This is a genomic window from Kaistia geumhonensis (assembly GCF_030815145.1).
Taxonomy (GTDB): Bacteria; Pseudomonadota; Alphaproteobacteria; order Rhizobiales; family Kaistiaceae; genus Kaistia; species Kaistia geumhonensis.
The window spans coordinates 2,474,028-2,530,850 of the sequence record NZ_JAUSWJ010000001.1 but is presented as its reverse complement, the minus strand read 5'-3'; the positions used below and the strand labels follow the sequence as shown (position 1 = coordinate 2,530,850).

The window sequence follows — 56,823 nt, the reverse complement described above, 5'->3', positions numbered from 1 at the left end:
CCCAGACTTGCCCTCGGAATTTCACTGTTAACTCGCGCGTAGCTAGCGTCGGCTGCGGCTCCAACGGTTCCTTTCGGGTTTCGACCGGTATGGCATCTGAGACCCGTTGGAGCACATCCGGAATGGACTCTTCGATAACCTTTGTGGTCCGATCCAGCGCTTTGCTAGCGGCGGCTGCGCGGTCAGCTTTTGCCGCCCGTGCCTGATAGCTGTCGGCCTGCTTAAGAAGAGGCAGATCAGCGCTGTCTAGGTGCTCTCGGAGCAGATCGAGAAAAGGCTGCTCGTCGTCGTCATTCCAACGAAACCCGTCCTTTGTATGGCTCACCTCGAACCCATCGAGTTCCAATTCCCCGAATAGGCGCAGATGGCGGAAGCTTCCTGGGAGCTGGAAGATGTGGTGGGGGCGGTAGCCATCCTCGCCACTTCCTTGGATAAGCCTACCACGACGGAAAAGGGCGAAACCCGAACGAGCGTGACTTCCAGGGTCGCGAAGGGCCGCAAATCCCTTCACTGTCTGCCCCTGTCCGAGGTCGAACGAAATTTCCTTCGTCCACATTCTGGGCTTGCCGCCTTCTTCTCGAGCGTAGGGAGCAACAAGGATGTTAGGCGGTTCATAGACGCACGGGTCGCCGTTGAAGCGCAGCTCGAGAGTGCCGTTTCTGACGAATACGCGGTAGATATCGGTAAGGTGTTCTCTGATCTTTCCGATGGTCCTTTTCACCGGAATATGGTGAAGGCCCTCCAGCACGATCTCGGTGTAGTGGGCGTCCGGCGCTGCAGGCGCTTCATGGATGTCGAGTTCCTCGATGTCGTCATTGACGATCCGGGCAATATCGAACTTGACAGTGCGCTCTACGGTTTCACCGACGGCCTTCGTCCGTACGCGCCAATGGCTAGAGAACCAGCATGCCGCACTCTTCATGCCCATGCCGAACTCGCTCAGGCCCGATGCATCCAGCGGCACGACGGCGGGACGAAATGCCCGCGGAAACTCCGATCCGGCGATGCCCGCCGCGTTGTCTCGTATCGTGATCCGGCCAGGTGGCGCGGAATCGATCTCGATGGAAACCCGCAATCGCTTGGAGCCGCCGTCAGCCAGTTCCAGTCGCTCACGGTTAGAGAGGTAGCTTTGGATTGCATTGTCTACGAATTCGGCCAACGCAAACCATGGCTTGTAGTTCAAGTAGCGGAGAACCGCGAGAACACTCACGCCGGGCCGAATATCGACTGTAGTCACCGACAAATGGCGGCCTCCTCTTAACCTAACGCAGGCGCCTAGGCCGCCGACACTAGTTCCCTAGCAGTCTTCTCGTCTTGGACTTTTCCGCCAAGAGGCGGCTCCTGTGAACTTTGGAGGCTTGGCCCAGGAAGCAAAGCCTTTGCAACCGCAGCAATGACATCGACATTCACGGCGTTGCCAAGTGCCTTGTGCGCGGCAGCCTGGTTTTCAGGGAGATGCTTTAGCTGCCCCATGCTCTGAAGCCGAGCGCATTCGCGCATCGTCATGTACCGGCGCTCCCAAGGAATCACGGGAACCTGACTTGTCGTTAGGGCAACAAGGGAAGGTGCAGCTGTGGGTCGCTTTGCTCGAATACCCGACGCCCTAAACTGGATGACCGACTGCCAAAGGTCGCGCGGTCCGCCTTTCCAGTTCCACTCTAGCTTTTGAAAGCTAGGTGCGAAGTCCATGATCCTCGGAAGCCAGGGGTCAATAATGGCTTTGTGGCGGACGTAGAAGTCCCTGTTCTGCCGGATGAAGTTCTTCTTCCAGTCCGGAAAATTGAGAACCTGATCTCGTGCATAGGAGGGGAGTGCCGCCTTCACAGTCTCGTTTTTCAAGCCTTTAAGCGAGTGACCGAGCGCCCCCGTTAATTCGCCAAGTCGGGCGAGCCCGACAGCATGAGGCGTTCTATCGAGATAAGGGTATGTTGCGCCGAACTCCATTGCCCATATCGGGAATGATGGCAGTTGTTCATCGCTCGGTAGAGCATCAATGAGCGATTGCCACGTTTCAAGATATTGAATGAAGCGAGGGCCAAGCGGTCGAGCATCTTTTGGATTCTCGTCGAGAACGCTCTTAATCGAGACTTGGTCAAGTTGGTGGGTCGGCTCAGGCCATGAAAAATGCCTGAGTCCTGTCCTGGATCCAACGATGATTGCTCGCTCTCTTACTTGAGGCACGCCAAACATGAACGGTGAGAGCTTTTTTTTGTCGACTTCATATCCTAGCTCTTCGAGCCTCACCTTGATTTTTTGCCATGTCTTCCCGCTGTCATGCCGCAAAAGATTAGGCACATTTTCAATGAGCAGATAGGAAGGCTTGTGCTTGTCTAATATTTCAAGAACGTAATTGAACAAATCACCCCACTGCGGGCAATCAAAACCAAGTTGCTCACCAGCTTTGGAAAACGGCTGACACGGGAACCCAGCACATAGGATGTCGTGGGGCGGCACATCACCAATCGCTTCACGGATATCGCCGTGCGGACGAATGCCAAAGTTCTTTTCGTAGAGGTCGGCTAGCCCGCTATTGAGTTCTGAGGCAAATACACAGGTGTGTCCAAGACGCTCAAGCGCTTGATGGAAACCACCCAAGCCCGCGAAGAGATCGACAAATTTCAAGTTTCCCATGGCTCATTTATCCAAGGGAAGAGCGAGTTGGCGCGCAGCGTGCTTCTCCAGCAAGTCCTTAACCGCGACACTCAATATGTACTGCAAAGATAGAGGCGGACGGTGGCCCTCAGCCAAGGCGCGCAGGGCATCGTAGTCTTCCAACTCGAGCGAGATGGTCAAACGCTTCTTTGTACTGGACATGACCACACCGCACCTGTTTGCACCAGATTGCACCAACATGTCCATCTTGTCGATCCTTGATTGCCCTCCCATGATCAAACCCTGAGTGCAACATGCCTTCGAACGAAGGCATCGTTCATCAGCCATACGAAGCCAACTCCTCATCCTAGTTGATCCTGCTGTTCCCGCCATTCCAAGGGGAAAGGCTTCAGCGCCCGTTCCAGCGACACATCCCGCCCCTGCGTGCCGCAAACTATCGCTTCCACGATGTCGGGCGAGAGCAGTGTCAGGCGCAGGATGCGGGTCATATAGGACGTCGCGATCCCCTCTCGCTCGGCCAGCTCAGCGATGGTGGCGAACTCGCCCGATTCCAGCATCTTCTTCCAGCGGAACGCGCGGGCCAGAGCTTTGACGAGCGTGCCGTCTGCCCGCCGCGGTTGCGTGGCGCCTTCCGGCATCTGCATCTCCTTCCGCCCGCCACGCTTAACGATCCGGAACGGCACGTGGAGCGTCACGATGTCGGGGATGGGCGCGCCGCGTGTCATGCTGCGGCCTCGATATCGCCGGCCAGCATCTCGCGTGCGAGCCCTCCAAGGCCGTCCATCCGGAGCCGGAAGCTGAGCCCTTCCGGGCCAATGTCCACACGCTCGACCAGCAGCGCCACAATGCGCGCCTGCTCAGCGGGGAACAGTTCGTCCCACAGCGGATCGAGCTTCTGGAGGGCCGCACTGGCGTCGGCCTCGGTGATGCCGTCGGCGTGGACGCGCGCCGCCTTCCATGTCCCCGCGACGATTTCCGGCTGGCGGAACACGGCGCGCAGCTGGTCGATGACGGCGACCTCAATCTCGCCTGCGGGCACGCGACCAACCGGACACGCCCCAGCTCCATGCTTCAGCACCGTCTGGCTGACATAGTAGCGGTACAAACGCCCGCCCTTGCGGGTGTGGGTCGGCGAGAAGGCTGCGCCATCGGGCCCAAACAGCAGCCCCTTCAGCAGCGCGGGTGTTTCGGCGCGGGTGCGCGCGGCGCGCTTGCGCGGGCTTTCCTGCAGGATGGCGTGGACGCGGTCCCATGTCTCGCGGTCGATGATGGCTTCGTGTTCGCCGGGGTAGCTGTCGCCCTTGTGCACCGCCTCGCCGAGGTAGGCGCGGTTCGAAAGCATCCGGTAGAGGTACTTCTTGTCGATCTGGTTGCCGCGCGGCGTTCCGAGGCCTCGCGTGCCGACCTCGCGGGCCAGCAGCGTGCAGGATCCGATCTCGATGAAGCGGTCGAAGATCCAGCGCACATGCGCAGCGGTGGTCTCGTCAACAAGCAGCTTCCGGTTTTCCACTCGGTAGCCGAAGGGCGGCACACCGCCCATCCACATCCCCTTCTTCCGACTGGCGGCGACCTTGTCGCGGATTCGCTCGGCCGTCACCTCCCGTTCGAATTGGGCGAACGAGAGCAAAATGTTCAGCGTCAACCGCCCCATGGACGTGGTGGTGTTGAACGACTGTGTGACCGAGACGAAGGTCACGCCGTTCCGGTCGAACACCTCGACCAGTTTGGCGAAGTCGGCCAGCGAGCGGCTGAGGCGGTCGATCTTGTAGACCACCACCACATCGACCAGCCCGTCCTCGATGTCGGCCATCAACCGCTTCAGGCCGGGGCGTTCCAACGTGCCGCCCGAGATGCCGCCGTCGTCGTACTGATCGCGGACGAGCACCCAGCCCTCGGACCGCTGGCTGGCGATGAATGCTTCGCAGGCCTCGCGTTGGGCGTGGAGGCTGTTGAACTCCTGTTCGAGACCTTCCTCGGAGGATTTCCGGGTGTAGACCGCGCAGCGGAGCTTGCGGACGACGGACTTCGTCATGTCCGCCCCCTGTGGTTCTTGAGGCCGAAGAACACCCAGCCGTTCCAGCGGGTGCCGGTGATGGCGCACGCGATGGCAGACAGCGACTTGTATGGCCGCCCCTGCCACTCAAAGCCTTCGGCGGTGACGGTCACGATATACTCGACGCCCTGCCATTCGCGCAGTAGCCGGGTGCCGGTGATGGGACGGTCGCGGTCGAGGCGGATGCCGCGCTTCTTCTTGTCGCCGCCGTCCAGTTCCTCGCCCAGCCGTTCCAGCCGCCGGACGGTCTCGGGTTTCAGCCCGCCATAGGCGAGTTCCTGGATGCGGTAGGCAAGGCGGGATTCAAGGTAACGGCGGTTGAACAGCGGCGGCTCGCTGTCGAACAGGTCGCGCCACTGCTTCTTCAGATCTGGTGTTGGCGTGGTCTTCAGCGCGGCCAAGCGCGCGGGGATGGGGTCGTGCGTCGTCATGCGGTCTCCGTTGGGTTCGGGGGTGCATGACGGCATCGGTCGGCTCGATAGTGTAGGCGAATTTCTCCGTTTCTGTCAGAAGGTTCGCCCCGGCCGCGCTGCGTAAGCCGGACCAGCCCGATAGCGAGCAAGGCGCACAGTTCGGTGCGGCGTTCGGCAGCGGTCATCTGGTCGGGTGGCAATGGATTGGGGCGTTTCATGCTGGCAAGTCCATGATGGCTTGCACTGCCTCTACTCATCTGGCGGAGTAACCGTCCCACGGCCGTCAAGATCGCGCGAAGTCAGCGGCTCGGACTCGACTCGAGGTTGCCTGATCGGGTTGAACATAATCAGAACTTCAAGCAATCCCTGCCGCCCAGATACGAGCATTCGAAGTGCCAATTAGGGCGCTTGTGCTTGTAGTGCGGCCAATGCGGCCTGCGGGTGGCTGAGTGAGCCCGCGATCGGAACAGTTGGTGTCAAGAGGAGAGCATATGGCGAAAAGGATCCGCAACTTCATCGATCGGGCGTTTTCGCGGACCGTCGATCTTAAAATGCTGCATCGCCTTCTCAGCCCCTATCTCGAACAGATCGGACTGGATTGGGCTACGTTGCCCACTGGCGATCCCAAACGGCGCGAGGCGATTTTCAATCTGTTTGCCAAGGCCGACTTGAGGTTTCCGGCACCGCTTCAGTTCGCCCTCTATAACATTTCCACGCTGTCCACGGATGCGGGCGCCCGGTTCATCCAGGAGATCGCGACTGAAATGGGGGTAGACGTTCTGGCTGCCCACCGCATCGACGGTGCGCCTGACGACCTGCGCTTTACCCCGCGATTCATGGCCCTGGCCACATGGCTGGATCATCGGGTTGTTTTTGACAAGGCGCTGAGCGCGGCTGCATTCCTCACGCATACAACCAAACTCGAGCGCGACGCTGACCGAGAAGATGTCGAACCGAGGCACCATGAACAGGGGGTGCAAGACGCCTTTGCCGAAGCCGTTCGGACGCATTTCTTGGGACGTTACAATGGTCGTTACTGCGATGTTCGGTGGTTCGAGGATGAGGATCTGCTTCGCGTTCTGATCCTGCATGGCTCCAAACCTGAAACGAAGAACGTCGACCAGGGGGGCGCAGAAGACACCCTGAAGTTTCGGGAAATCGTCCAGTCGACGATCGAATTCGATCCGAGGCAGGGTTCTATCGCCGTCGGCTCGAAGTCGGCAACCGATGCCAAGACGCTGGTGAAGCTCTTTGGAGAGCATATCCTCGGGGACAAGGAAATCTTCGAGGCGTCTGCGAAGGAACAGCTTTACACGCTCGAGCCGCTTCAGCGGCAGGGCGCATCGTTCAAGTTTCACCTCGACGAAAGCGGAGACATCACCCACGTCGCCTTGCGCGAGGTTCGCGTCGATGAGGCGCAGGTCACAAAGACCGGGAGGCTGAAGCGTTCACCATGGTTCCTGACGCTCGGCGACACGGATAACGCGCTGAAACGCTTGAAGGTCGTCGCGCCGGAGATCGAGATCGATGACGTCCGGATTGTGCATGCCAAGATCGACGTGACGATCGAGGTTGAAGGCACAGAGACTGTGGTTCCGGTCACGATCCGGCCGCCGCGCACCGTCAGCATGCGCGACCATTCGCACGAACGGCTCATCCTTGAAATGCTCGAAGACAATGACATTCGCAAACGCCGCAGATCTGATCAGGCTGCTGCTGCGGCAGAGTGATCGCCATCCGGTCCGTGCCATCGGCGCGGCGGAGCTGGAACCCTATGATCCTCGCTTCCACCGGTCGCTGCGGAACTTGGGAGTTCTGGTGCCGCGAATAGACCTGCCCGACGATGGCGGCTCGGTGTTTGGGGTCATCGAAGGATCCCTGATTGTCGTCGATCCAGAGACTGGCGAGTGCGAACGGCACGACGATGCGCTGGACATCCAGACTTTCGACATCGACGTCGCCGCCCTTTGTCGAGCGATCCGCGAGCAGTCCGGGCTGACCGGGCCGGGCCCGACGGCAATCTCCTCCAGGATATGGAGGCTGGGTCGCTATCAACAGCACGGTCGTGTTGCTGAAATCTGCCTCGTGCGGCGATTGCGAGAGGAAACAGCGCAAGAAATTCTGGACCATGTGCGAGGCGCGATCGACACCGAGACTTCGGTCGCTCTCGTCAGTCTTGGGAGCAGCGAGGTGCCGACTGTGGTCGCGCGTCAACTGGATCGCCTTCGCATGACAGTGTCCTGCGCAGAAGACTTGCTGCGCGACGATCCAGTTCGTCCGTTTGCACTTGATTTTGGCCGGGTTCGCTTGGCCGCCGGAAAGCATGCACCAGATGCGCGGCTTCAGGTCGACCGTATCGGTCGGCGCGCAATCTGCGATGGAGTCGAGATTACCGTCGAACCGCGGGACTTCTATGCGTTGGTTCTGCTCGCGGAGGAGGCCATGGCTGCTGGCGGTTGGGTATTGCGAGACAGCATCGCAGCAGCACTTCAGTCCAGCACCAGAAAAGATAGCAACCTCGAGCAGGTTGATCGATGCATCAACCGGCTGCGCACTGCATTCAAGAGGCAGGCCGTCTCGACAGACGCGCCGACGAAGGCGTTCATTGAGACGAAGCCGAAGGTCGGCTACCGCCTGACCTTCGTATCCTCCGAAATCGCCTTCATCGCCTAGATCCGTTCGCCGGTACCGGGAGGTTTTTGGGAGGTTTTCCGGAGCAGTCCGAGAGATAAACAATTTCAGCATGTTGCACGGTCGGGTCGTGAACGCAAACGACCAGGATCGAACGACATGCACCCACCCATTTCCCCCGACGACCTTGCCACACTGATCGACGAAGGGGCCATCGCCGCGCGCCGTCTGCATCGCAAGCTCAAGCTGCCCGCCGCCGATCTCGACGATCTCCGCCAAGACTTGCTGGTCGACCTGATCTGCCGGTTGCCGGGTTTCGACGCACGCCGCGGCGGCATCGGCGCTTTCGCCAACATCGTCTTGCGCAACCAGTCCTCGCGCATCGCCATCCGTCATCACCGCCAGCGCCGCGCACAGGGTGGCACCGTGATTTCGCTGGACGCTCCCGTCTCCGCCGGCACCGAGCCGCTGGGTTGCGTGCTGGCGGAGGCCGACGGTCTGGCCGCCTGGCATGGTCAGGACCGCTCCGCCGTGGACGACGCCGAGACCCATCACGATCTCGCCCTGGCCCTGGGCGGTCTGTCTGAGGACACGCATGGCCTCTGCGCGGCACTCGGCACCTGCCCCGTGCCCGAAATCGTCAGCCGCACCGGCATCTCCCGCTCTGCTCTTTACCGCCACATCGCCCGCCTTCGGCTCGACCTCGCGATGCGCGGGTTCGGGGCGGAGTGGGACGGTTCCAAGGCGGCGTGAGTAGAGGACCGACATGGAGATGTTCGTCATGCACCCCACCGCCTTCATCCCGGCCAAGCCCCGGCCGCTCACCGATATCGAGTTCTGTGCCTGGATCGGTCAGGCCATGCCGGGGGACCGCCTCGAGTATCATCGCGGGTTCCTCGGCATCGATGCCACGGCGGTGATCTCGACCCTTCCGGAGCCGGATCGCCGCAGGCTCGGGGCGCTGGCCAGTGCCGCCCGCCGCGCCTTCGAGGCCGCGCTGGTGCATCTGGTACAGGTCCGGGTCGGCCCAGACCGCTTTGCCTATCTGGCCATCGCGCGGACCAAACCGCGCCATGCGCCGATCCCGCTTTCCCAACTCATCGCGACAGAGGAGGCCGCCTGATGCGCGCCGTGCTTGCCTGGATCGGGGATTGGCTCCCGCCGTCCCTCTACTTCGCCATCGCCGGGAAATCGGCCGAGACCGCGAAAACGGAGCCTCAGCCCGCCCGGCTGCCGAACCTGATGACCCGGTTGCGCCGTGCCTTCCACAGCCTGGACGACCTGCCGGATGCGATCCCTGCGCCCTGGCGCGAGGGGAACGAGACCGAGCCGTTGCTGATCGAGATGGCGACCATCGACGACATCGCCTTCGCCGTCGTGGCGGCGAATGCCGACGTGTCGGCCGCAATCCGCCGCTCCTCGGCGCTCGAACGGCTCCACCGCCTGGCCCGCGAGGCCGGGGCTCTCGGCACGGACCGCGCCGTTGACGCGGCCCTGAAGCGGGAGGGGCGCTGATGGCCATGCCGTTCCCAAGCACCGATGCGCCGAGCGAGGGGCGGGCCGGCAACATGCCGACGTTCGATGACCTCGACCGGCTGTCCATCGGCGAGATCGCCGACATGCCGCCTGCGCTGCTTCTCGCGTTGCAGGACGAAGCAGCGGCCGAGACCGCCCGGGTCAAGCGCCTGAGGGACCGTTTCGAGGCGGCACTTGCGCAGCGCTATGGCGCGGCGACCGAGGCCGAGCGTTCCGCTCAAGGCAAGACCTCCGGCACCGTCCGGATCGAGGATGCGGGCGTGGTGGTGATCGCCGATCTGCCGAAGAAGGTCACGTGGGATCAGGACCGGCTGGCCGCGATGGCGACCCGGATCCGCGAGTCGGGCGACGACCCGACCCAGTACCTCGAGATCGCCTATCGCGTGCCGGAACGCCGGTTTGGGGCCTGGCCCGACGCCATGCGCGAGGGCTTCGCCGCCGCCCGGTCCGAGACCACCGGCAAACCCGTGTTCCGGCTCGAGACCCGAGACCGGTGACGCGCGGCGGCGGGACGCCCGAGCGGCAACGCCGGGCAGGTTCCCCTTCGGCACCCGGTCACCCCCGCCGCCGCGCCCTTTCAATCCTTCGGAGAACCCCATGGCCTTCCGCATCATCACCGCCGACGAACGCCTCTCGGCCGCCGAGAACAAGACCTCGCTCGCCATCTTCGGCCCGCCCGGCGTGGGCAAGACCACGCTTCTGAAGTCCCTGCCTGCCGAGGAAACCGTCTGCCTCGACCTCGAGGCCGGGATGAAGTCGGTGCAGGACTGGCGCGGCGCGTCGATCCCGGTGCGCAGCTTCACCGATTTCCGCGATCTTGCCGTGCTGATCGGTGGGCCGGACCCCGCGCAGCATCCGCAGTCCTGGTACGGGACCGAACGGCATGTGTGGCTGCAGGCCCAGCACCGCGACAGCGGCATCGAGGCCTTCCTTGCCGCGCGCCGCATCGTCTTCGTCGACTCGATCACCGATCTGACGCGGCAGGCGATGGCCTATGCCCGCCAGCAGCCCGAAGCCTTCTCGGATCGGACCGGCAAGCCTGATGTCCGAGGCGCTTACGGTCTTCTGGGGCGTGAGGTCATTCAGGCGCTCAAGCACCTCCAGCATGCGCGCGGCAAGACCGTGATCTTCGTCGGCGTGCTGGAAAAGGTGACCGACGACTTCGGCACCGTCACCTGGCAGCCGCAGATGGAAGGCAGCAAGGCCGGGCGTGAGTTGCCGGGCATCGTAGACCAGGTCGTCTCGATGCACCTATTCGCCCGCGACGCCGAAGGCGGCTGGGTGCTGGACGAGACCGCCACCGACCGCCGCCTTGTCTGCAAGTCCGGCAACCCCTGGGGCCTTCCCGCCAAGGACCGGTCTGGCCGCCTAGACCTGACCGAACCGCCCGACCTTGGCGCGCTGCTCGCCCGGACCGACGGTCGCGCGCCCCATCACCCCGCTTTCGCCTCCTGATCCCTGAAAGGACATGATCCCATGAGCTACGATCTGAACGACGCCCAGCCGCAGATGGCCCCCATTGGCGAACTGATCCCCGACGGCACCTTCGCCAAGGTGCGGCTGACCATTCGCCCCGGTGGCGTGAACGGCGCGACCCCGGCGGATGCGGGGCTTCTGAAGGCTTCGCAGTCCAGCGACGCCCGCATGCTCGACTGCGAGTTCACCGTCGTCGACGGCCCCCATGCCCGCCGCAAGTTCTGGCAGAGCTTCACCGTGGCGGGCGGCAAGCTGGACGAGAAAGGCCAGTCCATCGGCTGGAAGATTTCGAAATCCACCTTTCGCGCCATCGTGGACAGCGCCCTTGGCCTTGATCCCAGGGACGAAAGCCCCGCCGCCAAGGCCAAGCGGGTTCTGCCCGGTCTGCGGCATCTGGAGGGCATCGTCTTCGCCGCCCGCATCATGGTGGAGCCCGCCTCCAACCCGCAGTACCGCGACCAGAACCGCATCGCCAACGTCGTTCTGCCCGACGAGCTGCACCATGCCGCCATCATGCGCGGCGAAACCGTCCCGCCCGACCCGGTCAACGCCCCGCCGCGCAAGGCCGCGAGCGTCGCGGCGCCGGGCTGGCAGGCCCCGGCACAGGCCTGGGGCGCGGCGCAACCGTCGCCTGCGGCGCCGAACTGGGGCGCGACACCGCAGCCCGCGTCGGCACCGGCGCCCGCCTGGGGGTCGCAGAACGCCCCGGCCGCTCCGCCCACGCCGCAGGCCCCCGCACCCGCTGCGCCGGGTACCCCCGCCATGCCCGCGTGGCTCAATGGCTGAGGAGCGGAGGAAGCGGCGGTCGGGTGGGTCGGTGCGATCCACCACCGCCGAGCCCGATGGGGCTGGGCCGGGCGACCGGCCCATGACCCCCGACGAATGGCAGGCGCATGTGACGCGCGCCGCCGCGCTGGAGATCGGAACATGGCTCGAGGCCCGAGGAAAACTGCACCAACCCATCGCAAGCCTTACCCTCGGCGACCTCGAGGCCATGGCGGTGAACGCCATCTCGCGCTGGATCGTGATGCAGTCGGAACGGCTTCACCGGCAGGACTGGCCAAAGGACGACCCGATCGCGACGCTCTTGCTCGGGTGACGATCTGCGCCGTCTGCGCCCGGGAGGCCCGCGGCTTCGGTTACCTCCACCGGCTCCAGCACGACCGCTACCCCTATCACCGCTTCTGCTGGCTCCGCTGTCAGGACGTGGGCAGCGCAATCGCCCAAAGGAACAATGGCATGATCGACAAGACCGCCCGCGAGGCACAGGCCATCCGCGACGCCCGGGTGCTGTTCGCCGAAGCGCTGACCGACCTCGGCCTGATGGCGCCCTTCTTCAACCGCACCGCCGCCGACATCGACCGTCTGATCGAAGCGGCCGTGACCGGCTACGTGGACAGCATGCTGGCACAAGGCGCGCGCAAGGAGCGGACCGGCACGGCCCATGACGATCCGATTCCGTTCTGAGAGGGCCGTCATGATCGATCTGAACGACGAGACCACCCCCTGGACCGACCTCCTCGCCGCCGCGACAGCTAATGCCATCACCGACTTCGAGGTCGAGTTCTGCGAGAGCCTGCGCCAGAAGCTGGCGACATTCGGCGCGCGTGCCCGGCTGACAGAGGCCCAGCATCACAAGCTGACCTGCATCGCGCAGGCTGGCGGGTTCTGGGAGCGCGACCAATGATCGACCTGAACCACGGCTCGGGCTGCATCTACGGTCAGGATGCGCCGCGTCCACCGATCGCCACGGCCGTCTCATCCGCCATCGATGCGGCCCTGACGGCGCGCAATCGCGCTGAGCGCCCCCGCACCTATGTCAGTTCCTCGGGGCTGGGGCGCGACTGCCTGCGACAGATCCAGTATGACTTTCTCGCGGAGCCCAAGGACAAGGGCCAGGAGTTCGAGCCGCGCATCCTGCGGATCTTCGAGGCTGGCCACCGGGCCGAGGACATCGTCGCGGGCTGGTTCCGGATCGCAGGGTTCGACCTGCGCACGGAACGCCCCGATGGTCGCCAGTTCGGCTTCGAGGCCATGGCGGGCCGGTTCAAGGGCCATATCGACGGTTGCTTCGTCTCGGGCCCCGTCGCGATGGAGTACCCCGCCCTTTGGGAGAACAAGGCGCTCGGCGCTTCCAGTTGGAAGGATGTGGTCAAGCGCGGCGTCAGCATCGCGCGTCCCGTCTATGCCGCGCAGATCGCGCTCTATCAGGCCTACATGGATCTGCCCAACCCGGCGCTGTTCACCGCGCTGAACCGCGACACGATGGAATTGCACGCGGAACTCGTCCCGTTCGATGCCCGCCTCGCGCAGGAGATGTCGGATCGGGCCGTCACGGTCGTGCAGGCCTCGGCGGCAGGCGAATGGTTGCCCCGGATGGCGACCGAGCCCACGGCGGTCGTCTGCCGGGGCGGCATGGCCGGCGGCAAGTGGCACGCGCCCTGCGCATGGGCGGGGCGGTGCTGGAGGGGCGGCGGTGTCTGACTTCGTCCCCTCGGCCGCGCAGGCCGCCGCCATCGCCGAAGTCCGCGACTGGTTCGAAAACCGCACCGGATCGAGCCAGGTGTTCCGGCTCTTCGGCTATGCCGGGTCGGGCAAGAGCACGGTCCTGAAGTTCGCCCTCGACGACCTTGGACTGTCACCCCATCGCAGCGCCAAGGACGGCCGTTGCGTCCCGGGCGTCGTGACCGCCACCCTCACCGGCAAGGCTGCGCTCGTGCTGACTCGCAAGGGCACGCCCGCGCGCACCATCCACAGCCTGATCTATTCGGTGATCGAAGCGACCGAGGAAGAAATCGCCGCCGCTGCCGCCAAGGTTCAGGAGGCCGAGAGCGCCGCACGCAGGCTGACCGGTTTCGACCGGACCGCGGCCGAAGCCGGGATCGAGGCGATGCGTCAGGCGCTGTCCGCGATGAAGCATCCCCGCTTCGCCCTGAACCCGCAAAGCGATGCCGCGGATGCGCGGCTGATCGTGCTGGACGAAGTGTCGATGGTGGGCGAGGAGATGGCCCGCGACCTGATGAGTTTCGGCAAGCCGATCCTCGTGCTGGGCGATCCCGGACAGTTGCCGCCGATCAAGGGCGAAGGGGCCTTCACCCGGGACGCCCCCGACGTGATGCTGACCGAGATCCACCGCCAGGCGGCCGAGAGCGCCATCATCCGTCTCGCCACGATGGCGCGTATGGGGGAACCCATCGGCTTCGGGGTTTACGACGCCCATGTCGCCAAGCTGCGCAAGGGCGACATCACGCCGGACCAGGCGCTGCGCGGCGGGCAGCTGATCTGCGGCCTGAACGCGACGCGCTTCCAGCTGAACAACGCGATGCGCGCGGCGGCCGGGCTGGGCGGGACATATCTTCCCACCGGCGGGGCGGAAAAGATCATTTGCCTGAAGAACGACAACTCGCTCGGTCTGATCAACGGCATGTTCCTGACCCTTGAGGATATCGTCGACGAGGGTAGCCTCTACTTCTCGGCCGTGGTGCATGACGAAGACGGACGACGTGTCACGCCGTTCGACAGCGACGGCCGTCCAGGCCGGTTGCACATCTACAAGGGGCATTTCGAGGATCACGTCGCCTATGATGCCAAGCGCCATGACCGCGACTGGCGAGAAAAGCGCAAGCTGACCGAGGCGACCTTCGGCTGGGCGATCACCGCCCACAAGGCGCAAGGGTCACAGTGGGAGAACGTGATCGTCTGGGACGACGGGCTTGGTCGCAGCGAGATCGACCGCCGCCGCTGGCTCTATACCGCCATCACCCGCGCCGAACGCGGGCTCGTCCTCCTGGCGTGAGGGGGCGCGATGATCGATCTCAACGACATCGCCATGCCGAAGGCACGCCACGATCTGGCCGCCGTGAAGGATCGGCTTGCCGCGACCGCAGGCGACTGGCTCCCCGGCATCTTTCCGGAGGCGCGGCTGGCGCGCGACCGTCGCTCCTTGCGTTGTGCCGACCTGTCCGGCCGCCCGCCGCGCAAGGAAGGGTCGTGCACCATCCACCTTGACGGGCCCTATGCGGGCTGGGGCTTCGACTATGCGACCGGCGAAAGCGCCGGGCCCATCGATCTGATCGCGCAGGCGACGGGGCTAAGCGACGGCGCGCTCTTCGACGAAGCGGCGCGGATTGCCGGGATGGATCGCCCCGCACCTCGATCCTTGCCGCGCCCGAAGCCCGACCATTCAACGGAGGTTGTCCGGCTGGTCGATGGCGCGCAGCCACTCTCCAGAACCGTGGGCGAGGCATACCTGCATGCGCGCGGCCTTGCGAACCCGGGCTGCCCGGACCTTCTCTTCCACCCCGACCTGCCGGATTTCGACACGCGGCGTGGATGGCCGGGGCTGATCGCATTGCCTCGACTAGCGGACGGAACCCGTGCGCCGGGCATCCACAGGACCTTCCTTTTGGACGATGGCAGTGCCAAGGGCCCGGCTGGCAAGAAGATGCTGGGATCGGTGGCCGACGCGGCCGTGCGCCTGTTCGCCATGCCTACGGACGGCCACGTTGGCATTGCCGAGGGCATCGAGACCGCCCTGGCAGCGCATGCCCTGTTCGGGACCGCCGTCTGGGCGGCCCTGTCCGCGGATGGCCTCGCGCGCTTTCGCTGGCCCGAGGGCACGACACGGGTCACGATCTATGCCGATGCTGGCGATGCCGGTCGTCAGGCGGCCGCCATGCTCTCGGACCGGCTGAACCGGGCCGACATTCCGAACGAAATCGTGGTCCCGCTCCATGGCGACGACTTCAACGATGATCTGCTGCGCGGGGCGCGCGCCGAGGACTACGGCCCGCGTCAGGGGCTGCCGACCGAAGACCCGTCCGCCGCGATGGATCGCTTGACATCTGCTGGCGACACTATCGCTGATCTGGTGGCCGCAGCAGATGCACTGACCAACCCGCCCGATATCTCCGCCCTTGGCGAACTTCTCGGCCGTATTGCCCTCGCGCGGCTGGACCCGCTGCCCGCGCGCCAGATCCTTGCCCGCATCAAGACCACGACCGGCATCGCCATGTCGATCCTCGACAAGCAGCTGATCGAACTGGTGAAGCGCGTGAACGTCTCCGGCGATCCCCATGCGCGGATCGCCAAACCGGCCTGGTTCAACCGCCTGCGACAGGATCTGGTCGGGACGCCCGAGCGCAACGAGGCCAATGTCATCATCGCACTGACGTCCGACGTCGCTTTCGCGGGCGTGTTGGCCTTCGACGACTTCTCGCAGGAGATCGTTGTCCGCCAACCGCTTCCGTGGGATACCGCGACCGGCCCGTTTCCCCGTCCGTGGGAGGATGCCGACGATGTCCGGACCGCTGAATGGCTGCAGCTGCGCGGGGTCAATGTCGCGCCGCTTGTCGTCGGTCGTGCCGTCGGCGCCGTCGCCCGCGAACACCGCATCCATCCTGTCCGCGACTGGCTGGAACACCTCCGCTGGGACGGCACGCCCCGGATCGAGACCTGGACCAGTACCTATCTCGGCGCTGCCCCGACCCCGTTCCATCATACCGTCGGCGCGCTCTGGCTCATCTCGGCCGTGGCACGCATCTTCCGCCCCGGTGTGAAGGCCGATCACATGCTGATCCTCGAAGGCCCGCAAGGCGCGCGCAAATCGACAGCCATCAAGGTTCTGGCGGGCGAGGACTGGTTCACCGACGAGTTGCCCGAGCTTGGGTCCAAGGATGCCGCCATCCACATGCAGGGCGTCTGGATCGTGGAAATCGCCGAACTCGACGCCATCGGCCGGGCCGAAGTCTCGCGCATCAAGGCCTTCCTGACCCGCACTACAGACCGCTTCCGCCCGCCCTACGGTCGCTACACGGTCGAGGTCCCGCGCCAATGCGTCTTCGCCGGAACCGTGAACCCGGACACCTACCTGCGCGACGAGACCGGCAATCGCCGTTTCTGGCCGCTTCGCTGCGGGACCATCGACATCGCGGCGCTGGCCCGCGACCGGGATCAGATCTGGGCCGAAGCCGTCCATCGCTTCCGCGAAGGCGCGATCTGGTGGATCGACGATCCGGCGATCCTTGCCGAAGCTACCGCCGCACAAGAAGCACGCTATCAGGCGGATGCCTGGGACGCCCGTATCGATCGGTGGCTGACCCACGACACCCGCAGCGTCAATCGCGGCCATGCGGGCTATGAGGATTGGCAGAATGAAGAGTTCGAACGTCCCGAGGCTATCCGCGACGTGTCTGTAGGCGAGATCCTTGAAGGTGCGCTCGGCATCGAGCCCGCGAAATGGACGAAGGGCGATCAGATGCGTGTGGGGGCCTGGCTGAAGTCGCGGGACTGGGAGCGGTACCGCAGCGGCGCAGGTGCGACCCGCGAATGGCGCTATCGCAGGCCGCAGAGCGGCTGACATCGCGATGGCCAGTTCAGGCATCCAGGGGGCATCCATCCGGGTGCCCCTTGTCGTTTGGCCGCTGTCCCACTTCGCGGCGTGTCCCACTTCAAGCCCAAGGTGGGACAGAAAAAGCCATTTGAAATCAATCCTGTCCCACCTGTCCCACTTGGACCACCAACTTCTCTCTTTCTTATATGAAGCGTACATGTCCCGGCCGACCTCATTCTTCCTCATGCGACGTAGGGAAAAAGGTGGGACAAGTGGGACGGGTGGGACACGCCTTGTTTTGAAAAGGAAAATCTGACGTCCCACTTTGATCGATAAGTGGGACACCCCACGAGCAGGTGGGACAGAAGCATCGTCAGGCGCATTTTTCTTGAAAGGGCGCGCATGGCATGATTCCCTGCCAATGACCAAAGCCGAAGGCCCACGATTGATGTGAGCCTTCAACATGACGCCGACCACCGAGACAGCCGACCTGCACCTCGAACCGGGGTGCCTTTCCGCGTCCTGCATCCTTGCCCTCGACCTCGGGACGACGACAGGCTGGGCGATCCGCGACCATGACGGCCTGATCACCAGCGGCACGACCTCCTTTCGCCCCGGCCGCTTCGATGGCGGCGGCATGCGGTATCTCCACTTTGCCAACTGGCTGACCGAGATCGACCGACTGTCCGGGCCAATCGCCGCGATCTGGTTCGAGGAAGTCCGCCGTCATGTCGGTACCGACGCTGCCCATGTCTATGGCGGGCTGATAGCCACCCTGACGTCATGGGCTGAACTCCGCAGCGTGCCCTATGAGGGCGTTCCTGTCGGCACCATCAAGCGTCATGCCACCGGGAAGGGAAATGCCGACAAAGATGCAATGGTCGCCGCAGCGCGGGCCCGAGGTTTCAGTCCGGCCGATGATAACGAGGCTGATGCCATCGCAATCCTGCACTGGGCCATCGAGACGAATGGGGGTGTCGCATGAGGTGGCATCCGAGGGGCTATGGCGGCCAACGCCGGGATCCCGAGCAGGTCAAGCGGGAGGGGTGGCAGGAACAGGGGCTGCTGGCGATTTCGGCGGACGATCCGCGCCTCACCTGGCCCGAACGCGAACTGGTGCGTCAGCTGGGCGAAAAGCTGTATGGGCTGCGCGTGGTCGAACGGGAGGGCGCGAATGGCTGACTGGACGCCCGCCATGGTCGAGGACCGGCTCGAGAAAGCGGCCGATGTGTTCCGCTCGTTACCTGATGTGAAGCCGCAGGGCTATTTCAATGCCTGGCCCGAGTATTTCCACAGCTTCGCCGATCAGATCGGCCAAGAGCCCCGGATGCGACGGCCGAAGCCCGGTCCGCGCGACATCACCCAGGCTGAAGATGCTCTACTCTGGCTGCGCTGGCTCGACCCTGCCGACGCGCGCCTGCTCTGGCTTCGGGCGAACCGGAAGCCGTGGAAGCCGATCTGCTGGGAGCTGGGCATCAGCCGCGCCACCGCCAACCGGCGCTGGCAATATGGGATCGCGGTCATCGTCTGGCGGCTGAACGGGAGACAAGCACCGTCGAAACGGTCGATGGAGTTCGTGGTGGCGAAGGCGGCCGCCAGAACGTGAAGGGATTCATGCTTCTAGGTTTGAGCCGCTTTGGTCTCCCTATCCCAGTCCTCCGCCTTGACGTACTTCATCAACATCGTAAACGAACTCAGGACAGCGTCATGAGGTGTGATTGATTTGAGTTGTCCGTCTTCGAAGAAGTGATGAGTGGCCCCAAGGAGGGCCTCAACCTTCAACGGGTGCTTGGCGTTCGGATTATGAAAAACCTGAATCTCTTGTGTCCAGAATTCCTCATAACCCTCGTCCCTGACATCGACAGAAAAGGCTTCCCCCATCATCGCGTTAGGATCAGGATTGTAGCGCAGCCCAACGCGGAAATAGCCATAACCGTCGGCGCCAAAATCTGCTGTCACGCCCATCCGATCAAATTTCGCGATGGTGCCAGCATTCGAAAAAATAACCGCTGAAACGTTCTCCGCATCTGGCAAGTCGAAGAAACCAGAAGGAACTCGCTTCCCTTTGTATTCGTGCTCTTCGATCGAATGAGTGTCGATAACAAGCTGCTCACCTTCGAAGCGCCATGTGACCCGTGAGCCGTACAAATATTGCCAGAGCGCTGACTGCGTATAGGTCATTGGCCCCAGTTCATCCTTATCGGCGGGTTTGTGAAAATCTGCGATGGCGATCACGAACGGTTTGTCTTTGCTGCCGTCTCGCTCCCAGTATCGTTGGCCTGCAGCGTTAGCCTTGTTGAGTTTGCCGGTCAGGGCACCGCCGAACTTCATGGGCATGTAGTCGCGAAGAAATTGCTCTCGCTCTTTGTCCGTCTTTGGGTTCGGGTGATCTTCGAGTACGCCTCCCTGGGATGGAGCGACCGTTGTTGCCTCGACGGTGAAATCCACACCTGGCGCTCGGCACCGGAAGTCGGGAGCGTCAAGTTGCTCGACGTCGAGAAAGAACTCGCGGAAAGCCGCCCAAAGAAATAACTCCCATAGCCTTTGGTCAAAGCCGTTTGTCTGGAATTCTCGCACGAAGTGAGGGTCTTTCGGAGCCAACCAGAGGGCTAGTTCTGAAATTACCTTGCGAGCAGGCGCACGGCCTGGTTCGTCCCTCAGAAGCTTGAAGTAGGGATGGAGCTTTTCTTCCGGCAAGTCTGCTGGCACCTCAAACGGGTCAAGTGGACTGTTGGTTTCATCACCCTGCTGGCCGAACTCCTCGATCTCTCCACTTTCAATGACCTCCGACATCGCGACCCAGAGTTGCCGTTCCGCATACTCTTGCGTTCGAAAATCAGTCTTCAAGGAAGCGCAGCGGAATCGGCCAATCCGATCCCTCGCCAGGATCATCCAGAGGTAGTCATTGTCTGTCGTGTCTCGCGCTACCATGCCGAGGAGATCCTCTTCGGGCGAGCACCACCACGATACCTCCTCGCACATGTATGCAGTTCGCGATAGCCGAGTGCCCGTGGTGTATAGGTTGAACCGCGCGCGCTTGATGGGACGCGCAAATGCTCTCGCCCTCTCCTCGATCTCTCTACGGCGCTTCGCTTCACCCATCGCTCTCAACCTGTAGATTGCACATCGTCTGGACTGTTCTAGCCGACCAATGCGTGCGCCGCAGCGCCAATTTGCCTCTGCATGTCAAGACCTTCTCGTGATCTGACGCATTTCTTCGTGAGACATCGCAAGACGAGACGGATCGCCTTTCTGAAGCTATCCACGGCGATATGCTCGGGGTCGTGCGCTCGGGCGAAGAGGGGCTGATCCGAGGTGGATACCCCCGCTGGCTTCGGGAGTCCGGCCGGGGTCCAGCCCCGGCGAGTTGGCGGTTCCTTCCGGGCGATATTCGTATGCTGGCGGGCGAAGCGCGGCACATCGCTAGCGACAGGGCCGGATTTTTGGGAAGCCACCAAGAGGCCACCGCCGCCTGAATTCGCCTAAACTCTGCAAATTCAAACCCTTGATGCTGGACACCTCTGGTGGCCACTGGACCCCGTGTGGAGTCCAGTCTGGACCCCGGAGTCCGGAAGCCAGGGGTATCCACCCTGATCCGAGGAATGACCCGCCGATGACGCTGAGCTTTGCCCCGGATCGGATCGAGATGTGGCCGCTGGCGAGGCTGCAGCCCTATGCCCGCAATGCGAAGGCGCATGGCGCGGACCAAGTCGCGAAGATCGCCGCCAGCATGGCCGAGTTCGGCTGGACCGTGCCCTGTCTGGTCGGCGAGGACGGCGAGCTGATCGCGGGGCACGGGCGCGTACTGGCCGCCACGCAGCTGGGGTTGACGGAAGCGCCCGTGATCGTGCTCGGGCATCTGACCGAGGCGCAGCGGCGGGCCTACCGGATCGCGGACAACAAGCTGACCGAACTCGGCACCTGGGACGAGGCGCTGCTGTCGGCGGAACTGAACGACCTGCTGGCCGAGGATTTCGACCTGTCGCTGGTCGGCTTCTCGGACGGCGAACTCGACAAGCTGCTGGCCTACGTCGCGGAAGACGACGGTGAAGAAGGTGGCGCCGGGGGCTCCGTGCCGCCGGTGACCATCCCCGAACCGCCGCGCAATCCGGCCTCGCGCACTGGTGACCTGTGGATCCTTGGCGACCACCGCCTGCTTTGCGGCGATAGCACCAGCGCGGCCGACGTGCGCCGCCTGATGAATGGCGAGCGCGCGATCCTGTTCGCGACGGACCCGCCGTATCTGGTGGACTACGACGGCTCGAACCATCCGACCCGGAACAAGGACTGGTCAGCGTCTTACGGCACCACGTGGGACGACAGTTCGCAGGGCGCGGAACTCTACGACGGTTTCATCGCTGCCGCCGTGGCCGAGGCCATCGCCGACGATGCCGCCTGGTATTGCTGGCATGCCTCGCGCCGCCAGGCGATGCTGGAAGCCTGCTGGGAGAAGGCCGGTGCCTTCGTCCATCAGCAGATCATCTGGGTGAAGGACCGCGGGGTGCTCACCCGCTCGCATTACCTCTGGAAGCATGAACCTTGCTTCATGGGCTGGCGTCGCCCGAACCGTCCGCCCAAGGTGGCCGAGGAAACGCTGCCTTCGACATGGGCGCTGCCCAGCTTCGCCAAGGACGAGCGGCCCGACCACCCGACGCCGAAGCCGCTCGACGCTTTCGGCATCCCGATGCGCCAGCACGTTGCGCGGGGCGGGCTCTGCTACGAGCCGTTCTCGGGGTCGGGTTCGCAGATCATGGCGGGCGAGGCCAACGGCCGCCGAGTCTTCGCGATGGAGATTAGCCCCGCCTATGTCGACGTCGCGGTCGAGCGCTGGCAGGCCGAGACCGGCCGCGACGCAATCCTTGATGGTGACGGTCGGACCTTCGCGCAGGTGAGGGCCGAGCGGCTGGGCGACGATGCCGCCCCCACGGCGAATGCGCAGAAAACGGACGCCCCGCCCGAACCCGCGCGAAAGCGCAAGACCGCCGCGTGACATGCATGACTTGGCTTTACCTTCCTCCGGACGCGCTTCCGGAGCCGGAGACGCATGCCTGTTCGGCCTCTCCCTATGCTCCGGCGCGGGCGGGCTCGACCTCGGGCTCGCCGTCGCACTCCCCGGATATCGTGCTGTGGGCCATGTCGAACGGGAAACCTTCGCCGCAGCCACTCTCGTGGCGCGGATGGAAGATGCGTCCCTGGATCGCGCGCCTGTCTGGGACGACGTTGCCACCTTCGACGGCCACCCGTGGCGCGGTGCGGTGGACATCGTCACTGCGGGCTATCCGTGCCAGCCGTTCTCCGTCGCGGGCAAGCGCCGGGGTGCCGACGACCCGCGCCACCTCTGGCCGCATGTCGCCCGCATCATCGGCGAGGTCGAGCCGCCCTTCGTCTTCCTCGAGAATGTCGCCCATCATCTCCGCCTCGGCTTCCCCGAAGTCGCCGAAGGACTGGTCGGCATGGGCTACCGCCTTGCGGCTGGCCTCTTCACGGCGGCGGAAGTCGGCGCACCGCACAAGCGCGAGCGGCTCTTAATCCTCGCCGTCCGTGAAGGGGACGAGCTGGCCGACCCCGCGCGCCTGCTCTGGGACCCGGTCGAGTGCCGGGAACCGGACGGAACTGCTGCGGCTCTGGCCGACGCCGAGGGCCAGCGCCAACGAGAACCGGCAGACGAAGCCGACGCCATCGCAGGAAGCGGGCCAGCACGGGATGAACCTCGCGACGACGGCTGCGCTCTGGCCGACGCCGCAGACCGACAGTTTCCGCAGCCGGGGCGGAGATCGGAAGCACGAGAAGGGTCTGGACGGCATGGCGCGGGACTGGCCGACGCCGATGGCGAACGATGGCTGCAAGCCGAGCGCGGGCAATCGCCGGACGGCGGACCTGACCCACGCAGCGGGGATGTGGATGACGCCGACGGCGCGCGATCACAAAGATGGAGCGACGAGCCTTGCCAACACACCGGTGAACGGCCTGCTTGGCCGCCATGTCCTGGTGACGCCGATGGCTGGGCGCAATACCTCCGAGCCGCGCCGGACCTTGAACCCGCTGTTCGTCGAGGCGCTGATGGGCTGGCCCACCGGGTGGACCGGCTTCGGCTCTGTGGCAACGGCGTGGTCCCCCTGGTTGCGGCGCATGCGCTGCGAACTCTGGCGGCTGAACTGCTGGCCGATGGATGAGGTGGGGGCATGAAGCAGACCCGCCTCATGTCGCTGGTCGAGTCCGTCGCCAACGTGATCATTGGCTATGGCGTCGCGGTGGTCACGCAGATCCTGATCTTCCCTGTCTTCGGGCTGCATACAACGCTGGCGCAGAACCTGAAGCTGGGGGCGGTCTTCACCGTGGTGAGCATCGCGCGGTCCTACCTCCTGCGGCGGGTGTTCGAGGCAATCCGGGTGCGGGGCGACTAGATGGAGTAGCTGCCGAAGGGCTTTCCGAACTTTTCGACGCCTGACTTGCCCAGCAACGTCAGCTTGTTGTGCAGCTTGTGGCCGGGAGATGCGTTTCGGGCCTCGCGGGCCCAGACCTTGGCGTCAACCTCCCAGACATCGAAGTTCGTTCCGTCCGGGGTGAATGCACAGAGAACGACGTCGATACGCTCGAGAAGAGTGTTGAGACATCCCCACTGCGTGTTGCGTCCCTTCGCGGTACGCAGAGTAGCTCGCCGACCGTCAGGTAGTGTGAGCTCTGTTGCCACTGGGCTGACAAGTTCGCCGATTTTGCTCGCAAGTGCCCGGCCAACTGAGATGCCAAACTCATAGCCCTCACGGCCGGTGAACTCGTCCTGTCCGCCACCTGGCTTGGCGGGTTTTGTCGATACGACCTTGGGAGCCTTCGGTAGAAAATCGTCCAAGGCACGAGCGGCAACGGATGCAGCTGATAGACTGGGGTTCTGTGCTAGGAATTCGCCGAGACGGGATGCAAGATTGGGATCCAGTCGAACCGTGATTGAGTCGACCATACGCGCCACCTTTCAAGAGGGTTGATGCACGCATCTTGCGGGCCGGCGATGGGATTCGTCAAGAGGCATGATTCATACCTCTTGACATGGTGTGCTCTTGTGAAGCTGCGTCCAATCAATCGATGCGGTAGACCCGGGCCGCGCCCCTCGACCTTCTCGGAGGTCACCTCGAGCCCGAGCTTCTTCTTCAGCGCCCCGGCCATCGCGCCGCGCACCGTGTGCGACTGCCAGCCCGTGGCGGCCATGATCTCCTCGATGGTCGCGCCATCCGGCGCGCGCAGCATGGCGATCAGCGTGGCCTGCTTGGTTCCCTCGCGCGGCGTGCGCGCCTTGAGGGCGGCTTCAGGCGCGGTGGGCGTGTCCATCGCGGGCGCGTCGCTCGGCGCGTCCGTCGCGCCCGTGGGCGCGCTGTTCGCGTATTCGGGCTCGATGCCGATGGCAGCGAGGCCTGCATCCGTGGCGACCAGCGTGACGCCGTGGCCGTCGCCGGTTTCGCGCCACATCGGTTCGCCCTTGCGCAGGTCTGCGTCGACCTCCTGCAGGAGCCCCTTGGAGAGCATCGCGCCGACCACCTTGGCGGCGGCCCCGCCGCGCAGGCTGTCGGGCAGCGGCAGGGCGATGTGCTCGGGCCGCTGTGCGGCGGCGCTCAGGATCAGGGCTTGGGTGTCGGAAAGTATGGTCATCGTCGTCTCCCGTATCGGGGCGCGCGGAATGCGGGCCCTTCTACGAGGTCGAGCCCGCCAGTCGGCGGGCGAGACCAGAAGCGGATCGTCTCACTCGGCGTGTTCGCCTTCGTGGAAGGCCATGTCGGTGATCTCGCGCAGCTTGGCGCGGTAGTGGTTCAGGGTGCCGACATGGCCCCAGTTGATCTCGTCGGGGCTGGCCTCGAAATGGTCCGCGCTCAGGGCGGCGAGCCGCTCCAGCATCGCGTCGATCTCGGTCTTCGCGGCGATGAAGGCGTCGAGGGCTTTCGTGTTGTCGGTCGCGCGGCGGGTCATCGTGGTGGCTCCTTGGGTCGAGTTGCATCGTTCTTCTGAAAGGACGTTCGCTCTGCCCGCGATGCTTATCAACGAGATAAGCGCATGATCTTGAATGATAATCGGAGCTGTCGATGCAGGGCATGAGCGAGCGCCAGTACGCCTCGCATGTCGGGCTGTCGCGGGGCGCGATCCAGAAGGCGAAGACCGCCGAACGGCTGGTCCTCTATCCCGACGGCAGCATCAACGCCGTCGCCAGCGACTCGCGGCGTGCCGAAACGACAGACCCCTCGAAGACGCGCAAGCCCCCCGAACCGAAGCTGAAGCCGGTGCCAGAAGCTGCAGTCACAGCTGTCGGCGACACGCTCCGCGAACAGGGGCTGGCGGTCCCGGCGGTCGGTGGCGGCACGACCTACCTCCAGGCGAAAACCGCCAACGAGGTGCTGAGGGCGCAGGAACGCCGCATCCGGCTCCAGAAGCTGAAGGGGGAGTTGATCGAGCGGGCCCGGGCGCTGTCGCTGGTGTTCCGGCTGGCGCGGGAGGTGCGGGACGCGTGGGTGAACTGGCCCGCGCGGTCGTCGGCATTGATGGCGGCGGAACTGGGCGTGGAACCGGCCGCGATGCAGAAGGTCCTTGAGAAACATGTCCGTGCCCACCTCGACGAACTCGCCGAGGTCCGGCCCGATTTCCGTTGACGACGATCTGACCGATTTCGACGGCGCGGCAGAAATCCTGCGCACCTGGGGTGCAGGGCTGACGCCAGACCCCGACCTGGCAGTGTCGCAATGGGCCGACCGGCACCGCATGCTCTCGGTCCGCGCGTCGGCCGAACCCGGGCGGTATCGCACAGGTCGCACGCCCTACATGCGCGAGATCATGGACCGGTTGTCGCCCGGCGATCCCACGCAGCGGATCGTGTTCATGAAAGCGGCGCAGGTCGGGGCGACCGAGGCCGGGAACAACTGGATCGGCTTTGCCATCCACCAGGCGCCGGGCCCGATGCTGGCGGTCCAGCCGACCGTGGAACTGGCCAAGCGCAACTCGCGGCAGCGGATCGACCCGCTGATCGACGAGAGCCCCGAGCTGCGGGAGCGGGTGAAGCCCGCCCGGTCGCGCGACGCGGGCAACACGATGCTGTCCAAGGAATTCGCGGGCGGCATCCTGATCATGACCGGCGCGAACTCGGCGGTGGGGCTGCGCTCGACCCCGGCGCGATATATCTTTCTCGACGAGGTCGATGCCTATCCGGCCTCGGCCGACGAGGAAGGCGACCCGGTCACGCTGGCCGAGGCGCGATCGCTGACGTTTGCCCATCGGCGCAAGGTGCTGCTGGTCTCGACGCCGACGATCCGGGGGCTCTCCCGCATCGAGCGGGAGTTCGAGGCCAGCGACCAGCGGCGGTTCTTCGTGCCGTGCCCGCACTGCGGCGCGATGCAGTGGCTGAAGTTCGACCGGCTGCGCTGGCAGAAGGGCAAGCCGGAAACGGCGGAATATCATTGCGAGGGCTGTGACCAGCCCATTGGTGAACACCACAAGACGGCGATGCTAGAGGCGGGTGAATGGCGGGCAACCGCCGTTGCGGCCGATCCGACCACGGTCGGGTATCACCTCTCGGCCCTTTACTCGCCGATCGGCTGGCTAAGTTGGGAGCGGATCGTGCGGTCATGGGAAGCGGCCCAAGGATCGGACGAGGCGATCAAGGCCTTCCGCAACACGATCCTCGGCGAGACCTGGGTCGAGACCGGAGAAGCGCCGGACTGGCAGCGACTCTACGACCGGCGTGAGGCATGGAAGCCGGGCACGGTGCCAGCGGGTGGGTTGTTCCTGACCGCCGGGGCCGATGTCCAGAAGGACCGGATCGAGGTCGATGTCTGGGCCTGGGGTCGCGGGTTGGAGAGCTGGCTGGTCGATCATGTCGTGATCGAGGGTGGGCCGGACCGGCACGACGCCTGGTCGGAACTGACCGCGCTGCTGGACAAAAGCTGGCCCCACGAACGCGGCGCGCATCTGCGCATCGCGCGGCTTGCCATCGACACGGGCTATGAGGCCCCGGCGGTCTATTCGTGGTCGCGGGCGCAGGGGTTCGCGCAGGTGTCGCCGGTCAAGGGTGTCGAGGGGTTCAACCGCTCGAGCCCGGTGTCGGGGCCGACCTTCGTCGACGCGACTGAGGGCGGCAAGCGCCTCCGGCGCGGCGCGCGGCTCTGGACCGTGGCGGTGTCCACCTTCAAGGCCGAAACCTATCGCTTCCTGCGGCTGGAGAGGCCGACCGAGGAAGACATGGCCGAAGGGGCCGCGTTTCCACCGGGATCGGTACATCTGCCGCATTGGGTCGAGAACGAATGGCTGAAGCAGTTTGTGGCTGAGCAGCTGGTGACGGTCCGCACGAAGCGCGGCTTCGCCAAGCTCGAATGGCAGAAGCTCCGCGAGCGCAACGAGGCGCTTGATTGCCGGGTCTACGCCCGTGCCGCCGCATGGATCGCGGGCGCGGACCGCTGGTCTGAGGAGAAATGGCGCGACCTCGAGGATCAGCTCGGGGCGGCGCCAACGGAAACGGATGGCGCGGGGCGGGTCCACCGACCGCAATCCGCACCCCAGGGAAAGCGGCAGTCGGACTGGCTTGGCCGACGCGGAGGATGGTTCTGATGACCGACTGGACGGAAACCGAACTTGCAGCCCTGCGCCGGGCCTATGCCAGCGGCACGACGCGGGTCAGCTATGATGGAAAATCGGTCGACTACGGCTCGGCCGAGGATCTGCTGACGCGCATCCGCACCATCGAGCGGGCCATCGCTGGGACCGCGCGGTCGCTCCCGGTCGCCGGGTTGGCCGGCTTCAGCCGTGGGGATCGCTGATGCCCGCGAACTGGTTCGATCACGCTATCGCGACTGTGGCCCCTCGGGCCGCCGCCCGTCGCGTCCTGGCGCGGCAAGCCTTCGAGACCCTGACGCGCGGCTATGATGGTGCGTCCAAAGGGCGGCGGACGGACGGCTGGCGCGCGCCGGGATCCTCGGCCGACACCGAGATCGGCGTGGCCGGGGCGCTCTTGCGCGACCGCATGCGCGATCTGGTGCGCAACAACCCGCATGCGGCGAAAGCCGTGGCGGTGCTGGTGAACAACATCATCGGCGCGGGCATCATGCCGCGCGCCGCCAGCGGCGACGACAAGCTGGACCGGAAGGTCGATGCGCTGTTCACCCGCTGGACGGCGGATTGCGATGCCGATGGCCAGCTCGACTTCTACGGCCTGCAGACGCTGATCTGCCGCGAAATGATCGAAGCCGGCGAGGTGCTGGTACGCCGCAGGCTGCGGCGCGCCAGCGACGGTCTGCCCGTGCCGCTGCAACTGCAAGTGCTGGAGGCGGACTTCCTCGATGCCACCAAATCCGGCGTCCTTGGCGGTGCTCGGCTGGTGCAGGGGATCGAATTCGACGCTGTCGGAAAGCGCCGGGCCTATTGGCTGCACACGGCACACCCCGGCGATGCCTGGGGCGCGCTGCAAGGCGGGCTTGGGTCTCGCCCGGTCCCCGCGTCAGAGATCGCGCACATCTACGAGAAGCAGCGCACGCAGGCGCGCGGCGTTCCCTGGGGCGCGCCGGTGATCCGCAGCTTGCGCGATCTCGACGATTACGAGGTGGCGGAACTGGTCCGCAAGAAGACCGAGGCCTGCGTCACCGCCATCGTCTTCGGCGACGATGAGGCGCAGCAGGGCATCGCGCCGTCCGTGGTCGACGCCGACGGCAACCGGGTCGAGCAGTTCGAGCCGGGCCTGATCGCCTATGCCCGCGGCGGCAAGGACATTCGGTTCAACCAGCCCGCCGCCACTGGCGGCTATGGCGAATACAAGCGGGCGAGCCTGCACACGATCTCGGCCGGGTTCCGGGTGCCTTACGAGCTGCTGACCGGGGATTTGTCCCAAGTCAACTATTCCTCGATCCGGGCGGGGCTGGTCGAGTTCCGCCGGATGATCGACGCCGTGCAATGGCAGCTCTTCATCCCGATGCTCTGTGCACCGGTCTGGCGCTGGTTCACCGAGGCCGCATGGGCAGCGGGCCAGATCCCGATCCCTGACGTGCCGGTGGAATGGTCGCCACCGAAGTTCGACGCCGTCGATCCCTACAAGGACGCGATGGCCGACCTGCTGGCGATCCGGACCGGCACGATGACGCTGGCGCAGGCCATTGCGCGGCAGGGTCATAACCCGGACGCGGTCCTCGCGGAAATCGCCGCAACCAACGCCAAGCTCGATGGCCTCGGTCTCGTGCTCGACAGCGATCCGCGCCGCGTCACGAAAACCGGCAGCGCGCAGGCGGGCGATCCGGCCAGCGAACCGGCCGCTCCCGCATCTGAACCAGAGAAGGAATAGGGCCATGCCCGACACGATCATGGCGGCCCCGGTCGCCCTGCCGATGCAGCTGCGGCGCGCGCCCATCCTGCCCGCGACCGTCAATACCGAGGCGCGCTCGGTCGACGTCGTCTTCACCACCGGCGCAGCCGTTCGGCGGCGGCGCTGGACCGGCTGGGACACCTCCGTGCCCTTCGACGAGATCCTCGAGGTCAGCGACAGGGCGGTGGACCTGACGCGCCTCAACGCGGGGGCTCCGGCGCTCGACAGCCATTCGGTCTGGTCCTCGCATTCGCAAGTGGGCGTCGTCGAACGCGCCTGGATCGAGGGCAAGGAAGGCAAGGCCACCATCCGTTTCCCCCGCGAGGGGCTGGACCAGGCCGCCGACCGCATGTTCGGCCTGATCAGCGACGGCATCATCCGCAACGTCTCGGTCGGCTATTCCATCGAGCGGGTGAAGGTGGTCGAGCCCGCCGCCAAGGGCGAGGTCGAGCAACGCATCGTCGAACGCTGGACTCCACTCGAGGTCAGCTTCGTGACCGTTCCCGCCGATCCCCGCGCGCAGGTGCGCGCCTCGGATCAGGCCAGCTATCCCGTCGAGATCGTCGACACCCGCATGCAAAAGGAGGCATCCATGCCTGAGAGCACCACTACCGTGGCCGGGGATGTTCCCGCCAGCCATGAGACCCGCCAGCAGCCCGTTGCGGCCCCGGCGCAGCCCGAACAGGCCGCCGCGCGCACGCCGGACCCCACTCCGGCACCCGACACAGAGGCCATCGCCACCCGTGCCCGCGACGCCGAGCGCGACCGGGTGTCCACGATCTACGATCTGACCGGCCGTCTGAACCTCGGGCGCAGCTTCGCCGAAGATCTGGTGAAACGCGGGATCAGCGTCGACGAGTCCCGCCGCCTGATCCTCGACCAGGTCGCCGCGAAGTCGGATGAGACCCGGACCTTCCCGCATGTCTCCGTGCCCCTCGGCGGCCGGGACGAGCGCATCACCCGCCGCGATGCCGTGGCGAACGCGCTCTTGCACCGCTACAGCCCGACGCTCTTCCCGCTGGAAGACGCCGCCCGCCAGTACCGCGGCATGACGCTGCTGGAACTGGCCCGCGAGAGCCTCGGCAATGCGGGGGTCAACACGCGTGGCCTCTCGCGCGACGAGGTGGCGACCCGCGCGCTGCACTCGACCTCGGACTTCCCCGAGATCCTCTCGGCTGTCACCAACAAGACCCTGCGGCAGGCCTATGACGCCTATCCCCGCACCTTCGCGCTCTTCTGTCGCCAGGTGCTGGCGACCGACTTCAAATCCATGCACCGCGTCCAGCTGGGCGAGGCACCCCAGCTTCTGGAGGTGGGCGAAAGCGGCGAGTTCAAACGCGGCACCCTCGGCGAGAGCAAGGAAAGCTACCGCGTGAAGACCTATGGCCGGGTCGTCGCGATCACCCGGCAGGTGCTGATCAACGACGACCTCGACGCCTTCACCCGGATCCCGGCGATGTACGGCAACTCCATCGCCCAGCTGGAGTCGGACGTGGTCTGGGGTATCATCACCGCGAACCCGGCGATGGCCGACGGCAACGCACTCTTCCACACCACGCACAAGAACCTCGCGGGCACCGGTGCGGCGCTGGACGTGGCAAGCGTCGGTGCGGCACGGGCGGCGATGGCGCTGCAGACCGGGCTCGACAAGAAGACGGTGCTGAACATCCGCCCCGCCTTCCTGATCGTCCCGGCGGCCCTCGAACTGAAGGCCGAGCAGCTGGTGGCCCAGAACCTCGTCCCCGCCGACAGCGCCAAGGTGGTGCCGCAGTCGATCCGGACGCTGTCCCCGATCAGCGAGCCGCGCCTCGATGCCGCAAGCGCCGCCTCCTGGTATCTGGCAGCGAGCCCCAACCAGATCGACACCATCGAGTACGCCTATCTCGAGGGCCAGCAGGGCGCCTACATCGAGACCCGCAACGGCTTCGACGTCGACGGGGTCGAGATCAAGTGCCGCCTCGACTTCGGCGCCAAGGCCATCGACTGGCGCGGCCTCTACAAGAACCCGGGCGCGTAACCCGCACCCCGACATGCTGAACCCAGACACGCGGGCGGTCCTGACGGGCCGCCCTTCGTCTTTCCACAAGGATCTTCCCCATGAAAACCTACGTCCAGCCCGGCAACACCATCACCTTGACCGCGCCCTATGCCGTCGCATCGGGCGATGGCCTGCTCGTCGGCTCCATCTTCGGCGTGGCCTCAGGCACCGCTGCCCTCGGCGAAACCGTCGAAGCCGCCCTCGTCGGCGTCTACGAGCTGAAGAAGCTCGGAAGCCAGGCGTGGGCCGTCGGCGACCGCATCTACTGGGACAACACCGCCCGCCAGACCACCAAGGTCACCACCTCGAACACGCTGATCGGCGTGGCGACCGAGGTGGTTGCAGGCGGCGCGGGCGATGTAGTCGGCCGGGTGCGGCTGAACGGGTCGTTCTGATGAGCGCCTTCGCCGCCGCCATGGGCGCGCTCTTCGCCGATCCGAACATCGGGCGGGATGCGGTCTACATCGCCGACGGCGGCGCGCCAGTCCTCGTGCGCGTGGTCGCACGACGTGCCGATGCGATCACCGACTTCGGCGATGCGAGGCTCTGGTCCGAATCCACCCGGATCGACCTACGTGTCACCGAGGTGCCAGCCCCGCGCCCCGGCGACCGCGTCGAGATCGACGGCGACGCCTTCCTCATCCAGGGCGAGCCCGTCCGCGACAGCGAGCGGCTGGTCTGGACCGTCGACCTGCGCCCAGCGTGACCGCGATGCGGCTGAAGCTCGACATCGATCCCGACATCGTCGCGATGATGGCGGCCGAGGTTGCGGCGGGCGAGAGGGCTGTCTCGGCCGCGATCCGCGAGGCCGGGACAGGGCTGAAGGCGGCGTGGCGGCTGCAGATCACCGGCGCGGGCCTCGGGCTCCGGCTCGCCCGCACCATCCGGTCGGAGCAGTTCCCCAAGGCCACGCCCAGCCTGAACGCGGCAACCGTGGTCTGGTCCAACGCCCCGGTCATCGTCGGCGCGCACGACACCGGCCCGCTGATCCGCTCGAAGAACGGCTTCTGGCTGGCGATCCCCACGCCCGCTGCAGGCAAGTCCCTGCGTGGCGGTCGGATCACTCCGGGCGAATGGGAGCGTCGCACCGGCCTGCGCCTGCGCTTCATCTATCGCCGCCGAGGTCCGAGCCTGCTGGTGGCGGAGGGGCGGCTGAACACGAAGGGCCGCGCCGTCGCGTCACGGTCAAAGACCGGCCGTGGCCTCGTGACCGCGCCGATCTTCCTTCTGGTGCCGCAGGTCAGGCTGCCGAAACGGCTGGACTTGGCGCGGGATGCAGAGCGGGCACACGATGCCGTGCCGGGGCTGATCGTGGCGAAGTGGTTCGAACTTCGGGCGTAACGGGGCGTTCAATCAACGACATGCGTTGGCCACAGACGCTCGATGTGGCGATACACCTCGACTAAGATGAACTTCTCCCTGCCAATAGCATCCTTTAGGTCCTTCGGGAACTTCGCCATCGCTTCGTAGTCAGGCAGTACGACAAACTGGACCTGCTGGTGTTCGAAACGGAAATCGTGGGGCACCCGCCACTCTCGCTCATGAGAGTAGTCGATGGTTTTTCCGCTGAGTGGCTTTCTGAATTCCTCCGTCTGTGGCCGGTATTCAGGCCAGAACGGCGTCACGAACGTCTTAACGTGGTTGTCCCACTGTTGTTTCGACCAATGATCGGCGCGCACATAATATGCCGGACCTCCGCCTGCGGCAAAAACATGAGACTTGGTAAAACCGATGCCATATGGGGAATAGTGTCCGGTATGTTTCAGCAAGCTAGACCATGGGCACTCGGTGAAACAGACAGCCGGGTTCTTGGTCCAAGGAAGTTCCCCAGCTCTTATTGATTTGGCATTCAGGATGCTGACCAAATTGTCAAAGGGCGTGTCTTTTGCACCCTTTGTGAAGTGTGCAACGAAATTTGAATCGCTCAACCTAGCCTCCACAAGCTACTTGGTTTGAACTCTAGACCCGAGGGACGCGATCGCAAGTAACAAACGGTGTTTTAACATGCCCACCCCACGCGAAACCGTCCTCACCGCGCTGCACGCGCGGCTCTCGGCGTTGCCCGCCACGGCTCTGCGCGGTGACGTCCTGCCGGAACGCGTGCCAACCGCAGGTCTCCTGATCCTGCGCGATGGCGAGCCGGGCGATCCGGAAGTGACGCTGTCGCCACTGCGCTATCACTACCAGCACCGGTCCGAGATCGAGGCGGTCGTGCAGGGCGCCACCCGTGACGCCGCCTTCGACTCGCTCTGCGCCAGCATCGGCGCGGCGGTTGTAGCGGACCGCACTCTGGGCGGGCTCTGCGACTGGGTCGAGGCGGAAGCGCCGCGCCCGGTCGATCTGGCCGTCGAAGGTGCCGCCAGCCTGAAGGCAGCGGTGATCCCGGTCATCCTGCACTATTCCACGGCCGATCCGCTGGCCTGACCCCCTTCACCAAAGGAGACTACGATGGCACGAGCCCATGGGGCGCGGGCGCAGATGGCGCTTGCGTTCGAGTCCGTCTATAGCACCGCGCCCGCCTCGGGCTACCGCACGGTGCCCTTCGCTAGGACCACGCTTGGCTCCGAGCAGCCGCTGATCGCCTCGGAACTCCTGGGACAGGGGCGCGACCCGCTGGCCCCGATCAAGGACGCGGTCACGGCCGATGGCGACGTCGTCGTGCCGATCGATGTCGAGAACTTCGGCCTCTGGCTGAAGGCCGCCTTCGGTCAGCCGACGACCTCCGGAACGACGCCCAAGACCCACACCTTCCAGTCCGGCAACTGGACGTTGCCGTCGATGGCCATTGAGACGGCAATGCCCGAGGTGCCGCGCTATGCAATGTACACCGGCTGTGTCTGCGATCAGCTTTCCTGGCAGATGGCGCGGTCAGGCCTGCTAACCGCCACGGCGCGGCTGGTGGCGCAGGGGGAGAACGTCCCGGCCGCCACGGCGGCTGGCACGCCCACCGCGTTGGCATTGCAGCGCTTCGGGCATTTCAACGGGGCGATCACCCGCAACGGCTCGCCCCTCGGCAACGTCATCTCGGTCGAGGTGACCTATTCGAACGGCCTCGACCGGATCGAGACCATCCGCTCGGACGGGCGCATCGAGGGCGCCGACCCCGGCATGGCCGCGCTGACCGGCCGCGTCGAGGTCCGTTTCGCGGACACAGCGCTGATCACGCAGGCCATCGACGGCACGCCTTGCGAGCTAGTCTTCGCGTGGAGCCTCGGGGCCAACGCCAGCTTTACCTTCACCGCGCACGCCGTCTACCTTCCGCGGCCCCGCATCGAGATACCGGGCCCGCAGGGCATCCAGGCCACCTTCGACTGGCAGGCGGCGAAGGCCACGAGCCCCGCCCGGATGTGCACCGCCGTCCTCGTCAACACCGTCGCCACCTATTGAGAAGGCCCACCATGCTGACCCTTGACCTCACCAACGCGCCGCAATGGTGCGATCTCATCCCCGGCGTGCGTGTCCGGCTCCGCCCGCTGACCACCGCGTTGATGGTCTCGGCGCGCAGCGATCCGGCGATTGCCGACCTGCCCGAGAGCGCGGCGACCGAGGAAGCCGCGCTTTTCATGGCCAAGGCGCTGGCGCGGCGCGCGATCCTCGCATGGGAGGGGATCGGCGATGCCGATGGCAGTCCCATCGAGCCGAGCCCCGAGGCCATCGATGCGCTCCTCGACCTCTGGCCTGCCTTCGAGGCGTTCCAGACCCACTACGTCGCCAAGGCGCTGCTGCTGGACGCGGAAAAAAAACGCCTCTGCGCCCTTGCCGACTGGTCTTTCGGCGGGGGCGAAGGCTACTGCACGGCCTGTGCAGGACCCTGTCCCGACTGCCCCGCGCGGCTGAACCGGCCTCAAACCCTTGAAGGCGCGCAGGTCTGGGACCTGGCGCAGCGTCTTGGGGGGCAGATGCGCGTCCTCCCTGGCGCGGTGATCGGCTGGGACATGGGCGCAGCGCTGGCCTTGGGCGCGGCCCTCGGCATCTCCGCGCCCGCCATCGCCGAACTGCTGCCCGCCCTCGAAGCGGTGATGGTCCGCCGCATCAACGAACAGATCGCGGCGAACCGCGACTGACCCCATTCCAACCGGAGCCCCGATCCCATGGCCGAGAAACGCGTCTCCGTCCGGCTCGCCGCCGTGGGCGGCCGCCAGGTGCGCGCCGAACTGGAGGGTGTTGGCGAGGCCGGGGCGAAGGGCCTCGGCCGCCTGTCGCGCGAGATTGAACTGGCGAACACCCGGCTAGCGGCCTTTGCGCGCCGGGCGGGCATTGCCCTCGGGGCGGCAGCTGCGGCGGCCACAGCGTCCCTCGGGCTGATTGTGCGTTCCACCGCCGAGAGTGCCGCGCAGATCCGGCAGTTCGCGCAGGTCGCCAATGCCGCTCCGCAAGCCCTGCAACGCTGGTCGGCCGGGGCGCGGACGGTCGGCATCGAACAGGAGAAGCTGGCCGACATCCTGAAGGACGTGAACGACCGGGTCGGGGATTTCCTGCAGACCGGCGGCGGGCCGATGGCGGATTTCTTCGAGAACGTCGCGCCCCGGGTCGGAGTCACTGCCGACCAGTTCGCGCGCCTTTCCGGCCCCGAGGCTTTGCAGCTTTACGTCGACACGCTTGAACGCGCTGGGCTCAGCCAGCAGGAGATGACCTTCTATCTCGAGGCCATGGCCTCGGACGCGACCCGCCTCCTGCCACTCCTGCGCAACGGCGGAGCAGAGATGGCCCGTCTGGGTGATCAGGCATCCGACCTCGGAGCGGTTCTGGACAGCGATGCGCTGGAAGCCTTGCGCCGCACGCAGTTGGCGCTCGGCACGGTGTCTCTGGTCTTCGACGGCCTGCGCAACCGGATTGCGGTCGCCGTAGCCCCGACCATCGAGGCCCTTGCCAATGCCTTCGTCGCCCTCGCGTCAGACGGTGGCATCCTGCGCTCTGCTATCGACGGACTGATCGGCAACCTTGGAAGGCTGGATCGCAAGGCGCGGGAGGTTACAGTGAAAGCCGGACCGAGCAAGGACCGCCTTCTCGGCGACCGGATCAACCTGCATCCCGATTGGCCGATTGATCCCAAACCTATCCCTGGCGCTTTGCGTGACGTCATCGCTGACCAATGTGGGCCGCGCGCCTATCGGGCGGTTGATGATCTGCTGGCACGCGCGGCGCCCCGCCTGACGACCGGACCGCTATTGCCAACGGCTGACGCAGTGTCAGGCACGATCGCGGCTGTGGATGCGATGGACGAAACCGTGCTGCCCATTCAGGAACCGCCCGGCACCGGCAAGACCTTTGTCACCGCCCGCGCGATCTTGTCGCTGGTGCGCAAGGGCGCGCGGGTCGGCGTGACATCGAACAGCCACGAAGCGATCCGCAATGTGCTTATGGGCTGTCTTTATGCACTGGAGGACGCGGATCTGCCGATCACGCTGGATCTGGTTCACAAGACCAGCGGCGATGATGACGGCTACCCCGACGATTGCCCGGTGCGCCGCACCACCAACAATGACGAAGCGGCGGGTGGGCAACATGTTGTCGGCGCGACGGCATGGTTCTTCTCTCGCGACGAGAATGTGCAGGCCTTCGACTGGCTCTTCGTCGATGAGGCAGGGCAAGTCGGACTGGCCAACATGGTGGCCATGGGCCGGGCCGCACGCAACATCGTGCCTGTCGGCGACCCGCGCCAGTTGCCGCAGGTGATCCAGGGCGCGCATCCGGAGCCTGCGAACCTGTCGTGCCTCGATTGGATGCTGGGCGACCATGCGACCGTGCCCCCGGACCGGGGCATCTTCCTGCCCGTCTCGCGGCGGATGCACCCCGAGATCTGCCGTTTCATCTCGGACCAAGTCTATGAAGGGCGGCTGACCAGCCATCCCGACACCGCGCATCAGGCTGTCCGTGGCACGCGCTTCCCCGAGGTGGGGGCCTTCTGGGTGCCCGTGCCGCACGAGGGCAACGCGCAGGTCGCGGCCGAAGAGGTCGAAGTGATCCGCGCAGCCGTAGCCGACCTGCTGAAAGGCACATGGACTGACAGGGACGGCGCGACCCGCCCGATGCGGGCCAGCGACATCATCGTGGTCGCCCCCTACAACGCACAGGTCAACGCCCTGCGCGAGGCGCTGCCGGAGGCCATTCGTGTGGGCACGGTGGACAAGTTCCAGGGACAGGAGGCGCCCGTCTGCCTTGTCTCGATGACCGCGTCCTCGGCCGAGGAAACACCGCGCGGGATGGAGTTCCTGTTCTCGCTCAACCGCATCAACGTGGCGGTCTCGCGCGCCAAGGGTCTTGCACTGGTCTTCGGCGCGCCGCGTCTGCGCGAGGCGAAGTGCGAGACAGTCGAGCAGATGCGGCTTGTGAACACGCTCTGTGCGTTGAATAAATCTTGCATGCCCCCCACAGGAACCATCGGCGCCACATCTTCCACGCGACCTGCCACCTTGGAAACGCCGACGTCCTGAATGCAGAGTTCTCTAATGCTCCACGAACATCCGCAGCTCGACAACCGTATACCCACGAGCCCCAACTCGTTCGAGGCGGTGATCCGCTCTGAGACTGGCGGTAAGATACGCAGCTTCCTCTACCAACTCGCAGAAGGGGTTACGGACTACCGTTCCATCCATAGCCTGACCGAGCAAGTTAGGCATCAGTACCACGGCCGTTTTGCCATCGAATTGATCCAGAACGCCTATGACGCCGTCAGTCGAGCCGAAGACCGCAAAGCCTCGCAATGCCGGATCGAGATGCGACTGGAAATGGATAGCGGGTTTGGAACTCTATACGTCGCCAATGACGGTGCACCATTCTCGCATAGTAATTTTGAAAGCGTTTCCCGCCTTGGCCAGAGCGACAAGGATCCCGCTACCGCTGTCGGCAACAAGGGCATTGGCTTTCGCAGCGTACTTGAGATTAGCCAAGCGCCCCGCATCTGGTCTCGGCGACGGGAAGACAGTCCAGAATTCGATGGCTATTGCTTCGGCTTCTCGCCGAAATTCACCAAGTCAATCTACGACCCCATAATTGCTATCCTTGAGGATCGACCATTTTCGGTCGAACAGGAATGGTTTGCCGAGGTCGTCGATGAAGATCCCAGCCTTTGTGAGCGTTTGCGTACCGGCGCACGACGCCGACAGGCGCAAGGCAAAAATCCGACATCGGACTGGTTGCGTGACGAGATCGATTACCTTTCGCCCTATCTCTTGCCTTGGCCGCAATCGGCGCGCAACCCCGTGGTCGAGGACCTTGAAGCCCGCGGATTTGCATCCGTCCTAGCCTTGCCGCTGCTTTCCTCTACGGCTGCCATCCTCGCGGAACACAAGCTCACAGAGATTGAAACCGATTCCATGTTGTTTCTCGATAACCTGAAGTCGCTGACAATCACCACTCCCAGTAGCTCCAGATCGTTCTTTCGAAGCGTTCTTAGGAAAGCGAGTGGGCCAAGGGGATTTGGCAAAATTTCGATCAGTTCGGGCGAAACTTCACAGCGTTACTCCGTCTGGCGGCGCACGCTTCCGGTATTCGACATGCCGGAGGCGGTTCAGGAATCTATTCGTACTTTGCCCGGCCACTGGCCGAAACTGGAACGGGCCGAGATTTCTCTCGCCGTTAGCGATGAGCGTGAACCAACACCCGGAAGACTCAGTATCTTCCTTCCGACCGCGTTGGAGACTGGAGCCGCTCTTCACATCAACGCACCGTTCTTCGGCGACATGAGTCGCACGACAATCAGCTTTGATTCAGAGGTAGAGGGCTCACAGGCAGGGGGGAACTACAACGAATTCCTGCTGCAACAGGTGGCCTTTCTTGCTCTAGAGGCGATTGCCGAAGACTTGGCCGGACGTTCAGTCGCGGAGGCGGCAAACATCTTGGACATACTTGCGCCGCTTGCCTCCGACCGTGCGTCGGAGGCACGGTGGCAAGCGCATTTGTCTAGCGCAGCGGCGGATATGGGGATCAGTATCAAGGAAGCGCCGTGGATGCTCAGCGATCACGGATGGCGCACGCTATCAGAAACGTCCGCACTGCCGTTGCCGAGCAACCCAAAGGTGTTGGGTGCGGACCTCATGCGCCAACTTGCGACCTTTCCGGCCTATGTAGCGGAATTGGATCTGCGCATGCGGTCCGTTGAGCGCCTTTCCGAGCATTTTGATATCGGAGTTTTGCCTGCAAAGGAAGACCAGGCAACGACGATTGAAGCCGCTGCAAAAGTGCTGGCGGGCACGGCGGATATTGATTGGGGGCAATTCTGGCAGGATGTCTGCGACATTTTCGATGGTGATCTGTCTCACCTTAGCGGTAGGGATATCCTTCTCTGTACGGACGGGGCTCTGCATTCCGGAGGTGTTGCTGGACGGGCGATCTACTTTCGACCGCGCCAGTCCAGTCTGGAAGATGACAACCAGGACGAGTTGGGCATCGACGAGATCCCCACTGGGCTACAATCATTCATAGCAATCCTCGACTCGAAGATACCCGTCAGCGAAGTCCGCGACGGCCGCAGACAGAACACCGACCTTCACAAGCGCCTACTGGATGCCAAGCTGGTTAACGTCTTTCGACGCGAAGACGTGCTTGCGGATATCTTGGCGCCGAACCTGCCCGCCATGCCTGTTGCCCGCGGGACTAGCGATGCCGGACTATGTCGCGATGCCCTTTCCTACGCGCTCCGCCTCGCAACCTCGTTGGAGGCGCGCGGCGATGGCGAGAGCGTCACCAAGGCCATGGCAAGGATCCCCGTTCCATGCCGTGGCGGATGGTATCCCATATCCCAAGCCATATTTGGCAAGGGTTGGCCTGAAACACACGGTGTTGCAGTGGACCGATACCTGCGGCTTGCCGGCACTGGAAGCGCCCAAACCGCGCGTGCCCGGCTGCTTTGCAGCCCAGATGACCCTGACTGGGGTGATCTCGGTGAAGCCGCCCGTCATGTGCTTGAAAAGGCAGGCGTTTCTGATGGGCTACCACTCATTCAGATCGGCGGAAAGGAGCCTGCCCTCACATGTCAGGTTAGTAACCATCACTTTCAGGTCCACCAAATCGCCCTAACACCCATCGACGCCGAGACTTGGAGCGTTTTTGGTCAGAACCTGCGCGGTCGGATTAGTTCGTACAAATCCGGGCGATCCAAGATCGACACGTTCCGCTGGTTACCAGGGCTCGAAAACCGCGCATCGTTCGACAAGGATACGAAACAGGCCCTCCTTGAAGTCGTAATGGGCAGCGCGCGTCGTTGGGGCAGCGGGTGGCCAAGCGTGGACCTCATGCGGGACACAGGAACCTACGAGCGCATCACTTTAGGCTCGCCTCTATTCTTGGCCTTGGCAATGTTTGAGTGGATCCCCGAGGGGGATCACGAGGGTACACGAAGCTGGACTAAGCCCACAGGACGCTGGTTGATCCCGAGCCGCTACACAACAAACGGCAGAATTTGGACCTTTGAGCACCTTTCCCCGCTACCCGCACAGGTTGCAGTTCGGATTGAGCAGGACGAAGTGCTTAAATCATTGTTCTCACGCCTCGGGGTCGCCCAATACGATCCAGAAACGCGATCAGACGATGTGCGGCTGCTGGATAGCCTAGGCAAAGCCGTGGACAACCGCGCATTCCGCAACGCGAGCACTTTGATCGGCCAATTGCGCGCGGCTTGGGAGGCATTTGAACCCGCCTCACCAGCTGGTTTCCCCGCACATGTTGTGGTGCAGCAGCCCGATGGAGTTCTGGCGTTGGTAAAACCCTCAGCGGACAGGACGGTTTATCTGCCAAGTAGTCGCTCCTCCGCTTCGGACCTACGTGAACTTGGTCTCTCGGTGATCGCGATCGAACCCAAAACCGCACAACGTCTTGCCGAGGGCTTTTCTGCGCGTTTCGGGGGTGCGGTCAAGAATTCTGAGCGCTTCGAACTGGCAGCTCTTTCTGGCAATCGGCCATTCGCAGAGGCCGAGGCGGTTGAGATTCCGTCGTTCCGGGATCTCGATGGAGTCATTCCCCTCGTGCTGACGATCGCCGCCTTTCACGGGCAGAACGCCCAAGGCACAATGTCGGGGGGGTTCAACGACCTTGTCGCGGCCTTCCGCGAGGCGAGAGTGGCCGTCGTGCCCCAACTCTCCGTCGTGCCAATGATAACCGACCAGCCGATCGCTGATCCGATGCCGCAGATGGCCGCATGGCTCGCCCGCAAGAGAACGCTTGTACTTGATACGGAATGGAAATCCGACATTCAGTCTGTCGCTGACGCGTTGTCGCAACTGATTGGTCGGTCCGACTTGCGGGTGCAGATCCGCACCGGTCTCGATGAAATCTGGCCCAACGATGAGGATGTGATACCCGAACGTACCCTGAGGCTTCTTGATCTTTCGCCGGATCACTTCCACGAGGTACTTGAGCTCTGGCGCGGCGACCTTGGACCGGTGATTTCTCGAGTGGCGAGGCTTCTGCGTGTTCTTTCACGGGAAGATCTAGCACTTCGTGTCGAGGTATCGGAACAGCGCGACCAACTTATCTCTGTTCTTGAGGAGGCATTCCCATCCCAGGGGCTTGCACAAGAAGTATTGAATGCTGCCGTTACATCAAGGGAACTGCTGCAGTTTGGTATCCTTGTCCGCGACCTGCTGGGTCCGCAGGTCGAGCTTACTCATTGGAACCGCGAAGGCGCTCGACACGGCGAAGTCGCAATTTCTAACCCATTGCACGAAAGGCAATTCCGGCAACATCGCGACCGGATGCTACCTGTTCTTAGGCGCATCATTGCCACGCTTGCCGCCCGGACGCCGGAAGCGCCGCCCTACGGCACGATGATGAAGCGCCTCGATGATATGACGTGCCCTTCGGCCACCGCCGAGGTCTATTGGGAGCTTCCTGCATCGGAAGTGGCGAGCGCCATCGCCGCGGAACTGGCACAAGCAGGTTTTGCATTTGATAGTATAGCGTTGAGCGACCTCCTGACCTCGACCGAACCCGGAAGCGCCATCGCTTGCTTTCCGATCCAGGTTCCACTGACTGATCCTGTGGAAGTTGCAGCCGTAAACCGCCGCTTGGTGGAGGGGCTGCACAGCCGCCTCATGCTGATTGCAACAGCATGGCATGCCGCAGCAGGCATCAACGAGAATTCTGCCTGGCGCGAGGCGAAACTTAGCGAGCCGACCTTGTCCCCCCGACCCGAGGATCGCGACGTCTTCACTCAGCGCTGGGACGAAGCGCGCGCGCTGGATTTCATCTGCGCGGACCTGCCCCCGACTACGCCGCAGAAAATCCTCGACGCTATTAGGGATACCAGGTCGCTCGACGGGCTGATGATAGCTTTGCAGGTCAATTCTGACGAGATGGATGACGCACTAGACCGCCTGTCGGCCCTTCAGGCGGCGGCCGAGCGAAAAAAGCGCACTGTTCAGGTCTGTGGTGGTGACATCGAAAACTCTGATATAGGCCTAGCGCAACTCTTCGCGCATATTTCGGCGCATGTTTCCGACGCAAGCGTGCGCGCGTTTGCGGGGTTCGATTTGACGGCGGTCACGCTTCCGCAAAAGGCAAAGAAGCCGAAGCCGGGCGATGCAAAAGAAAGAACCAAGCGCTCCCGAGTGCCTCCGAAGACGCGCCGAAACATGGAGGATCTGATCGGCGCAGCGGGCGAGATCCATGCCTTCAGATGGCTGCAGATCAAATACGGGCCCGATATCATCACGCCTGCAAACTGGGTCTCCGCCTACAGTGCCAAAGCCTTTCCGGACAATGCCTCCTACGTGGATGAGGGCAAAGGCTGCGATATCTGGTTCATGCTGGACGGCTGCACCTACAATATCGAAGTAAAGTCCAGCGAAGAGGACAGCACCGGCTTCACGCTCGGCACCTCCGAGATCCGCCACGCCAGAGAGATCGCCCGCAAGAGTCGGAAGCGACAGCGCGAGGAGTTCTTCGTCCTTAAGGTGGATCGTGTACTCACGCTCGAGCCCGCGTTCACACTGCTGCCGAACCCCTACGATCCGGCGCACCAGGATCGTTTCGTTATCATCGATGAGGGCGCTCGGGTAACTTACCGATCTTAGACCGATTGTCGAACGGAGATGGAGAAGGTTCGACGGCAGGCCCATTCCCTCCGCCAGTCATCGCCGATTCTGCGCCATGGCGCGATATTCTTCGCTACGTCTACGCAAACGCGGTCGATTTCCGCGCGGATTTGCCGACGAACACCTCGAATCACCGATCTGGCTGAGATCACCGGACGCTTCGGCCGCGATGGCAGGAAAGACGTCCTGACGCCTCAGCGTTGCATGGTCCGCGCCCGGCTGCTGATGAGCCGCTCCATGCCGCCAGCGCCGCCAACGCCGGCGGCGCCGCGATAGGGGTGCCGTTTCGCGCGTGATCAGCCCACGAGGAGGCGGATGTAGTCGATTGAGCGCTTCGCGAGCACTTTCCAATCGGTCGGGTTGTCGTGCTCGACGACAAGGAGCTTCGCCCTTGTCGCGTCGAAGAGCGGATAGAGCGACGGCCAGTCGATGATGCCGTCGCCGGTCGGCGTCCAGCCTTCGTCCAGTTCCGTTCCGGCCGTCGCCGTATCCTTGAGCTGGATCATCGTGATGCGGTCGGCATATCGGCGCAGTTCCGTGGCCGGGTCGGCCCAGCCGCGCACCACCCAGCCGATGTCGATCTCGAAGTCGACATTCGCGCCGGCCGCGTCGAGCAGGTGATCGATCGGCCGGCTGCTGTCTTCGAGGCGGACATACTCGAAATCGTGATTGTGCCAGGCGACCTTCAGTCCCTCGGGCCGGGCGAGTTCGGCCCCGGTGCGGAGGCGCTCGCCGACACTGCGCCAGAAGTCGGCGGTCGGCCGTCGCTCGGCCTGCGGAACATAGGGTGGGATCAGCGTGTCGGTGCCGACCATGTGAGCGAGGTCGAACCATCGGCGCGGCTCGGAGACTAGGCCGGCGAGCGGCATATGCATGCCCGAGCATGTGAGACCGGAATCGTCGAGCGCCCGGCGAAAGCCGGCCGGATCGCTCTCATAGGTCTGTGGCCAGAGCTCGACGGAGTCGTAGCCGACCGACTTCAGATAATTGAGCTGCGGGGGGACGGGCGGGAACAGGCGCGAAGAATAGAGCTGGAACGAGACAGAATAGCGCGACATGACGTTTTCCGGGACTATTGCACCGAGAGGAATTCGGCGGGGGCATCGACGGCCTTCAGGCGGCGCGCCGTTTCGATGTCGAGCGGCTCGGGCCGTTCGATCGTGCTCTCGATCTCGATGAACTGGCCCCGCTCGGCGGAGCGGATGATGGCGAGCAGCACTTCGAGCACATGCAGCGCCAGGTCGCCCGAGGCGCGCGCGGCCCGTCCATTGGCGATGCCGTCCAGCATGTCGGCGAGCCCAAGGCCGCGATAATTGCCGATCAGCGCGCCGCGCGGCTCGCGCCAGTTCGGGATGCCGAACGGTGCATCCTGCGTGTCGATGGGGCTGCGACCGTTCGCGTCGATGATCTCGAGACCGCCGGCGAAATAGTTGGGATCGGGCAGCATCAGCGAGGCCTCGGTGCCGTGCAATTCGATCGGGTTGACGTGGCCATGGCCCCAGACGTCGTAGCTGGTCGAGAAATGCACCTGCGCGCCGGAGTGGAAGTCGATCAGCGACTGGCTGTTTGTCGGCGTGGCAACGGCGACGATCGTGCCCTGGTTCGGCCCTTCCGCCGTCACCTCGCGTTCGTCGAAGAAGGTCGTCGCCAGCGATGCCACCCGTTTGACCGGGCCGAGCAGACTGACCAGCACGGTCACGTAGTATGGGCCCATGTCGAGAACGGGACCGGCGCCTGCCTGATAATAGGGGAAAGGATTCGGGTGCCAGGCCTCCATGCCATGGTTCATGAAGTGGGCGCTGCCGGCCTTGATCGTGCCGAGCCGGCCCGCATCGATCAGACCGCGTGCCGCCTGGTGAGCGCCGCCGAGGAACGTGTCCGGCGCCGCCGCGAGACCAAGACCGTTCCGCATCGCGAGATCGATCAGATGATGCGCATCGGCCATGGCAAGTGCGAGCGGCTTCTCGCTGTAGGTATGCTTGCCGGCCGAAAGAGCGGCGTCGGTGATCGTGGCATGGCTCGCCGGATTGGTCAGGTTGATCACGGCGTCGATGCCGCTCTCGGCGAGCAGCTCGCTGACGCCGAGCGACGTCAGCCCATACTGGCTGGCCCGGCGATTGGCGGCCAGCTGGTCGATATCGGCGCAGGCGACGATGTCGATGGGTGCGAACACCCGTGAGAGGCGCGCATAGGCGTCGAAGATGTGGCCGCAGCCGATGATGCCGACCTTGAACCGTCTTGTCATTTCCGTTTCCTCATCCGTTGCCGCCGATCGCTGCCGCGCCGTTCGCCATTGACTGCGCGACGCTCCCGACGCCTGGCGGCGGCAGGCTCCCGACCGAGTGGCCGAACACGCTTTGCCAGCCGCGCCGGCCGCTCGCCGGACAATCCTGCGTCGAAATCCAGAATGTGGATCAGGGCCATCAAGATGCGGCCCCGGGGGCTTTGACCTTGCGCGCTCTCCTGATGCCATAGACAGCGCGGCCCACGGCGCAAGGCGGGAGTGACTTCGCCGGCCAGGCCGATGTGCTCAGGAGGAGACACTATGGCGAAAGACATTATCGAGGCGCATCGCCGACCGGGCCCGAGCCGCCGTCAGGTGTTGCAGGGTGGCGCGGCGCTCGGGGCAGCTGCTGCGATGGGCGGACTGGCGCCGCAGGCTCTTGCCCAGGAGAAGATCAAGCTCACCATCTGGGCCTGGACGCCCAAGACGCAGGAGCTTGCAAATCTCTATTCCAGGAAGAATCCGAACGTCGAGGTGGTGGTCGAGAATGTCGGCCAGGGCGCACCGCACTATGTGAAGCTTCGCAACGCCATCACGGCGGGGACGGGTCTGCCCGATCTCGGCCAGATCGAGTTCAACTCGATCCCGAGTTTCCGCGCGCTGAATGCGCTCGCCGATATCGGCAAAGACGGCGCCAATGCGGTCAAGGGCGAGTTCGTCGACTGGACCTGGAGCGCCGTCAGCAATGGCGATGCCGTCTACGGCTTGCCATGGGATTCCGGCCCGATGGCCACGCTCTATCGTGCCGACGTGTACGAGAAGCACGGCCTCAAGCCCGCTGAGACGTGGGACGAGTTCTCCGAGCAGGCAATGAAGCTCGCCAAGGACGCGCCCGGCACCTACCTGACCGACTTCGCGAATGACTCCGGCTGGACGGCGGCCGTGCTCTGGCAAGCCGGCTGGCGGCCGTTCAAGACCGACGGCAGCAAGATCCAGATCCGGATCAACGACGACGTCGCCAAGAAGTGGGCGAACTACTGGCAGAAGCTGATCGACGCCAAGGCGGTCGACACCAAGCCCGGCTGGACGAGCGAATGGTTCGCCGCGTTCGACGACGGCACCTATGCGGCCTGGGTCACGGCCGGATGGGCGCCGGTGCTGATGCAGCAGGCGATGAAGAAGAGCTTCGGCAAGTGGCGCGCCGCGCCGATGCCGCAGTGGGAAAAGGGCGGCAAGGTGACGTCAAACTGGGGCGGCTCGACCTTCGCAGCCTTCACGACGACGCCCCATCCCAAGGAAGCGGCCGATCTGGCGGTCTTCCTGACCACCGATCCTGAGGTGTCCCGGAAGTGGAACACCGAGGCCTATCTGTTCCCGGTGTTGAAATCGCTCCTCTCCGACAAGGATCTCATGGGTCACAAATACGACTTCTATGGTGGACAGGCCGTCAACGAGATCTTCGCCGCGTCCGAGGCCGAGGTTGATCCAAGCTTCGAGTTCTCTCCGTTCCAGGACTATGTGAACTCGCAGATCGAGGACAACTTCGCTGCGGCGGTCAGCGGCAAAGGCACGCTGGCAGAGGCCTTCGACCGGATCCAGGACACCGTCGTCACCTATGCCCAGGACCAGGGATTCGAGGTGACCTGAGCCGCCGCCGCATGGCCTCGCCGCCCATCGGGCGCGGGTGATGACATGACGGCACCCGGGCATGCATGGCCCGGATCGGCTCGCCCCGCCGCCCCGACGCTCCTCCCCGGGGGGCGGCGGGGTTCGCTTCCCCCTGTTCTGGAGCTGTCCCTTGACGAACCAAAAGTCGAATGGTCCTGGGTTTTCCCGCTTGAACCGCCGCCAGCTGCTGCAAGGCAGCGCTGCGCTCGGAGTTGCCGCTGCGGCGGGTGGCGTGGCGTCGCCCGCGCGCGCCGAAGAAAAGGTCAAGCTGACGGTCTGGGCCTGGACGCCCAGGACGCAGGAAATGGCCGACCTCTACATGAAGAAGAATCCGAATGTGGAAGTCGTCGTCGAGAATGTCGGTCAGGGTGCACCACATTACGTGAAGTTGCGCAACGCCATCACAGCAGGAACCGGCCTGCCGGATGTGGCGCTGATCGAGTTCAACTCGATCCCGAGCTTTCGCGCGCTGAATTCGCTCGCCGACCTGTCGCCGAACCTGCCGGCGGGCTTCGGCGATCAATACATGGACTGGACTTGGGCGGCCGTGAGCGACGGCGGCAAGGTCTTCGGCTTGCCGTGGAACAGTGGGCCGATGGCGCTGCTCTATCATGCCGATGTGCTCGACCGGTACGGAATTGCCGTGCCCGAGACCTGGGAGGACTTCGCCGAGCAGGCGAAGAAGCTGGCCAAGGCGGCGCCGGGGACCTATCTCGCCAATTTCGGTGTCGATCCCGGCTGGACGGCGGCGGTGCTCTGGCAGGCCGGCTGGCGGCCGTTCCGGACCAACGGAACGGAAATCGAAATCCGCATCAACGACGACATCGCGAAGAACTGGGCCAACTACTGGCAGGCGCTGATCGACGCCAAGGCGGTCGACACCAAGCCTGCCTGGACGACCGAGTGGTTTGCAGCACTCGACAACGGCACCTACGCCTCCTGGGTGACGGCCGCCTGGGCGCCGGTCCTGATGGAACAGGCGATGAAGAAGAGCTTCGGGAAATGGCGCGCCGCGCCGATGCCGCAATGGCAGAAGGGCGGCAAGGTGGCGTCCAACTGGGGCGGCACCGTCTTCTCCGCGTTCACGACCACACCCAACCTCAAGGCCGCGACCGATTTCGCCGCCTTCATGTCGGCCGATCCGGAGGTGGCCCGCTTCTGGTTGACCGACGTCTTCCTGTTCCCGGTGCTGACCGAACTCGTCGATGACAAGGTTCTGATGGGGCACAAATACGACTTCTATGGTGGCCAGCCGGTCAACGAAGTCTTCGCCGAAGCCCTCAGTCAGGTGGATCCGAGTTTCGAGTTCGCCCCGTTCCAGGATTACGTGAACCTGCAGATCGAAGACAATTTCGCGCAGGCGATCGCCGGTCGCGGCACGCTCGCCGATGCCTTCGACCGCATCCAGGATGCCGTCGTCGCCTATGCCGGCGACCAGGGCTACACGGTGAAATGAGGTCGGCCCCCGGGGCATGCGATCGCTTGTCCCGGGCCTGACACTCAGGGTCACGGGAGAACCAAGAGTGACACGTTCCCTCGCCGGGCATCGGCCGCGGGTCATCATCGGCAAGAAGATGGCGCCTTATGTCCTGCTTCTGCCGTTCATGCTGGTGTTCGTCGCCTTCCTGATCGTGCCGATGATCTATGCCTTCAATCTCAGCCTCTACAAGACGGCGATGGTCGGCGGCACGCGCTTTGTCGGTTTCGACAACTACGCCCGCGCCTTCGTCGATCCGAAGTTCTGGTCGGGGGTCTGGCTGCTGGTGCGCTTCGGCTTCATCCAGATGCCGATCATGCTGTCGCTGGCGCTCGCCTTTGCGCTGATCCTCGACAGCGGCCTCGTCTATGCACGGGGGCTCTTCCGCGTGGCGTTCTTCCTGCCCTACGCCGTGCCGGCCGTCATCGCGACGCTGATGTGGGGCTATCTCTACGGCCCCGCCTACGGCCCGCTCTCCCAGATCGCCACCTTCCTGTCGCTGCCGAAGCCGGACTTCTTCTCGGAAGGTTCGATTCTGGGCTCGATCGCCAATATCACGATCTGGGAATACACCGGCTACAACATGATCATCTATTTCGCGGCGCTGCAGGCGATCCCGACCGATCTCGAGGAGGCCTCGAAGATGGACGGCGCCAATGCGTTCACCTATGCGGTGCGCATCAAGCTGCCAATGATCGTCCCTATGATCGTCGTCACCGTCATATTCTCGATCATCGGGACGCTTCAGCTATTCAGCGAGCCTTATCTCATCACCAATCTCGCTCGGAGCGTCATAAACAGCCACTTCACGCCGAATTACTATGCGTACACGCTCGCTTTCACGGCTCAGCAATACAATTATTCGGCGGCGATATCCTTCATGCTCGGCGCTGTCGTTGCCGTGTTCTCCTATGCCTTCATGCTCGCCAGCAATCGCGGGGCGCGCTGATGGGCATCGTGGGCAACACCGTCCGGTCCGCGAGATTCCGGCGCAGTCGATGGGTGCTCACCGCCATCCTCTGCATCTACCTCGTCTACACGCTGATCCCGATCTTCTATGTCGTCACCGCCTCAACCAAGACCAATGCCGATCTGTTCGGGACCTTCGGTCTCTGGTTTTCGGATGATTTCCATCTCCGGGAGAACCTCGTCGACCTTTTCAGTATCCAGGACGGAATCTTCCTGCGCTGGCTTGGAAATACGTTCTTCTACTCCCTGACCTCTGCGGTGGGGGCTGCCTTCTTTGCGCTGCTCGCCGGCTATGCCTTCGCCAAATACAATTTTGCGGGCAAGCGGCTGCTGTTCGCGCTGGTGCTCGGCGCCGTCATGATCCCGCAGACGGCGCTCGTCATTCCGCTCTATCTGCTGTTCTCGAAGGTGGGGCTCCTGAATACGCCGCTCGCATTCATTCTGCCTTCCCTCGTGTTCCCGCCCGGCGTGTTCCTGATGCGCGTCTATGTGGAGGAGGCCGTCTCGGACGAGATCATCGATGCCGGCCGCGTCGACGGCGCGGGCGAGCTTCATATTCTCTCGGGACTGACCTTCAAGCTGCTGATGCCGGGATTCGCGACCGTCTTCATTCTCGCCTTCGTCGCTGCCTGGAACAATTACTTCCTGCCGCTGGTGGTCATGTCGACCTCGGATCACTTCCCGGTCACGGTGGGCCTCGCCATCTGGTACGCCTCGGCGACGACCGGCAGCGGCGGCAATCTGCTCTTTACCGTCGTGATGGCCGGGTCACTGGTCTCGATCCTGCCGGTCATTCTCGCATTCCTGATCATGCAGCGCTTCTGGCAGGGCGGTCTCAGCGCCGGCTCGGTCAAGGCGTGAGGGGTTTTCCATGGCTGTCATCACGCTTACCGGCGTCACCAAATCCTTCGGGTCGGTCTCGATCATCAAAGGCGTCGATCTGACCATCGGCGACGGGGAGTTCGTCATCTTTGTCGGCCCATCCGGCAGTGGCAAGTCGACCCTGCTGCGCCTCATCGCGGGCCTGGAGGAGACCACGGGCGGACAGATCCTGATCGACGGGATCGACGTCACGGATCGCGGCCCGGCCGAGCGCGCGCTTTCGATGGTGTTCCAGTCCTACGCGCTCTATCCGACCAAGACGGTGCGCCAGAACATGAGCTTCGGCCTGGAGGTGGCGCGGCTGCCAAGGGACGAGATCGATCGCCGGGTCGATGCTGCCGCCGCCATTCTGAAGCTCGAGCCCTATATGGCGCGCAAGCCGCGCGCGCTCTCCGGCGGCCAGCGTCAGCGCGTCGCCATCGGGCGTGCCATCGTGCGCGAGCCAGTCGCCTTCCTGTTCGACGAGCCGCTCAGCAATCTCGATGCGGCGCTCAGGGTCGACATGCGCGTCGAGATCGCAAAGCTGCATCGTCGGCTTGCCGCGACGATGATCTATGTCACGCATGACCAGGTCGAGGCGATGACGCTCGCCGACAAGATCGTCGTGCTCGACGGTGGCGTCATCCAGCAGGTGGGTTCGCCGATGGAGCTCTATGAGCGGCCCGCCAACCTGTTCGTTGCGCAGTTCATCGGCTCGCCGAAGATGAACGTGATGCCCGCCTCGGCCGATGGCAGCGCGATCAGCGTTCCCGGCGGCAAGGTCCGCCTCGCCGCGCCGCCTCCGGCGAGGCTGGCCCATCTCGGCGCGCGGCCGGAGAGCATCGCCGTTACACCGCCCGGCCAGGGCGATATCGAGGGCCGGGTCGACGTGGTCGAACGGCTCGGTTCCGACACCTTCGCCTATGTCGCCGTGCCGGATGTCGGCGTGCTCACCGTGCGGATCGTTGGCAACGACACCGGCATCGCCATCGACCAGCCCGTCGGCCTCGCCTTCGATCCTGCGAGGCTGCACCTGTTCGACACGGGTGGTCAGACGGTGCCGGTCCCTTCCTGATCATTGTGCGAAACGCGGCCGCGCGCATTGACATGCGGTGTCAGGCGGCCTGAAGTCCAGTTGCTCACGGTTCTGGGAGGAGCGGATGAGCAGTCAGCGCAACGGTGTTGACGCCGCCATGGATCTGATGGCGGCATTGGTGAAGCATGGTCGCGGCTCGGGTGTCGAGCTCGCGGCGCAGCTGGGCGTTCCCCGTGCGAGCTTCTATCGCCTCACGCGGCTGATGGAGCGCTACGGCATCGTGCGGTGCGGGCGGGATGGCATCGCGCCCGGCACGCTGGCCCGGACCATGCTGAAGGCCCACAAGGTCGCGCAGGAGAACGAAGAGAAGCGCCAGCGTGCTCTTTTCGGCGAGCATGCGCCTGCGCTGCCCGGCGCCTTGCCGGCCGAACCTCCGCCGCTCGCGCGTCCAGCCCGCATCAAGCGCCGCAGGCGCTTCCGCATCGGCTTCGCCAATCGCGGCCTCACCAATGCCTGGCAGGTTGCGCTGGTGCACAGCATCGAATTCGCGGCATCGCGCCACTTCGAGGATCTCGATGCCGTGACGGTGATGCACGCCAATGACGACGCGCGGCTTCAGGAAGAGCAGATTCGCCAGATGGTCGCCGACGGCGCCGACGGCGTTCTGGTCAGCGCTGTCTCGCCGCGCCGGCTGGCACCGCTCACCGAAGAGCTGATCGCTGCGGGGAAGCCGGTGGTGCTGGTTGATCGCGGCGGCGTGCCCGACATGGCCTGCACCAGCTTCGTCACCTCCAACAACTGCGCGATCGGGCAGGTCACGGCGGAATGGCTGGCCCACCGCATCAAAGGCCGCGGCCGTGTGCTGATGCTGTGGGGGCATGTCGACGCGGAAGCCAGCCAGAGCCGCGACGCCGCCGCCCGGAGGGTCCTGTCGTCCTATCCCGATATCCAGGTCGTCACGACGGATGCGACCAATTTCGATCGTGATGCCGCCTATGTGGCGACCGCCGCTGCCATCGAGCGCTTCGGCTCCGGCATCGCCGGCGTCTGGTGCGACAGCGGCCTCAACAGCGTCGGCTCCATTGCCGCATTCCTTGACGCCAAGTTCGACGTCGGCCGCATCCCGCCCCATACGGGAGGCGACATCAACCTCTCCTACAAGCTGGCCGTCGGCTCGCGCGTGCCGCTCGCATCGGTGGACTATCCGCCGGCCATGGGCATCCGCGCCTTTTCCGTGCTCATGGCGGCGCTGCGTGGCGCCGCGGTGCCGGCCTATCTCGATGTGTGGTCCCGACTGGTCGCGACACGGGGAGGCAACGTACCGGATGGACACGTCGTCTGGGCCGACCAGCGTGTGCGCTGGGACATGCCCGACGATCTGGTCTTCGGGACAGGGCTCGGGCCGACCTACACCCCAGAGGCGTTCCGCGTGAACTATCCCGGCAACCTTAGAAATCGCTCGGCCGCATCGCGGCAGGATGTGGGCGCATGACGCGCCGCGGAGGCCGCCGGTGAGCGTTGCCGAGGCTGCGGGTCTGGCCGCTTTCAGCCGTATTCTGGCAGAGCTTGGCGAGGGCCAGTCGATGAGCATCAATGAACTCATCGCTGTCTGCCAGCTCCGGCGCTCGACCGGCTTCGACGTGGTCCGACGCATGGAGGCACGCGGCTTCGTCACGCGAACCACCGATGGACGCTATGCGCTCGGCCCCACCGCCGGCGCATTCGGCTATGCCGCGTTCGGCCTCGGCCCTCTTTACGAGACGGCGCAGGCCCTGCTCTCCTGGCTGCGGGACGAAGCCGACGCCACCGTGGTGCTGGAGGCGAGCGACGGCGCAACCTATACCAACCTGCAGACCTGGTCGGCGCCCTGGTTTCGCCGCGACCTGCCGGGCCTGTCGACCTTGCTGGTGTCCGTCGCGGCGCCAGGCGGGCAAGAAGTCGCGCGACTGCGGCTGCTGACAGGCCGTCAGCTCGACGACCGCGCGGTCGAGGAGACGCTGGCGCTGGCCAGAAAGGTGGCGGCACGACTCGGCGAGGCGCTGATGGACGCCGTGCAGCCTTCCTGACATGGCGGGCTCGGCCGCCCGATCTTCCGCTATGCCGCGGTGAAGCGGTGCTGCCTCGCGGGCTGGCTGCGCGGATCGCGATGCATTTCCCCGTCCTTCATGATCATGGTGAAGTGCGCGGGACCGACGAGAACGGACTGGTCGGCAAGCGGATCGCCATCAACCAGCAGGAGGTCAGCGAGCGCGCCGGGCCGGATGACGCCGAGTTCACCCCTGTGACCCATCAAGTCACCCCCCACCGCAGTGGCGCATTTCAGGGCTTCCGCAGGCGAATAGCCGAAGAACTTGACGAAATGTCCGATATCCCGCGCGTTCTGGCCCATCGGCGTGATCGTGAAGCCGTAGTCGCCGCCGACGACGACGCGCATGCCGCGCCGGCGCATCTCGTGATAGGTCGCAATCGTGTGCTCGAGCTTGCGCGGCAGTCCCATCCGCTCGGCGACCTCGCGCGTCAGCCCGACGACATCGCCCTCGAAGACCGAGTTGTGCACCAGGCCGAAGGCCGGACCGACGATGACGCGGTCCTTGGCGGCCTCGAGCATGTCGAGCGCCTCCTCATCGGCGAAGTCGCAATGATAGATGCAGTCCACCCCGGCCCGGACGGCGCGCTTCACCGACTCGGCCGCGCGGCTGTGGCAGGCGACGCGCTTGCCCCAATCATGCGCGATGCGCACGCCCTGGCTCAGTTCTTCCTGTGTCATCGAGATGATTTCGGCGCGGGCATGGCCGACGAATTCGTCGCCCGACACGTTGAACTTCACGTTGTCGACGCCTTCGCGGCAGCAGATCCGTACCGCCCGGGAGATCTCGTCGACGCCGTCGGCAATCATGCCGAAGCTCTCGAAGCTTGAATGCTGCTTGCGCTCGTCGCCCAGCCCGCCGGTGACGGTTATCTCCGGACCGGCCGCCTTGTAGCGAGGGCCTTTCAGATAGCCGTCCTCGATCTCCTGGCGGACGACCACGTCGATTCTCAATTTGGCGCTCGCCGCGGAATAGCAGGAGGTGAAGCCGTGATCGAGAATGAAGGTCGCATTGCGCATGGTGCGCAGCAGATGCTCTTCCGGCGGAATCTCGCCGAGGTCCTGGTTGCGCGCCGGCCCGACGAAGGAAAGATGGCAGTGGCCCTCGACCATGCCCGGCATGAGGAACCTGCCCCCTCCGTCGATCACCTCGGCGCCGTCCTCGGCAGTGATGGCATCCTGCCGCGCCACCTTCGTGATCCGGTTGCCATCCACAAGCACTTCGCCCTGATAGGGGCGATCGTCGATGGCGTCGAAGATGGTGACGTTCTTGATGTGGTATGCGGGCATTGTTGTTTCCTCCTCGCCGGCAGGCGTCTTTCGAGAGTACCGCCTGACGGGAGGGCCCGGACTGCAGGATCGAGCGCAAGTCCGGTATATGAGTCCACCGGGTCGAATTGAGGGACAGAAACGACTGGAAGAGCCAGTTTCATGCGATACTGCGGGCGACCTGCCACATCCCGGCCGAGGGTATTTGCACCCCATGCCAGGCGCCCCGCGTCGCCTCGGGCTTGGATCCTGACCGAAGGTTCGGCGACCGCTGCTACAGCATGACGTCGCCCGAGTTGGGACCGAGGGTCTGGCCGACATAGACATCGCCGCCCGGAGAACTCGCAAGGAGCAGCGCGGTCGGAGCGATCTCGAACGGCTCGGCCGCTCGGCCGAGCGGCAGCAGCGCCGCCGTGGCGGCAAGCGTTTCCGGGGCGAGGCCGGCGTTGAATGCAGTCAGGACGGGCCCCGGCGCGATGGCGTTCACGAGGATGTTGCTGCGGGCGACTTCCTTCGCGAGCGATTTGGTCAGCGCGATGACCCCAGCCTTGGCGGCTGCGTAGTGGCTGAAGCGGGGCGCCCCCTTCTGGCCGATCTGGCTGGCGATGTTGATGATGCGGCCGCCACCCCGGCGCTCCATCATCGGCAGCACCGACCGGCACGCGACGAACACCGCCGTCAGATTGGCGGCGAGGATCGCGTTCCATTCGGGCAGCGGCATATCGGCCAGCGCGCGCTCCGTAATGGCGCCGCTGCTGTTGACGAGGATGTCGATCCCGCCGAACCGGGCCTCGCAGCCCGCGACGAGGCGCGCCATCTCGGCCTCGTCGGCGACGTCGCATGCGGCGGTGAGGAGCCTGTCATCGGCAAGACCAAGCGTGGCGGTCACGGCATGCAGCGCGTCGGCCTTCCGATCGGCGAGGCAGAGACGCGCTCCCTCGCTTGCGAACAGTCTGGCAATCGCGCCGCCGATGCCGCCGCCGCCTCCGGTGATCAGTGCAACCTTTCCGTCGAGCTGACCCATCGAACGCTCCCTACACGAGGATGTTGGCGTCGCGCCGGATGGCGGCGACGAGGTTGTTGATCGCGACATCCATCGGCAGAAAGCCCGGCAGCGCAGCGTCTTCGAGCAGGCCCGACGCATCGAACCGGCGGCTGTAGATCGGCGCGGGATCGCTTGAAGCGACTCTCTCGAGCCGCGCGCCGGTCGCGCGTGCGACGAGCGCGGCGACCTCGCTCTCGCTCGCGCGGTAGGCGATCGCGTCATAGGCGGGGCGCGTCCCGTCGGCGACCGTGATGCCGGCAAGTGCCGCAGCGCAGTCGCCAGCCTCTATAAACGGCTCCATGACCCTCTCCGCGTACCGGACGACGCGGTCGCGCAGCGCCATGTGGACCATGGCGTGAATGGGGTTGTCGGTCTGCCGGCCACTGCCGAAGACAGAGCCGATCCTGACGATGGGAACCTCGAGATTGCCGTTCCTTTCGGCGAGACGGGCCAGCATCTCGCCGAAGCGCTTCGTGGCCCCGTAGAGCGTCAAGGGATCCGGATCATCGCCGGAAGGCGCGGCATGCGCCGCGACGGAGGAGGCGAAGACGACGCGCGCCGCGCCGACCGCCCGCGCGGCCTCCAGCACCGTCGCCGTTCCCTCGCCATTGATGCGAAGCACGAGGTCCGGCCGATCCGCAAGAAGCATCGGACCCGACACCGCACCGAGATGGAGGACACGCTCGGGACGAGTTCGGGCGAAGGCCGCGCGCACGGCCTCCGCGTCGATGAGATCGACCGGCTCGCCC

The 56,823-nt window shown here is 64.6% G+C and carries 56 protein-coding genes and 1 pseudogene (2 of these 57 running past the window's edge); 41 read left to right on the top strand and 16 right to left on the bottom strand.

The features are described from left to right. From QO015_RS12040 to QO015_RS12015, 6 genes are all read right to left on the bottom strand, one after another. Positions 1–1,237 carry the 5' portion of an ATP-binding protein gene (locus QO015_RS12040; RefSeq protein ID WP_266282360.1) on the bottom strand. Its footprint begins 290 nt before the window's first position, so the window shows 1,237 of its 1,527 coding nt (coding positions 1–1,237); it begins with the start codon at positions 1,235–1,237; its stop codon lies beyond the left edge, outside the window. 38 nt (positions 1,238–1,275) lie between these two features. After that, positions 1,276–2,622 (bottom strand): DNA cytosine methyltransferase, encoded by a 1,347-nt coding sequence (locus tag QO015_RS12035; protein WP_266279175.1) that lies wholly within the window; start codon positions 2,620–2,622, stop codon positions 1,276–1,278. Between the two features lie 12 nt (positions 2,623–2,634). Further along, positions 2,635–2,859 carry a hypothetical protein gene (locus QO015_RS12030; RefSeq protein ID WP_266279177.1) on the bottom strand — a complete coding sequence of 75 codons (225 nt, stop codon included), beginning with the start codon at positions 2,857–2,859 and terminating at the stop codon, positions 2,635–2,637. 95 nt (positions 2,860–2,954) lie between these two features. Further along, on the bottom strand, positions 2,955–3,338 hold the full coding sequence (locus QO015_RS12025) for a ParB/RepB/Spo0J family partition protein (RefSeq protein WP_266279178.1): 384 nt from the start codon (positions 3,336–3,338) through the stop codon (positions 2,955–2,957). After that, positions 3,335–4,645, bottom strand: coding sequence for a recombinase family protein (locus QO015_RS12020; RefSeq protein ID WP_266279179.1), 1,311 nt, complete (start codon positions 4,643–4,645; stop codon positions 3,335–3,337). The genes QO015_RS12025 and QO015_RS12020 overlap by 4 nt, the downstream gene beginning before the upstream one ends. Beyond that, a complete protein-coding gene (locus QO015_RS12015) occupies positions 4,642–5,097 on the bottom strand; it encodes a DUF2924 domain-containing protein (protein ID WP_266279180.1) in 456 nt (151 codons plus the stop codon). The genes QO015_RS12020 and QO015_RS12015 overlap by 4 nt, the downstream gene beginning before the upstream one ends. A gap of 473 nt (positions 5,098–5,570) precedes the next feature. Here QO015_RS12015 and QO015_RS12010 point away from each other — a divergent pair, with 473 nt between their 5' ends. The 17 genes from QO015_RS12010 (at position 5,571) to QO015_RS11930 (ending at position 18,659) form a co-directional block, all read left to right on the top strand. Next, positions 5,571–6,809, top strand: a complete 1,239-nt coding sequence (locus QO015_RS12010) for a hypothetical protein (RefSeq protein ID WP_266279181.1) — start codon at positions 5,571–5,573, stop codon at positions 6,807–6,809. After that, positions 6,757–7,752 (top strand): winged helix-turn-helix domain-containing protein, encoded by a 996-nt coding sequence (locus tag QO015_RS12005; protein ID WP_266279183.1) that lies wholly within the window; start codon positions 6,757–6,759, stop codon positions 7,750–7,752. The genes QO015_RS12010 and QO015_RS12005 overlap by 53 nt, the downstream gene beginning before the upstream one ends. Positions 7,753–7,869: 117 nt before the next feature. Next, positions 7,870–8,463 carry a hypothetical protein gene (locus QO015_RS12000; protein ID WP_266279185.1) on the top strand — a complete coding sequence of 198 codons (594 nt, stop codon included), beginning with the start codon at positions 7,870–7,872 and terminating at the stop codon, positions 8,461–8,463. 13 nt (positions 8,464–8,476) lie between these two features. Next, complete coding sequence (locus QO015_RS11995; protein ID WP_266279186.1) at positions 8,477–8,833, top strand: hypothetical protein; 357 nt, start codon at positions 8,477–8,479, stop codon at positions 8,831–8,833. Further along, positions 8,833–9,225: a hypothetical protein gene (locus QO015_RS11990; protein ID WP_266279187.1), complete on the top strand. Its 393-nt coding sequence runs from the start codon at positions 8,833–8,835 to the stop codon at positions 9,223–9,225. Before QO015_RS11995 ends, QO015_RS11990 begins: the two co-directional genes overlap by 1 nt. Continuing rightward, a complete protein-coding gene (locus QO015_RS11985; protein ID WP_266279188.1) occupies positions 9,225–9,743 on the top strand; it encodes a hypothetical protein in 519 nt (172 codons plus the stop codon). The genes QO015_RS11990 and QO015_RS11985 overlap by 1 nt, the downstream gene beginning before the upstream one ends. Positions 9,744–9,843: 100 nt before the next feature. After that, the gene (locus QO015_RS11980) at positions 9,844–10,701 is read left to right on the top strand and encodes an ATP-binding protein (protein WP_266279190.1); all 858 of its coding nucleotides are present in this window, start codon (positions 9,844–9,846) and stop codon (positions 10,699–10,701) included. Between the two features lie 21 nt (positions 10,702–10,722). Further along, positions 10,723–11,508: a hypothetical protein gene (locus QO015_RS11975; protein ID WP_266279192.1), complete on the top strand. Its 786-nt coding sequence runs from the start codon at positions 10,723–10,725 to the stop codon at positions 11,506–11,508. Positions 11,509–11,590: 82 nt separating this feature from the next. After that, positions 11,591–11,821: a hypothetical protein gene (locus QO015_RS11970; protein ID WP_266279194.1), complete on the top strand. Its 231-nt coding sequence runs from the start codon at positions 11,591–11,593 to the stop codon at positions 11,819–11,821. A gap of 140 nt (positions 11,822–11,961) precedes the next feature. Further along, positions 11,962–12,189: a DUF6511 domain-containing protein gene (locus QO015_RS11965; RefSeq protein WP_062563528.1), complete on the top strand. Its 228-nt coding sequence runs from the start codon at positions 11,962–11,964 to the stop codon at positions 12,187–12,189. 10 nt (positions 12,190–12,199) lie between these two features. Further along, positions 12,200–12,409, top strand: a complete 210-nt coding sequence (locus QO015_RS11960) for a hypothetical protein (protein WP_266279195.1) — start codon at positions 12,200–12,202, stop codon at positions 12,407–12,409. Further along, the gene (locus QO015_RS11955) at positions 12,406–13,206 is read left to right on the top strand and encodes a hypothetical protein (RefSeq protein WP_266279197.1); all 801 of its coding nucleotides are present in this window, start codon (positions 12,406–12,408) and stop codon (positions 13,204–13,206) included. Before QO015_RS11960 ends, QO015_RS11955 begins: the two co-directional genes overlap by 4 nt. Continuing rightward, positions 13,199–14,518: an ATP-dependent DNA helicase gene (locus tag QO015_RS11950; protein ID WP_266279198.1), complete on the top strand. Its 1,320-nt coding sequence runs from the start codon at positions 13,199–13,201 to the stop codon at positions 14,516–14,518. Before QO015_RS11955 ends, QO015_RS11950 begins: the two co-directional genes overlap by 8 nt. A 9-nt stretch (positions 14,519–14,527) precedes the next feature. Next, complete coding sequence (locus QO015_RS11945) at positions 14,528–17,080, top strand: VapE domain-containing protein (RefSeq protein ID WP_266279199.1); 2,553 nt, start codon at positions 14,528–14,530, stop codon at positions 17,078–17,080. A 436-nt stretch (positions 17,081–17,516) separates the two neighbouring features. Next, a complete protein-coding gene (locus QO015_RS11940) occupies positions 17,517–18,038 on the top strand; it encodes a crossover junction endodeoxyribonuclease RuvC (RefSeq protein ID WP_266279201.1) in 522 nt (173 codons plus the stop codon). Then, on the top strand, positions 18,035–18,235 hold the full coding sequence (locus QO015_RS11935) for a hypothetical protein (RefSeq protein WP_266279202.1): 201 nt from the start codon (positions 18,035–18,037) through the stop codon (positions 18,233–18,235). The genes QO015_RS11940 and QO015_RS11935 overlap by 4 nt, the downstream gene beginning before the upstream one ends. After that, on the top strand, positions 18,228–18,659 hold the full coding sequence (locus tag QO015_RS11930; RefSeq protein ID WP_266279203.1) for a DUF6362 family protein: 432 nt from the start codon (positions 18,228–18,230) through the stop codon (positions 18,657–18,659). The genes QO015_RS11935 and QO015_RS11930 overlap by 8 nt, the downstream gene beginning before the upstream one ends. A 14-nt stretch (positions 18,660–18,673) precedes the next feature. On the opposite strand, the gene QO015_RS11925 is transcribed toward QO015_RS11930, so the two are convergent. Then, positions 18,674–19,984 carry a hypothetical protein gene (locus tag QO015_RS11925; protein ID WP_266279204.1) on the bottom strand — a complete coding sequence of 437 codons (1,311 nt, stop codon included), beginning with the start codon at positions 19,982–19,984 and terminating at the stop codon, positions 18,674–18,676. Between the two features lie 682 nt (positions 19,985–20,666). Here QO015_RS11925 and QO015_RS11920 point away from each other — a divergent pair. The 4 genes and pseudogenes from QO015_RS11920 to QO015_RS11905 all read left to right on the top strand — a co-directional run bounded on the left by QO015_RS11920 (position 20,667) and on the right by QO015_RS11905 (position 23,457). Further along, on the top strand, positions 20,667–22,043 hold the full coding sequence (locus QO015_RS11920) for a site-specific DNA-methyltransferase (protein WP_266279205.1): 1,377 nt from the start codon (positions 20,667–20,669) through the stop codon (positions 22,041–22,043). After that, positions 21,967–22,551, top strand: a pseudogene (locus QO015_RS11915) (DNA cytosine methyltransferase); the annotation flags it as partial. The gene QO015_RS11920 and the pseudogene QO015_RS11915, both read left to right, overlap by 77 nt. A 205-nt stretch (positions 22,552–22,756) precedes the next feature. After that, entirely contained in the window at positions 22,757–23,239 is a 483-nt protein-coding gene (locus tag QO015_RS11910) for a hypothetical protein (RefSeq protein ID WP_266282538.1), read from the top strand. Further along, a complete protein-coding gene (locus QO015_RS11905; protein WP_266279206.1) occupies positions 23,236–23,457 on the top strand; it encodes a DUF7220 family protein in 222 nt (73 codons plus the stop codon). The genes QO015_RS11910 and QO015_RS11905 overlap by 4 nt, the downstream gene beginning before the upstream one ends. Here the strand turns inward: QO015_RS11905 and QO015_RS11900 are convergent. From QO015_RS11900 to QO015_RS11890, 3 genes are all read right to left on the bottom strand, one after another. Continuing rightward, positions 23,454–23,900, bottom strand: coding sequence for a hypothetical protein (locus QO015_RS11900; protein ID WP_307289930.1), 447 nt, complete (start codon positions 23,898–23,900; stop codon positions 23,454–23,456). The two genes, QO015_RS11905 and QO015_RS11900, sit on opposite strands and share 4 nt — an antisense overlap. Before the next feature lie 44 nt (positions 23,901–23,944). After that, positions 23,945–24,691 (bottom strand): DUF3489 domain-containing protein, encoded by a 747-nt coding sequence (locus QO015_RS11895; protein WP_266279207.1) that lies wholly within the window; start codon positions 24,689–24,691, stop codon positions 23,945–23,947. A 90-nt stretch (positions 24,692–24,781) separates the two neighbouring features. Beyond that, the gene (locus tag QO015_RS11890; RefSeq protein WP_266279208.1) at positions 24,782–25,006 is read right to left on the bottom strand and encodes a hypothetical protein; all 225 of its coding nucleotides are present in this window, start codon (positions 25,004–25,006) and stop codon (positions 24,782–24,784) included. Between the two features lie 113 nt (positions 25,007–25,119). On the opposite strand from QO015_RS11890, the gene QO015_RS11885 reads away from it, so the two are divergent. From QO015_RS11885 to QO015_RS11850, 8 genes are all read left to right on the top strand, one after another. Continuing rightward, entirely contained in the window at positions 25,120–25,680 is a 561-nt protein-coding gene (locus tag QO015_RS11885; RefSeq protein ID WP_266279209.1) for a hypothetical protein, read from the top strand. After that, positions 25,628–27,628, top strand: coding sequence for a phage terminase large subunit family protein (locus QO015_RS11880; protein WP_266279210.1), 2,001 nt, complete (start codon positions 25,628–25,630; stop codon positions 27,626–27,628). Before QO015_RS11885 ends, QO015_RS11880 begins: the two co-directional genes overlap by 53 nt. Further along, positions 27,628–27,837 carry a phage head-tail joining protein gene (locus QO015_RS11875; protein ID WP_266279212.1) on the top strand — a complete coding sequence of 70 codons (210 nt, stop codon included), beginning with the start codon at positions 27,628–27,630 and terminating at the stop codon, positions 27,835–27,837. Before QO015_RS11880 ends, QO015_RS11875 begins: the two co-directional genes overlap by 1 nt. Then, the gene (locus tag QO015_RS11870) at positions 27,837–29,348 is read left to right on the top strand and encodes a phage portal protein (RefSeq protein ID WP_266279214.1); all 1,512 of its coding nucleotides are present in this window, start codon (positions 27,837–27,839) and stop codon (positions 29,346–29,348) included. The genes QO015_RS11875 and QO015_RS11870 overlap by 1 nt, the downstream gene beginning before the upstream one ends. A gap of 4 nt (positions 29,349–29,352) precedes the next feature. Beyond that, complete coding sequence (locus tag QO015_RS11865) at positions 29,353–31,386, top strand: prohead protease/major capsid protein fusion protein (RefSeq protein ID WP_266279215.1); 2,034 nt, start codon at positions 29,353–29,355, stop codon at positions 31,384–31,386. Between the two features lie 80 nt (positions 31,387–31,466). Further along, positions 31,467–31,802, top strand: a complete 336-nt coding sequence (locus tag QO015_RS11860) for a DUF2190 family protein (protein WP_266279216.1) — start codon at positions 31,467–31,469, stop codon at positions 31,800–31,802. After that, positions 31,802–32,113, top strand: coding sequence for a head-tail joining protein (locus QO015_RS11855; protein WP_266279218.1), 312 nt, complete (start codon positions 31,802–31,804; stop codon positions 32,111–32,113). The genes QO015_RS11860 and QO015_RS11855 overlap by 1 nt, the downstream gene beginning before the upstream one ends. A 5-nt stretch (positions 32,114–32,118) precedes the next feature. Continuing rightward, entirely contained in the window at positions 32,119–32,748 is a 630-nt protein-coding gene (locus tag QO015_RS11850; RefSeq protein ID WP_266279219.1) for a DUF6441 family protein, read from the top strand. Between the two features lie 8 nt (positions 32,749–32,756). Here the strand turns inward: QO015_RS11850 and QO015_RS11845 are convergent, their stop codons facing one another. Then, complete coding sequence (locus tag QO015_RS11845) at positions 32,757–33,335, bottom strand: abortive infection system antitoxin AbiGi family protein (protein ID WP_266279220.1); 579 nt, start codon at positions 33,333–33,335, stop codon at positions 32,757–32,759. A 76-nt stretch (positions 33,336–33,411) separates the two neighbouring features. On the opposite strand from QO015_RS11845, the gene QO015_RS11840 reads away from it, so the two are divergent. Genes QO015_RS11840 through QO015_RS11820 form a run of 5 tightly spaced genes read left to right on the top strand, consistent with a single transcriptional unit; the run spans position 33,412 to position 43,418 of the window. Continuing rightward, a complete protein-coding gene (locus tag QO015_RS11840; protein ID WP_266279221.1) occupies positions 33,412–33,831 on the top strand; it encodes a hypothetical protein in 420 nt (139 codons plus the stop codon). Positions 33,832–33,855: 24 nt separating this feature from the next. Beyond that, complete coding sequence (locus tag QO015_RS11835) at positions 33,856–34,794, top strand: phage tail tube protein (protein ID WP_266279223.1); 939 nt, start codon at positions 33,856–33,858, stop codon at positions 34,792–34,794. 11 nt (positions 34,795–34,805) lie between these two features. After that, positions 34,806–35,471 (top strand): DUF7697 family protein, encoded by a 666-nt coding sequence (locus QO015_RS11830; protein ID WP_266279224.1) that lies wholly within the window; start codon positions 34,806–34,808, stop codon positions 35,469–35,471. Between the two features lie 27 nt (positions 35,472–35,498). Then, positions 35,499–37,841 (top strand): DEAD/DEAH box helicase, encoded by a 2,343-nt coding sequence (locus tag QO015_RS11825; protein ID WP_266279226.1) that lies wholly within the window; start codon positions 35,499–35,501, stop codon positions 37,839–37,841. 15 nt (positions 37,842–37,856) lie between these two features. Beyond that, positions 37,857–43,418, top strand: coding sequence for a sacsin N-terminal ATP-binding-like domain-containing protein (locus QO015_RS11820; protein WP_266279227.1), 5,562 nt, complete (start codon positions 37,857–37,859; stop codon positions 43,416–43,418). 317 nt (positions 43,419–43,735) lie between these two features. Here QO015_RS11820 and QO015_RS11815 read toward each other — a convergent pair whose 3' ends face one another. Both QO015_RS11815 and QO015_RS11810 read right to left on the bottom strand, forming a co-directional pair. Next, on the bottom strand, positions 43,736–44,497 hold the full coding sequence (locus tag QO015_RS11815; protein WP_266279228.1) for a sugar phosphate isomerase/epimerase family protein: 762 nt from the start codon (positions 44,495–44,497) through the stop codon (positions 43,736–43,738). Between the two features lie 14 nt (positions 44,498–44,511). Beyond that, positions 44,512–45,684, bottom strand: coding sequence for a Gfo/Idh/MocA family protein (locus QO015_RS11810; RefSeq protein WP_266279229.1), 1,173 nt, complete (start codon positions 45,682–45,684; stop codon positions 44,512–44,514). 300 nt (positions 45,685–45,984) lie between these two features. Here QO015_RS11810 and QO015_RS11805 point away from each other — a divergent pair, with 300 nt between their 5' ends. The 7 genes from QO015_RS11805 (at position 45,985) to QO015_RS11775 (ending at position 53,740) form a co-directional block, all read left to right on the top strand. Continuing rightward, a complete protein-coding gene (locus QO015_RS11805) occupies positions 45,985–47,310 on the top strand; it encodes an ABC transporter substrate-binding protein (RefSeq protein ID WP_266279230.1) in 1,326 nt (441 codons plus the stop codon). 61 nt (positions 47,311–47,371) lie between these two features. Beyond that, positions 47,372–48,787 carry an ABC transporter substrate-binding protein gene (locus QO015_RS11800; protein ID WP_266279231.1) on the top strand — a complete coding sequence of 472 codons (1,416 nt, stop codon included), beginning with the start codon at positions 47,372–47,374 and terminating at the stop codon, positions 48,785–48,787. Between the two features lie 67 nt (positions 48,788–48,854). Then, positions 48,855–49,757: a carbohydrate ABC transporter permease gene (locus QO015_RS11795; RefSeq protein WP_266279233.1), complete on the top strand. Its 903-nt coding sequence runs from the start codon at positions 48,855–48,857 to the stop codon at positions 49,755–49,757. 53 nt (positions 49,758–49,810) lie between these two features. Further along, a complete protein-coding gene (locus QO015_RS11790; RefSeq protein WP_266279234.1) occupies positions 49,811–50,638 on the top strand; it encodes a carbohydrate ABC transporter permease in 828 nt (275 codons plus the stop codon). A 10-nt stretch (positions 50,639–50,648) separates the two neighbouring features. Continuing rightward, entirely contained in the window at positions 50,649–51,713 is a 1,065-nt protein-coding gene (locus QO015_RS11785) for an ABC transporter ATP-binding protein (RefSeq protein WP_266279235.1), read from the top strand. Between the two features lie 85 nt (positions 51,714–51,798). After that, entirely contained in the window at positions 51,799–53,166 is a 1,368-nt protein-coding gene (locus QO015_RS11780; RefSeq protein WP_266279236.1) for a substrate-binding domain-containing protein, read from the top strand. Positions 53,167–53,185: 19 nt separating this feature from the next. After that, entirely contained in the window at positions 53,186–53,740 is a 555-nt protein-coding gene (locus QO015_RS11775) for a MarR family transcriptional regulator (RefSeq protein WP_266279237.1), read from the top strand. A 29-nt stretch (positions 53,741–53,769) separates the two neighbouring features. On the opposite strand, the gene QO015_RS11770 is transcribed toward QO015_RS11775, so the two are convergent. The 3 genes from QO015_RS11770 to QO015_RS11760 all read right to left on the bottom strand — a co-directional run. Further along, a complete protein-coding gene (locus tag QO015_RS11770; RefSeq protein ID WP_266279238.1) occupies positions 53,770–55,050 on the bottom strand; it encodes a metal-dependent hydrolase family protein in 1,281 nt (426 codons plus the stop codon). 253 nt (positions 55,051–55,303) lie between these two features. After that, a complete protein-coding gene (locus QO015_RS11765; protein WP_266279239.1) occupies positions 55,304–56,053 on the bottom strand; it encodes an SDR family NAD(P)-dependent oxidoreductase in 750 nt (249 codons plus the stop codon). Between the two features lie 10 nt (positions 56,054–56,063). Then, positions 56,064–56,823 carry the 3' portion of an NAD-dependent epimerase/dehydratase family protein gene (locus tag QO015_RS11760; RefSeq protein WP_266279240.1) on the bottom strand. Its footprint extends 101 nt past the window's final position, so only the last 760 of its 861 coding nucleotides appear in the window; its start codon lies beyond the right edge, outside the window — the gene reads right to left on this strand; it ends in the stop codon at positions 56,064–56,066.

Bases quoted from the DNA above. Each gene is read 5' to 3' on its own strand.
- QO015_RS12030 (WP_266279177.1), bottom strand. From the start codon at position 2,859: ATGGACATGTTGGTGCAATCTGGTGCAAACAGGTGCGGTGTGGTCATG.
- QO015_RS12025 (WP_266279178.1), bottom strand. From the start codon at position 3,338: ATGACACGCGGCGCGCCCATCCCCGACATCGTGACGCTCCACGTGCCG.
- QO015_RS12020 (WP_266279179.1), bottom strand. From the start codon at position 4,645: ATGACGAAGTCCGTCGTCCGCAAGCTCCGCTGCGCGGTCTACACCCGG.
- QO015_RS12015 (WP_266279180.1), bottom strand. From the start codon at position 5,097: ATGACGACGCACGACCCCATCCCCGCGCGCTTGGCCGCGCTGAAGACC.
- QO015_RS12010 (WP_266279181.1), top strand. From the start codon at position 5,571: ATGGCGAAAAGGATCCGCAACTTCATCGATCGGGCGTTTTCGCGGACC.
- QO015_RS12005 (WP_266279183.1), top strand. From the start codon at position 6,757: ATGACATTCGCAAACGCCGCAGATCTGATCAGGCTGCTGCTGCGGCAG.
- QO015_RS12000 (WP_266279185.1), top strand. From the start codon at position 7,870: ATGCACCCACCCATTTCCCCCGACGACCTTGCCACACTGATCGACGAA.
- QO015_RS11995 (WP_266279186.1), top strand. From the start codon at position 8,477: ATGGAGATGTTCGTCATGCACCCCACCGCCTTCATCCCGGCCAAGCCC.
- QO015_RS11990 (WP_266279187.1), top strand. From the start codon at position 8,833: ATGCGCGCCGTGCTTGCCTGGATCGGGGATTGGCTCCCGCCGTCCCTC.
- QO015_RS11985 (WP_266279188.1), top strand. From the start codon at position 9,225: ATGGCCATGCCGTTCCCAAGCACCGATGCGCCGAGCGAGGGGCGGGCC.
- QO015_RS11980 (WP_266279190.1), top strand. From the start codon at position 9,844: ATGGCCTTCCGCATCATCACCGCCGACGAACGCCTCTCGGCCGCCGAG.
- QO015_RS11975 (WP_266279192.1), top strand. From the start codon at position 10,723: ATGAGCTACGATCTGAACGACGCCCAGCCGCAGATGGCCCCCATTGGC.
- QO015_RS11970 (WP_266279194.1), top strand. From the start codon at position 11,591: ATGACCCCCGACGAATGGCAGGCGCATGTGACGCGCGCCGCCGCGCTG.
- QO015_RS11965 (WP_062563528.1), top strand. From the start codon at position 11,962: ATGATCGACAAGACCGCCCGCGAGGCACAGGCCATCCGCGACGCCCGG.
- QO015_RS11960 (WP_266279195.1), top strand. From the start codon at position 12,200: ATGATCGATCTGAACGACGAGACCACCCCCTGGACCGACCTCCTCGCC.
- QO015_RS11955 (WP_266279197.1), top strand. From the start codon at position 12,406: ATGATCGACCTGAACCACGGCTCGGGCTGCATCTACGGTCAGGATGCG.
- QO015_RS11945 (WP_266279199.1), top strand. From the start codon at position 14,528: ATGATCGATCTCAACGACATCGCCATGCCGAAGGCACGCCACGATCTG.
- QO015_RS11940 (WP_266279201.1), top strand. From the start codon at position 17,517: ATGACGCCGACCACCGAGACAGCCGACCTGCACCTCGAACCGGGGTGC.
- QO015_RS11935 (WP_266279202.1), top strand. From the start codon at position 18,035: ATGAGGTGGCATCCGAGGGGCTATGGCGGCCAACGCCGGGATCCCGAG.
- QO015_RS11930 (WP_266279203.1), top strand. From the start codon at position 18,228: ATGGCTGACTGGACGCCCGCCATGGTCGAGGACCGGCTCGAGAAAGCG.
- QO015_RS11925 (WP_266279204.1), bottom strand. From the start codon at position 19,984: ATGGTAGCGCGAGACACGACAGACAATGACTACCTCTGGATGATCCTG.
- QO015_RS11920 (WP_266279205.1), top strand. From the start codon at position 20,667: ATGACGCTGAGCTTTGCCCCGGATCGGATCGAGATGTGGCCGCTGGCG.
- QO015_RS11910 (WP_266282538.1), top strand. From the start codon at position 22,757: ATGAACCTCGCGACGACGGCTGCGCTCTGGCCGACGCCGCAGACCGAC.
- QO015_RS11905 (WP_266279206.1), top strand. From the start codon at position 23,236: ATGAAGCAGACCCGCCTCATGTCGCTGGTCGAGTCCGTCGCCAACGTG.
- QO015_RS11895 (WP_266279207.1), bottom strand. From the start codon at position 24,691: ATGACCATACTTTCCGACACCCAAGCCCTGATCCTGAGCGCCGCCGCA.
- QO015_RS11890 (WP_266279208.1), bottom strand. From the start codon at position 25,006: ATGACCCGCCGCGCGACCGACAACACGAAAGCCCTCGACGCCTTCATC.
- QO015_RS11885 (WP_266279209.1), top strand. From the start codon at position 25,120: ATGCAGGGCATGAGCGAGCGCCAGTACGCCTCGCATGTCGGGCTGTCG.
- QO015_RS11880 (WP_266279210.1), top strand. From the start codon at position 25,628: ATGTCCGTGCCCACCTCGACGAACTCGCCGAGGTCCGGCCCGATTTCC.
- QO015_RS11875 (WP_266279212.1), top strand. From the start codon at position 27,628: ATGACCGACTGGACGGAAACCGAACTTGCAGCCCTGCGCCGGGCCTAT.
- QO015_RS11870 (WP_266279214.1), top strand. From the start codon at position 27,837: ATGCCCGCGAACTGGTTCGATCACGCTATCGCGACTGTGGCCCCTCGG.
- QO015_RS11865 (WP_266279215.1), top strand. From the start codon at position 29,353: ATGCCCGACACGATCATGGCGGCCCCGGTCGCCCTGCCGATGCAGCTG.
- QO015_RS11860 (WP_266279216.1), top strand. From the start codon at position 31,467: ATGAAAACCTACGTCCAGCCCGGCAACACCATCACCTTGACCGCGCCC.
- QO015_RS11855 (WP_266279218.1), top strand. From the start codon at position 31,802: ATGAGCGCCTTCGCCGCCGCCATGGGCGCGCTCTTCGCCGATCCGAAC.
- QO015_RS11850 (WP_266279219.1), top strand. From the start codon at position 32,119: ATGCGGCTGAAGCTCGACATCGATCCCGACATCGTCGCGATGATGGCG.
- QO015_RS11840 (WP_266279221.1), top strand. From the start codon at position 33,412: ATGCCCACCCCACGCGAAACCGTCCTCACCGCGCTGCACGCGCGGCTC.
- QO015_RS11835 (WP_266279223.1), top strand. From the start codon at position 33,856: ATGGCACGAGCCCATGGGGCGCGGGCGCAGATGGCGCTTGCGTTCGAG.
- QO015_RS11830 (WP_266279224.1), top strand. From the start codon at position 34,806: ATGCTGACCCTTGACCTCACCAACGCGCCGCAATGGTGCGATCTCATC.
- QO015_RS11825 (WP_266279226.1), top strand. From the start codon at position 35,499: ATGGCCGAGAAACGCGTCTCCGTCCGGCTCGCCGCCGTGGGCGGCCGC.
- QO015_RS11820 (WP_266279227.1), top strand. From the start codon at position 37,857: ATGCTCCACGAACATCCGCAGCTCGACAACCGTATACCCACGAGCCCC.
- QO015_RS11815 (WP_266279228.1), bottom strand. From the start codon at position 44,497: ATGTCGCGCTATTCTGTCTCGTTCCAGCTCTATTCTTCGCGCCTGTTC.
- QO015_RS11810 (WP_266279229.1), bottom strand. From the start codon at position 45,684: ATGACAAGACGGTTCAAGGTCGGCATCATCGGCTGCGGCCACATCTTC.
- QO015_RS11805 (WP_266279230.1), top strand. From the start codon at position 45,985: ATGGCGAAAGACATTATCGAGGCGCATCGCCGACCGGGCCCGAGCCGC.
- QO015_RS11800 (WP_266279231.1), top strand. From the start codon at position 47,372: ATGCATGGCCCGGATCGGCTCGCCCCGCCGCCCCGACGCTCCTCCCCG.
- QO015_RS11785 (WP_266279235.1), top strand. From the start codon at position 50,649: ATGGCTGTCATCACGCTTACCGGCGTCACCAAATCCTTCGGGTCGGTC.
- QO015_RS11780 (WP_266279236.1), top strand. From the start codon at position 51,799: ATGAGCAGTCAGCGCAACGGTGTTGACGCCGCCATGGATCTGATGGCG.
- QO015_RS11770 (WP_266279238.1), bottom strand. From the start codon at position 55,050: ATGCCCGCATACCACATCAAGAACGTCACCATCTTCGACGCCATCGAC.
- QO015_RS11765 (WP_266279239.1), bottom strand. From the start codon at position 56,053: ATGGGTCAGCTCGACGGAAAGGTTGCACTGATCACCGGAGGCGGCGGC.